We start from the raw sequence: 55,440 nt of genomic DNA, 5'->3' as shown, positions 1-55,440 counted from the left end.
CCAGCTCGGCGAGCAGGTCAAGGTGGCGACGCTGCCTGTTATCGCAGGCCAGAACCCGGTCGATATCGCCAAGCGCGCCGTGCAGGCGGCCAAGCTCGGCGGCCATGACGTCGTCATCCTCGACACCGCCGGCCGCACCCATATCGACGAGCCGCTGATGGTCGAGATGGCCGACATCAAGAAGGTGTCGAGCCCGCACGAGATCCTGCTGGTCGCCGATTCGCTGACCGGCCAGGACGCCGTCAACCTGGCGAAAAGCTTCGACGAGCGCGTCGGTATCACCGGCCTGGTCCTGACCCGCATGGACGGCGACGGCCGTGGCGGTGCCGCGCTGTCGATGCGCGCCGTCACCGGCAAGCCGATCAAGCTGATCGGCACCGGCGAAAAGATGGATGGGCTGGAGGAATTCCACCCCAAGCGGATCGCCGACCGCATCCTGGGCATGGGCGACATCGTCTCGCTCGTCGAAAAAGCCGCCGAGAACATCGATGCCGAGCAGGCGGCGGCGATGGCCAAGAAGATGCAGTCGGGCAAGTTCGACCTGAACGACCTCGCCCAGCAGCTTCAGCAGATGTCGAAGATGGGCGGCATGGGCGGCATCATGGGCATGATGCCCGGCATGGGCAAGATGAAGGACCAGATGGCCGCCGCCGGCCTCGACGACAAGATGTTCGGCCGCCAGCTCGCGATCATCTCCTCGATGACCAAGGCCGAGCGCGCCAATCCCGACATTCTCAAGCACTCGCGCAAGAAGCGCATCGCCGCTGGCTCCGGCACCGATGCCGCCGAGATCAACAAGCTCCTGAAGATGCATCGCGGCATGGCCGACATGATGAAGGCGATGGGCGGCAAGGGCAAAGGCGGCGGCCTGATGCGCGGCATGATGGGCGGCCTTGCCTCCAAGATGGGCCTTGGTGGTTTGGGGGGCGGCATGATGCCCGGCGGCATGGGCGGCATGCCCGATCTGTCGAAGATGGACCCCAAGCAGCTCGAAGCCTTGCAGAAGCAGGCGCAGGCCGCCGGCCTCGGCGGCATGAAGGGCCTGCCCGGCGGTCTTCCCGGCGGCGGCTTGCCCGGCCTACCCGGCGGCATGAAGCTTCCCGGCCTTGGCGGCGGTGGTGGCCTGCCCGGTCTCGGCAAGAAAAAGTGAGGACGCTATGAACGAAGAAAAGGACATGGCCGACGCCCGCACCATCCTGGCCGGCTACCGCGCGTCGATCGACAACATCGACGCGGCCCTCATTCACATGCTGGCCGAGCGCTTCCGCTGCACCAAGGCGGTTGGCGTGCTCAAGGCCGAGCATGGCCTGCCGCCGGCCGACCCGGCGCGCGAGCAGCAGCAGATCGCCCGCCTGCGCCAGCTGGCGCATGACGCGCATCTCGACCCGGATTTCGCGGAGAAATTCCTCAACTTCGTCGTCCGCGAAGTGATCCGGCACCACGAACAGATCGCCGCTGCCAACGGCGTGACGAAAACGGGTTGAAGAAACCCTGACTTATCAAACGAAATCAGAGCTTTTAGGAGAAAAGAAATGGCACTGAAGATCAGACTGGCCCGTGCGGGCTCGAAGAAGCGTCCTTACTACCACGTCGTCGTCGCCGACGCCCGTTCGCCTCGCGACGGCCGGTTCATCGAGTCGCTCGGCTCGTGGAACCCGCTGCTGCCGAAGGACGGCGAGCGCATCAAGGTCGACGCCGACCGCGTCAAGCATTGGCTGTCGCACGGCGCCCAGCCGACCGACCGCGTGCTGCGCTTCCTCGATGAGGCCGGCCTTGCCAAGCGCGAAGCCCGCTCCAACCCGAAGAAGGCCGAGCCCGGCAAGAAGGCGCAGGAACGCGCCGCCCTGCTGAAGAAGGCCCAGGAAGACGCCGCCGCCGCCGTCGCCTCGGCCGCTGCCGCACCGGCCGAAGCGGAAGCCGCTACCGCCGAGTAATCGCGTCCTATTCCTTGCGGGAACAAAACGGCGGGTCAAAAGCCCGCCGTTTTGCTCTTCATGTTTGGACTGAGGCCGATCAATAACCGCTTGGGCAGCGATCGACATAGACCCGACCATGGCGATCGCGGTACCGGCATTGGCCGCTTTCGCTGGCATGGCCGATCAGCGCGCCGGCCACGGCGCCGACCGCACCGCCGACAACAGCGCCCTGCACCGGATCTCCGGCCACGGCCGCGCCAACCGCAGCACCGCCCAGGCCGCCCACGGCAGCCCCTTTTTCCGTTTGCGAACATGCACCCAGTGCCGTCGTCAGCACCAGAATGGTCAGTATTTTCTTCATTTGTCGTTCCTCTCACACGCGGATCGCCGTCTCGCCGCCAAGTGCTTAACTCTCAGACGGCTAATTTGATCCCAAAGAGAACGAAGATCGCGACGCCGCTCGCCCAGACAAATCGCATCGGCGGTATTGCCACCCGGTGGCGTGCAGGTGAAGTCGACGCTGTTCTTGGCTCGGAAGGGGCTATCGGCTGAACGGGATCAGCGCACGAACCCTGGGGTCGCGCAGATAGAGGCCGCCCCATAGGATGATGCCGAGATAGATGCCGAACAGCGTGTGCGAGAACAGCGGATTGCCGATGCGCGCATTGGTGGCGATGGCGCCGCCCATATAGGCGGTGAGCAGGATGGCGCCGAGCACGGAGGTGCGCGGCAGCGCGTAGAGCGCGGTCGAGACCAGGCCGATGACGCCCAGCATGCGCGCGACGTTGGGATCGGCTGGCCACCCAAGCGGCACCATCGTCTGGGTGACCACGTCGAGCGGCGGCAGCTTGATGGCGCCGTCGAAGATCATGAACAGGACGATGAGGCCGCTGAGCGCGCGGCCGGTCCACAGGGCGCCAGCCGAGACGGGCGCGGTTTGAGAAATGCTCATTGGGTGTCCTCCTGATGGTCAGCCCCTTTTTCGGTGGGGTCGAACCAAGGACGTTCCGTGAGGCGTCGATCCGACAAATGTTCGGATTTTTGACGATGCGGCGTTACGAAAGATAGAACTTTTCGGCCGACAGCATCTTTGGTGGCGTCTCGCCCAAGGCCTCGAACACCGAGATTTCGCAGACCCGGCACAGGCCGTCGAGCGCGAGGTCATTGGCTTCGGTGCCAAACGGATCCTCAAGCTCTTCCGAAAGCGCGTCGAGGCCGAAGAAGGTGTAGGCGATCAGCGCCGTGAACAATGGCGTCGCCCAGCCGGTGGTCGAGATCAGGCCAATCGGCAGCAGCAGGCACACGATGTAGGCCGTGCGGTGCACCAGCAGCGTGTAGGCGAAGGGTAAGGGCGTGCCGGCGATCCGCTCGCAGCCGGCCTGGATGGCGGTGATTGACGCCAGCCTCTCGTCCAGGATGCGAAAGCCGATCGTGTCGAGGTCGCCACCCCGGCGCTGCGCATTGGCACGGCGGCCCATGCGCCTGACCATCTCGTCCGCCGGATTGGCGAAACTTGCGGCCGTCCCGGCTTCAGCCTCGATGAAGGCATGGACCTCCTTGACGCTGTCGATCTTGCGCAACTGGCCGCGCAGAAAATGACAGAAGGCCAGCGCTTCCATCAGCAGGGCGCGCTGCTCGGCCCGATCGGGAATGAGGCTTGTCGTGGCGCGGGCCAGATTGCGGATTTCGAAGACCAGCGCGCCCCACAGTTTGCGCGCCTCCCACCAGCGATCATAGGCGGCGTTGTTGCGAAACGACAGATAGATCGACAAGGTCACGCCCACCAGTCCGAAAGGCGTGATGTTGAAGACGCCGAGATCGAGCTGGAACCGGCGCGCCACGACGAGGATGACCGCCGAATAGATGGCGAAGCCGAAAATCTGCGGCAGGATGCGTGGCACCACCGAACCGCGCATGATGAAGAACAGCTGCAGGAAGGTGGGGCGCGGACGAACGATCATTCGGGAGCCTTTCACGGACCGGCGTCGGCCCTCAGCTCCTGTATTGTGCGATGCGGCCGTCATGCAAGCCCGGCCACGGACGACATTGCCATGTCGTCCGTGTGTCGACTACCGGTGTGTGCTGTTTGCGGATATTGAGAAGCTGCTGCCGTCCCGATGCAGGCGAGAAAAAATGACGGGCGAGACCGATCTGAGCACTCTGTTGGCGTCGATGACGCCGGAACTGCGCGATGGCATCTATGTCTTCGCCACGCTGGCGCCTGGCGTTCCACAGCCCGAAGGCCTCGAACCGGTCATGGCGTTTCGGGAGCGCGAAGGCACGACGCTGATCGTGACGGAGGAAGCCGCCCGGAGCACTGAGCTGACCGCCTCGTTCCGCTGCCGGATGATCACGCTGAACGTCCACTCATCGCTGGAAGCCGTCGGCTTCCTTGCCGCCATCACCGCGCGCCTAGCCGCCGCCGGCATGGGCGTCAATCCGGTCTCGGGTTTTTACCACGACCATCTGTTCGTGCCGGCTGGGCGGGCGGAGGAGGCGATGGCGATGCTGCGCGAACTGAGTGTGGATAGTGCGAGTTGAAATCGGCGCAAAGCGGCTAATCTCATGAGTCGCAGCGCCAAAATGGACAGGCCAGCGCTGCCCCTCATCCCCCTGCCGGGCCTTCTCCCCGTATAGTGACGGGGAGAAGAGGGCTAACGGCCGGAGGCCGGGCCCGCGACAGCGGGCCGCCGGTCGTCCGGCGCCCTCGCGGAGGGCCAGCCGCGGCAGCGGCGGTGCGGCCCGTGAGCGGGATTATGCCGCCTTCTTCTTCGGCTGGATAAGGCCGCGCTCGACCAGGAGCTCGGCGATCTGCACGGCGTTCAGCGCCGCGCCCTTGCGCAGATTGTCGGAGACGATCCACATCGACAGGCCGTTGTCGATGGTCGAATCCTCGCGGATGCGCGAGATGAAGGTGGCGTCCTCGCCGGCCGATTCCAGCGGCGTGATGTAGCCGCCATCCTCGCGCTTGTCCAAGACCTGGCAGCCCGGGGCGTCCCGGAGAATCTCCCGCGCCTCATCGGCGGTGATCGGCTTCTCGAACTCGATGTTGACCGCTTCCGAATGGCCGATGAACACCGGCACGCGCACGCAGGTCGCCGTCAGCTTGATCTTGGGATCGAGCATCTTCTTGGTCTCGGCGACCATCTTCCATTCTTCCTTGGTAAAACCGTCATCGAGGAAGACGTCGATATGCGGGATGACGTTGAAGGCGATGCGCTTGGTGAACTTCTTGACGTCGACGCTGTCGGCGACGAACACCGCACGCGTCTGCGTGAACAGCTCGTCCATGCCTTCCTTGCCGGCGCCGGACACCGACTGGTAGGTGGCGACGACGACGCGCTTGATGGTGGCGAAATCATGCAGCGGCTTCAGCGCCACGACGAGCTGCGCCGTCGAGCAATTCGGGTTGGCGATGATGTTCTTGCGTGTGAACAGCGAGATCGCGTCCGGGTTAACCTCGGGCACGATCAACGGCACGTCCTGGTCGTAACGGAAGGCCGACGAATTATCGATGACGACGCAGCCCTGCTTGCCGATCTTCGGCGACCATTCCTTGGAGACATTGCCGCCGGCCGACATGATGCAGATGTCAGTGTCGGAAAAATCATACTGGTCGAGCGGCCTGACCTTCAGCGTGCGGTCGCCGAACGACACTTCCGTGCCCATGCTGCGCCGCGAGGCGAGCGCCACGACTTCGCTCACTGGAAAGCCGCGCTCTTCCAGGATGTTGAGCATTTCCCGGCCCACATTGCCCGTGGCGCCGACTATCGCAACCTTGAAACTCATAAAAATCTCCTGTCCCTCTCCGCTTGGTTTTTGGAGAAAACCCGCCGGCCAAGTGCGGGTTCCGTCCCCCGGGCCGGACCCGGGAGAGGGTGGTTAGGCCAAGGGAATCACACCGTTTTGGTGGTGGTTTTGGTGGTTTTCTTGGCCAAGAATGGGGTTTTGCCGGAACGAGGCGACGCAGAGACGCGCCCGGCCCAATGGTTCGCATTGAGGCTGGGGGCATCGAATGCAAGAAGAGCCATCAAAAGGCCGCGCATCGAAAAACGATCCCGTTCGAAGCGGGCTTTTACGCGGTTTGCGGCAGGAGTCAATTGGCGGTACGCCGCATAGCCTTCACGGCACCCTGTACAAGAAGGGCGGCAGGAAGTACGAACGGCCAAGATTGTTTGGCTGGCGTCGCCAGCCCCCCGGCATGTGCTCCATGATGAGCGCAGAACCCTGAATTCCGAAAGAACGAGATGTCCAACTTCGATGGTATTGTTCCCGCGCTGGCACAAGCGCTGGAAAAACGCGGTTATTCCGACCTGACACCGGTGCAGAAGGCGGTGCTGGAGCTCGGCCAGGCCGACGCGCTGGTGTCGGCGCAGACCGGCTCGGGCAAGACCGTCGCCTTCGGCCTTGCCATGGCGCCGACGCTGCTCGACGGCGCGGAACGTTTCGGCCCGGCAGCGGCGCCGCTGGCATTGGCGGTGGCGCCGACACGCGAACTGGCGCTGCAGGTGACGCGCGAGCTCGAATGGCTCTATGAGCCAACCGGCGCCACGGTGGCGTCCTGCGTCGGCGGCATGGATATGCGCACCGAACGGCGCGCGCTGGAGCGCGGCGCCCACATCGTCGTCGGCACGCCCGGCCGGCTGCGCGACCACATCACGCGGCATTCGCTCGACATGTCGACGCTCAAGGCCGTGGTTCTCGACGAGGCCGACGAGATGCTCGATCTCGGCTTTCGCGAGGACCTCGAATTCATCCTCGATGCCGCACCGGCCGAGCGCCGGACCCTGTTGTTCTCGGCCACCGTGCCGCGCTCCATCGCCACGCTCGCACAGGGCTATCAGCGCGATGCCGTGCGCATCTCGGCCGCCGGCGAGGAAAAGCAGCATCTCGACATCGAATATCGGGCGCTGAATGTCGCCCAGGCCGACCGCGAGAACGCTATCATCAACGTGCTGCGCTTCTATGAGGCCAAGAACGCGCTCGTGTTCTGCAACACGCGCGCCGCCGTCAATCATCTGACGGCACGCTTCAACAACCGCAATTTTTCCGTCGTCGCGCTCTCGGGCGAACTCAGCCAGAACGAACGCAGCCATGCGCTGCAGGCGATGCGCGACGGCCGCGCGAAAGTCTGCATCGCCACCGACGTCGCGGCGCGCGGCATCGACCTGCCCAATCTCGAGCTGGTGATCCACGCCGACCTGCCGACCAATCCCGAAACGCTGCTGCACCGAAGCGGCCGCACGGGACGTGCCGGGCGCAAGGGCGTCAGCGCGCTGATCGTGCCCAACAGCGCCCGCAGGCGCACCGAGCGGCTGCTGCAAAGCGCCAAGCTGACGGCGACCTGGGCGAGCCCGCCTTCGGCCGACGACGTGATGCGGCGCGACGACGAGCGCATTCTTGCCGACCCGGCTTTCGACGAACCGGTCAAGGATGACGAGCGCGAGTTCATCGATGCGCTTCTTAGCCGGCATGGCGCCGAACAGGTGGCGGCCGCTTTCGTGCGCCAATGCCGCGCCAGCCGCTCGGCGCCCGAGGATCTCATGGACGTCGCGCCTTTCACGCCATCGCGTGAAAGAGCGGCGGGCGAAAAGTTCGCTCATCGCGACGAGGCGCCCAGCCGCCGCGACGATTTCGGCGACAGCGTCTGGTTCTCGCTGTCGGTGGGGCGCCGGCAGAATGCCGAGCCGCGCTGGCTGATCCCGATGCTGTGCCGTGCCGGCAGCATTTCCAAGCGCGAGATCGGCGCCATCAAGATGCAACCGGAAGAGACGTTCGTGCAGATCGCCGCCGACTGGGCGGAGCGCTTTCTCGCCGCGATCGGTCCCGACCGCAAATTGCAGGGCAACATCGTGGTCAAGCGGCTGGACGGCACGCCGGACCTGTCGCGGGCCGGCTATCAGCCGCCGAGCCCGGACAAGAAGCCGCATCGCGGCAAGGCGCCGTTCGACCCGAACGCGCCGAAGCGCAAATTCGAGAAGCGTGCACCGGCTTCAGTCGACCATCGTCCGGCCACCACGCATGAGGCAAAGCCGTGGGCGAAGAAGCCGGGCAAGCCGAAATTCGACAACGCCGGTCCGCCAAAAAACAAGAAGACGAAGAAGCGGCCTTCGTAGGAATCCAGACTGGCCGCGCTCTGCTTCAGGCCGGCCCGGATGATCGCCGCCCAGCTTGCCGACGCCAGTGTCGGCCGGTGCTGTCTGGCGATGTGCCCGGCCAGGGACGCGCGGCAGGCATCGGAACGCTTGGCTGTCATAGCTATGGGCGGCTTGCCCATGGGCTTGGGCCTGTGCCACATCTTGGCAGGGAACGGGCTACAAGGGGCGGGCGGATGCGCGGTGAAGTGCTTCACTATGACGAGGACCAGGGCTTCGGCTTCATCACCGGAGCCGACGGCAGCAGCTACACTTTCACCCGCGAGAACCTGCGCCGGCAAACCGCCATGCCCAACGGGACGGCGGTCGAGTTCCAGCCGGGCGGCGGCCAGGCGCGCGACGTCTTTTCGATCGCTGGCCAAACCACCGCAGGCCCGGCCGTGAACTCGACGGTTGGCGCAGGCATAGATGCGGCACCGGCCCAAGCCGGCACCGCATCCACAGCCCGCGCACCGCAGGCGCAGCATTTCGGCCGATCCAGCGAGAGCGCAACCGCCGAACCCAGTGATCTCTGGGGCTATTTCTGGCGTGGACTGACGCAGAACTACTTCAACTTCGCCGGCCGCGCCCGCCGCAAGGAATATTGGGGCTATTGCCTGTTTTGGGTGGTCTGCCTGCTGATCGTCGGCGGCATCGGCATCTTCACCGATATCGAAATGGGCAATTTCGACACAGATGTCTCGGCGGCGGTGACGGTCGGCCTCTGCGGCACCTTCCTCTTGGCGACGCTCCTGCCCGGCCTCGGCATGACCGTGCGCCGGCTGCACGATATCGGCCTGTCGGGCTGGCTCTATCTGGTGATCCTGATCCCCAGCATCGGCAGCCTGATCATCCTGGTCTTCGCGCTGATCCCGACCCAGGCGCGTGAAAACCAGTGGGGACCAGTGCCTGCTGGAGTCAGGGTTTAGCGGTCAGTTCCCGAGAAAGGTCACTCCAAAAACGACGGTTCAGCCGATCTTCGTCACAGACGAAGATTCCGCTTGCTATTTAATCCGCGCACAGATAGTCTGTGTGCAGATTAAATAGGTGAATGGAGCAAGACGATGTGGACCAATGAATACACCGCGACTTCCCCCCTTCCTTCGCAAGCCATCTGGAACGCGCTCAAGGCCTTGCATGAAGGCCGCCTGACTTATGAAGGCTCCGATACCTTCGTGCTGCATGGGCCATTCGCCAAGGGCACCCGCGTCTCGGTGACGCCGGTCGGTCAGGACACGTTCGAATCGACCATCGTCGATCTCGTCGAAAACGTGACCTATGCCGATGAAACTTCGTTCGGCGACACCAAGCTGCTGTTCCGGCACACTCTGGTGCCTGTCGAAGGCGGCACGCAGGTGACGCACCGGCTCGATATCTCAGGTCCTTCGGCCGCCGAGGTCGGCCCGGAACTCGGGCCCCAGATCAGTGGCGATTTCGACGTGTCGATGGCCAAGTTGTTCGAGCAGGCGGAGGCGTTGGCGAACCATGGCTGAACTCGACACGCGCTTCAAGGGCGGGCCGTCGGAGAGCCCCGGCTTACTGCTCTGGCGAACCACCATGCGCTGGCAGCGCGTCATGACGGCGGCGCTGGCGCCGCTCGACCTGACGCATGTCCAGTTCGTGCTGCTCGCCTCGGCGATGTGGCTTGGCCGCAATGGCGAACCGCCCAACCAGGTGCAGCTCGCCGCCCAGGCCGGCACGGAGGTGAAGATGACCTCTGACGTCGTCGCCCGGCTGGAGGCCAAGGGTTTGATCGCACGCGAAGCCGATTCCCGGGACTCCCGGGCCAAGGTGATCCGCGTCACCGCCGCCGGGGCGGCGGCCGCCCAGCAAGCGATCGTCGCCGTCGAGGCCGCCGACTCAGCGTTTTTCGAGCCGGTGGACGAGGCGCGGCTCGTCGGTCTGCTGCGGCAGCTTGCCGGCGAGATCCGCTGATTATCCCAGGAACTTGGCGATGATCGCGTCGCCCATTTCGACCGTGCCGACCTCGGTCATGCCGGGTGAGAAAATATCCTTGGTGCGCAGGCCCTGGTCGAGCACGGCGGCGATAGCGCCTTCAAGCTTGTCGGCTTCGTCGACCATGCCGAAGGAATAGCGCAGGCACATGGCGAAGGAGGCGATCATGGCGATCGGGTTGGCGATGCCCTTGCCGGCAATGTCGGGTGCCGAACCGTGCACCGGCTCGTACAGCGCCTTGCGCTTCTTGGTCTTGGCGTCAGGCGCGCCGAGCGAGGCCGACGGCAGCATGCCGATCGAGCCGGTCAGCATGGCGGCGATGTCGGACAGCATGTCGCCGAACAGATTGTCGGTGACGATGACGTCGAACTGCTTTGGCCAGCGCACCAGCTGCATGCCGCCGGCATCGGCCAGCATGTGGTCGAGCTTGACGTCGGAATAGCGTGCCTTGTGGGTCTGGGTGACGACCTCGTTCCACAGCACGCCCGACTTCATGACGTTGCGCTTTTCCATCGAGGTGACATGGTTCTTGCGGGTCCGCGCGAGCTCGAAAGCGACGCCCGAAATGCGCTCGATCTCGAACGTGTCGTAGACCTGGGTGTCGATGCCGCGCTTCTGGCCGTTGCCGAGATCGATGATCTGCTTGGGCTCGCCGAAATAGACGCCGCCGGTCAGCTCACGCACGATGAGGATGTCGAGGCCTTCGACGACTTCCTGCTTCAGCGAGGACGATGCGGCCAGCGCCGGATAGCAGATGGCGGGCCTGAGATTGGCGAACAGCTCCATGTCCTTGCGCAGGCGCAGCAGGCCGGCTTCGGGGCGCACCTCGTAAGGCACGGCATCCCATTTCGGTCCGCCGACGGCGCCGAACAGCACTGCGTCCGCAGCCATCGCCTTTTCCATGTCGGCATCGGAAATCGCCGCGCCGTGCGCATCGAAGGCGCAGCCGCCAACCAGGCCCTCGTCGGTGACGAAGCCACTGCCGAGCTTTGCGTTCATGGCCGAGATCAGCTTCTTGACCTCGGCCATCGCCTCGGGGCCGATGCCGTCGCCGGGGAGCAGGAAAAGATGCTTCGTTGCCATGGTGAGCCGTCCTAGAAAGAATGCGTTTCGGTTTGCACGGCGTCCTTCGCGCGCCAAAGAGGCGCGCGGCGCTGTGCGACGCGGCCTTGCTAAACGCCAAGCGGTTGCAGCGCAAGGGGAGGACGAAGGACCTGTCGCCGCTGTCCCGCCGGCATGTCCAAGTTAGTGGCCACGGAAGATGCGCTCACCGGTGCGAGAGAATGTTGACCAGTCGGCCCAGCGGATCGCGCACATAGAAGCGCCGCACGCCCCAGGGTTCATCGGCGGGTCCGTATTCGACGGCGAAGCCGGCGCCCTTCATGGCTTCGAATGCCGCATCGACATCGTCCACCTCGATCGACAGATCCGGCACCGGCGTACCGGACCCGCCTTGCGTCATGAAGCTGACCTGCAGCTCCATCATGTCCTCGGAACCGTAGGTTACGATCCAGCCCTGATCCATCAGGATGTCGAGGCCAAGCACGTCATGGTAGAAACGGTTCGCCGCGGCCACGTCCGGCGTTTCGATATTGGCCACGATACGCCGGACCTTCATGGCGGAAGTCTCCTCACACGGTACGCCGCAGCGCCGTCACCTCGATCTCGATCTTCATTTCCGGCTTGTTGAGCTGGCAGACGATCATCGTCGCCGCCGGCCTGATGTCGCCGAATGTCTCGCCAAGGATCGGGAAGACGACATCCACGAAGGCCTGGTCGGTGATGTAGTAGTGCGCGCGCACCACGTCGGATATCTCGAAGCCGCCGTCCTGCAACGCCTTGCCGATCGTCGCCAGGCAATTGCGCGTCTGCGCCTCGACACTGTCCGGCATCGTCATGGTGGCGTAGTCGTAGCCGGTCGTCCCGGACACGAAGCACCAGTCGCCCTGCACCACGGCGCGTGAATAGCCGGCGGTCTTTTCGAACGGCGAGCCGGTTGAGATGAGCTTGCGCATGGGGGAGCCTCGCATTGTTGCAGCTAGTCTGCGGGGAAAAACCGATCCTGCCATGGGCCAATGCGGATGGATCGGCGGTGCAGAAACTGTGGCCTCGACGGGCCAGCTTGTGCCCGGACGCCACAAAGGGAAATCGGCAAAGTCAACCGCCGCCACAATTTCTGCTTGCATTCAGGAACAAAAAGAGAACTATATATGTATCCGCGAGAGCAGACGCGGTCACTCCGGGGGGAGGAATCATTATGTCAAGCCGCACCGTCGCGCTCGCTCGCGCCTTCGTGGTACGGTTTTCGCGCGTGCCGGTGGTAGTCTTGACAGCGATGGCGGCCCAGGCCGGGCTTGGCTCTACGGCGCTTGGCGCGGGCATGGATTACGCCACCTGTTTCAGCGACGGCAAGGTTGGCGCCGACCAGCAGATCGCCGCCTGCACGCCCATCGCCGAGGACAGCAGCGAGATACCCGATCTGCGCGTGAATGCCTATTTCTGGCGTGGCCTTGCCTATACGCAAAAGAATGATATCGACCATGTCATCGCTGACATGAATGAGGTGATAGCGCTCGATCCGACTTACGTGCGCGCTTTTACCAACCGCGCCATTGCCTGGGAGAGCAAGGGGGACTTCGACCGAGCTGTGGCGGACTATACGGGCGCGATCGCGCTCACGCCGAACGACGCCAACCTCTACGCCTATCGCGCCAGGGCACTCGGCAAAGGAGGCGAGCATGATCGCGCTATTGCCGAGTGCGACAAGGCGATCGACATCGACCCCGCCAACGAGATCGCCTATGGCGTGCGCGGTGTCCAATGGGAAGACAAGGGCGACGCGGCGCGGTCCCAAGCCGACTATGACAAAGCGGAGAGCGTCCGTACCGACCCGGTCGCGCCTTATCAAGACCGCGTCCGCTCGTGGATCGCGAAGGGCGAGCGCAAGCGCGCTGAAGCCGACTGCAAGTACATAGCTGGCGTCGACGTGAGCAAAGGACGCGCTTGCAGCCACCTGATCGTGAAAGCTCTCGGCGACCCGCGCGACGGCGGCCCCGGCTCAAACCCCGCTTCTGCTCAAAATGCGATTGGAGTGGGGTGGCAGGAAAAGGGCGACCATACCCGCGCCATCGCTGCATTCGACGAGGCTATCCGGCTCAATCCAACAAGTTCCGCTTTCTACTTCAATCGCGCCAAGAGCTGGGGCTTAAAGAAGAATTATACCCGCGCGCTCACCGATCTGAATGAAGCCGTCCGCCGCAACCCGGCCAACGCCGAGGCTTATCGCGTGCGCGGGATGACTATGGCTCGAATCGGCAATTCAAAGGAGGCTTTTGCCGACCTCGACAAAGCGATTTCCATCAGTGCCGACGATCCAAAACCGTATTTTGAGAGGGCGCTTGTCTGGGAGACGAGCGATCCCAACAAGGCACTCGCCGATCTGGATAAGGCAATCGCGCTCGATCCGGCCAACGTGGGCTACCGCAACGAAAGGCTTCGCGTCCAGCTCGACAAGCGCAGGGCGAAGGGGCAACCCGTACTGCAGGCACCAGACACGGAGGACAATCAGGGTCCCGAGGCCGCCGACACCTCCAACCCAGCCGCGATGCAAGCGGCGAAGCCTGCCGAGCCTCCAACGTATGAGCCGTTTCAGCCATCCCCCAAGAAGGTGGATCATTCCGAGATCGTGGCCTCGACGCTCAAGCGGGGCCTGGAGCAACAGGCGCGTGGAAATCTCAATGACGCGATAGACTCGTTCAACTTTGCAATCGAACGCGACCCCTACAATGCCGACGCCTTCTACAACCGCTCGATCGCCGAGGCATCGCGAGGGAACGACGCCGTCGCCGCCAAGGACTGCCGGCGCGCCGTTGATCTCGACCCCAGGCGAACGGGTTCCTGCAACGGCCATGCGTCGGCCGAACCAGCCGAGTCGGCTGCGGGAGGGACCAGGAACCCGGCAGCTGCGAAAGTCCTGATCGAGCGCGCCAAGGCGCGTCTCGCGGAATATAGCGCCGACAGCGCGCTCATCGATGTTGCCACTGCGATCCGCCTCGATCCCGACAATGCTGAAGCCTATCTGGCGCGAGGGCGAGCGAGGGCGACGAACGGGGACAAGGCCGGAGCATCGGCGGATTGCCGTCACGCGGTCGAACTCGATCCGAAATGGGCAGGAGCTTGCGACGAGCAGGTTGCAAGCGGCGAAAGCATGCAGTTGACTCCACCGAGGGTGGAACAGCCGAAACCCTCCGTCGCGGCCGGGGTTGAAATCCTGGCCCGGCAACTCAGCCAGGGTAAAGCAAAGCCAACCGAAAAGCTGCCCGCGTCAAAGATAACGGAGCTGGCTCAGGCGGCTCGCCCGGGCGTCCTGAGCGCAGTGCAGAACGGCGACACTTTCTCGGGTGCCGGAAAATACGAGCAAGCCATCGGGCAATATGAGAAGGCGATCGCCCTCGACCCCAATAGCCCGTTCGCCTATTTCGGTCGCGGCAAGGCCTGGGCCGCAAAACGCAACTACAGTCGAGCGATCGCCGACTATGATCGGGTGATCGATCTCCTCCCAAACTTAGAGTCGGCGTGGATTTTCCGGGGCATCGCCAAGACCATGTCGGGCGATGTCGACGGAGCCTTGGCGGATTGTAGCCAGGCCGCCAAGATTGACCCGGAAGCGAGCGACGCATTTGTCTGTTCCGCGTCGGCTTGGAGCGCCAGGGGCGACGCCGAGCGGGCGATCGCGGCCTACTCAGTGGCGATTAAGATCGACCCGAAAAATGCAGCCAGTTACTTCGGGCGCGGCATGGCACGAGTCGACATGAATGACTATGAGGGCGCCATTGCCGATTTCGATCAGGCGATAAAATTCGATCCTTACAATGTCAGCTATGTGACCGAGCGCATTACGGCTCTGGCCGCGAAGGCAAAAGACGCTGCTGCATCGGGTGCCGTTGGGCCTGAGCCGAAGAATCTAAAGGCTTTGACCGATCGTGGCTACACTATTCCACCTGCAGCCAGAGTGGCTTTCGAGCAGGGAGGGGTGCTGGATAACGAAAATGACTATGACGGCGCCATCGCGCAGTATGGCAAGGCAATCCTCCTGTTCCCTGCATTCCGGGACGCATATGTGGCCCGCGCCTTCCTTTGGGAGATAAAGGGCGATTATGCTCAGGCCATTGCCGATTTCAGCCTTGCGATCGCGATCAACCCCGACATTGGCGAGACCTATGGCGATCGCGGCCGCAACCTCAAATATCAAGGGGATTATGACGGAGCGGTGGCGGATTACGACAAAGCCGTCCGTCTTGATCCAACGAACGCCAGGAGCTATGCCGGTCGAGGCATGTTCCGAATGGCCCGGCGAGAAGACGCAGCAGCACTTGCCGATTTCGAGACTGTGCTCAGCCTCGATCGCAATAACGTTTTCGGTTACTTCGGCCGAGGAGCGATCGGCGTTCGCCAATCGAACTATGATGGCGCCATTGCCGATCTGAACCAAGCAATAAGGATGAAGCCGAATTTCGCTGCCGCTTATCAAGCGCGAAGCCAAGCATGGGAAGCCAAGGGAAACCACAAACGCGCCGAGGCCGACCGCAAGAAAGCGCTCAGCCTCGAAGCGAAATAAGCTTGTCCGTCGGAGTTGCATGGAGGTCGTCCGACTGGTCCGATGGCGGGCTCACAACGGTGAGCCGGTGATGAATCAGGCTCGCAGTTGCGCCAGGACGCCTGCGATATCACCCATGCCCAATGCCGATGATGCGACCGTCTTCCACCCGAAAAAATGTCGCAGGAGGTGAAGTGCAGCGTCCGGCCGGTCGGTGCGACACCGAAATAGACACCTTGTGTGCCGCTGTAGACGAAGCTCGCGGCCACATGGTCCTTGTCGGCGACCACGACTTCCGTGACGACTTTGAGATCCGGCATTGCCGTCAGCCGCGCCTTGAAGAAAGCGACCGTCGCCTGTTTCGGACTGACATTGGCCGGCGGCGGTGCCGCGGCGCTCTGTTGATGATTCACATAGGTGTCGGCGAACAGTTCGGAGAAGGCGTCGATATCGCCCGCGCTCAATGTCGCCGCGAACCGTCCCGCCAGTGGTTGAGCCGAGCAGCCGCCCGGGCGAGGGTCGGTGTCAGCAAGCCGCCACCGAGAAGCAGCCCGGCTGCTGTCACTTGTCGCTGATTCTGCATCGTAGCCTCCGTCGGGAAATGGCGACGGAAGACCGTCGCGCTTGGCGACAGCGCTAGTTCGCCGACCCCAGCGCCTTGTCCAGCGCTTCCTTCACATCGGCCGGCCATGTCGCCAGCGCCGGCCAGGCGTTCGGTTGGCCATTGTCGCCGCGGCGGGCGAAATAGAGCTGGTGCTTGGTCGGGTCGACGGCCATGAAGCCGTCATTGCCGCCACAATCATGCGGCACGCAGCCGCTGGCGAAGAAGGCGCCGGACGCGGTCTTTTCCGTGCCGCCGCCGACCAGCAGGCTGGTCGCCATATCGGGCATGTCCTTGCCGAGCAGCTTTTCGGCTTCCTTGTAGACAGCCTCATTGTGGAAGGCGTCGATGATGTTCTGGTACTTTTCCGGATCGATGTCTTTCCAGTCGGTGCCGGGTTCGGGCATGTAGGTGAGATTGCCCGAAATCGTCAGCCCATCCGTCGGCGACCACTGCAGGGCCGGCTTCTGGTCCCCCGGCAGGAGATAGGGCACGAAATAGATGGCGTTGTCGGACACTCCCGCGGGCGGCGCTCCGCACTCGTCCTGCTCGACCTTGGTGCTCTGGATGGCGCCGCCTTCTGGCTTCCAGACGATCACCGTCGCCGGGCCGCATTGATTACCGCCATCGCCAACATCGAACAGGGCCACCTTGATGCCGCCAACCTCCACAATCTTGTCGAAGAAGAGATCGTAATTGCTGGCCAGCTGCTTACCGTCATAAGCAAGCACCTTCTCGCCGTCCTGCTCCGGCTGCGTGATGGTGAGGTGGCCGCCTTCGAACGGCACCGGCGCCTGTTTGTCGTCGTCGGCGGCGTCGGCGGCGTTGGCTCCCGCATCCTGATCGGTGGCCGGCTTTTCCACCGCCGGCGCCTGTTGCGCGGCGGGCGTCTGGGTCTGCGCGAGCACGCTCGCGGCGGGCGCCAGCAACAAGGCCAGCCCGCAAACGCCGGCAAGAAGCTGATGTCTCATGACTGTCCCTCCCTCGACCCGGCCCGGAAAGGGCCGGTCCTGGCGGCCGCTCAGGCCCAGGGGCGCAGTTCGGCGTTCTTCTTCTCGAACGAGGCGATGGCGCCTGCCTTTTCCATGGTCAGGCCGATATCGTCGAGCCCATTGAGCAGGCAGTGCCGCTTGAAGTCGTCGAGGTCGAAGGTGACCACGCCGCCGTCCGGGCCACGGATTTCCTTGGCTTCGAGATCGACCGACAGGGTGGCGTTGGAGCCGCGCGATGCGTCGTCCATCAGCTTCTCCAGGTCCTCGGGGCTGACGGTGATCGGCAGCACGCCGTTCTTGAAGCAGTTGTTGTAGAAGATGTCGGCGAACGAGGTCGAGATGACGCAGCGTATGCCGAAATCGAGCAGCGCCCATGGCGCGTGTTCCCTGCTCGAGCCGCAGCCGAAATTGTCGCCGGCAACCAGGATCTGCGCCTTGCGGTAAGCGGGCTTGTTGAGCACGAAATCCGGATTTTCCGAACCGTCGTCCTTGTAGCGCATCTCGGCGAAGAGGCCGGTGCCAAGCCCGGTGCGCTTAATCGTCTTGAGATAATCCTTCGGGATGATCATGTCGGTGTCGACATTGACGATCGGCATGGGAGCGGCGACGCCGGTGAGCTTGGTGAATTTTTCCATGGCTTTGGCCCGTGTTTTCGTTGCGGGGGGATTTGCTGAGGCTCGGTTTACACAAAGCCGCGGGCAAATAAAAGGCAACTGTTCGTGCGCGCCGGCACAAGGGCGCTGTGCAAAACAGCTTCGAATTCACCGCCCGATGGTGCAGTCTGGTCCAATGGTGGAAAACTCCCACGTTCTCTATGCGCGCGAACTGGCGCTCGGCATTCCCGAATTCCGCCGCGTGCTGGTGGAATCCGGTCTCGGCGAAGTCCGGCCCGTCGATGACGAGGCAAGGCTGAAGGCGATGCTGGAGGGCGCCAGCCTGATCGTGACCGCCCGTCTCGACATGGCCCGTCTCGACAGGGCCGGTCTCGACATGGCCGGTCTCGACATGGGAGGCAGGCCGCTGATTGGCGTTGCCCGCTGCCTGACCGACTTTTCCTGGGTCTGCTACATCAGCGATCTTGCCGTCTCGGCCAAGGCGCAAGGCCTGGGCATCGGCAAGGGACTGATGGACGAGGTGGCCCGGCAGCTCGGACCGTCGGTCGCCATCAGCCTGATTTCCATGCCGGACGCTGTCGGATTCTATGAACGCATCGGCATGAAGCGCGTGCCCGACGCCTTCTGGATCTCCCGCCAGCGCTGACTTTTCCTCTGTGATCCATCCATCGTCAACGGTGAGCGACCTTGTCGCTTGACATGCAACCAAATGGTTGCATATTAAAGCCATGAGCATGGATGCCGTCTTTCGCGCCCTGGCCGACCCGACACGCCGGCAATTGCTGGACAGCCTGCATGCCAGGAACGGACAGACGCTCAATGCGCTGTGCGCGGAGATGGCCATGACCCGCCAGGCGGTGACCAAGCACCTGGCGATCCTGGAAGAGGCGAACCTCGTCACCACCATCCGCCGGGGCCGAGAGAAGGAGCACTACCTCAACCCGGTTCCGATCAATGAGATCGCCGAACGCTGGATCGGCAAATTCGAGCGCCACCGGCTTGATGCATTGAGTGATCTGAAGAAACGCCTCGAAAGGGAAGACTGATGAGCAACAGCTTCGTTTACGTGACCTATATCCGCACCACGCCGGAGAAACTCTGGGAGGCGTTGACCGACCCGGAGTTCAACCGGCAGTTTTTCCTCTGCTCCTATCAGGAGAGCGATTGGAAAGTGGGCTCCAGCTGGAAGCTGATCTTCCCGGACGGCCGTGTCGCCGACAGTGGCGAGATTCTCGAGATCGACCCGCCACGACGCCTGGTCATCAAATGGCGCAATGAATGGATGCCCGAGATCAGGCAAGACGGCTACACGCGCTGCACCTTCACCATCGAGCCCGACGGCGAGCTGATGAAACTTGCCGTCACCCATGAGGCGGACGGCCCGCACAGGCTGATCGGCAATGTCGCCAAGGGCTGGCCGCTGGTGCTGGCCAGCCTGAAGAGCCTGCTCGAGACCGGCAAGGGATTCGAGCGTCCGCCATCGAAAGCTTGAACTCGTTTCGCTGGCGGAACAAATTTCACGTGGAGGCATCGATGATGCAGGCTCTCAGGGTGCGGAGCATGACCAATGGCGAGACGATCATGGCATCGGCCGAGATCGGCGCGCCTCCCGAACGCGTCTTCGGGGCGCTGGTCGGCAAGGAAGCCGAGCAATGGTGGGGGTCGGCCGATACGTACCGGATGGTCGACTGGTCGGCCGACCTTCGCGTCGGCGGCCGCTGGACCGTTGTCGTGCGCACGGCTGGCGGTAGGGACCTGCCGGCCAGCGGCGAATTCCTCGAAATCGAAACACCGCGCCGGATCGTGCAGACGTGGGCCCATGGCTGGGACCATCCCACGCTTGGCCGGCGGCAAACCAAGGTCGCTTGGCTGCTGGAGCCTATCGCCGACGGCACGCGCGTCACCATCTGCCATGGCGGCTTTGGCGGGCTGCAAGAGGCGGCGGCCGAACATGCCGAGGGCTGGGCACGGGTGCTGGCCTGGCTGCAGGCGCATGTCGAGGCTGGAAGGCTGGCCGCGGCCTGATCGGCGTGCGGAGCGTCGTCACGCCCCTCCGCACGCCTTGACCCACGCCTGTTCTGGTCCACATCCCTTGCATGGGAAAACAGGCATGTTTCATAGGCACGGCTGGCTGGGGCATTCCGACACGATACAAGAATAATTTCCCGCAACCGGGATCGCATCTCGAACGCTACGCCCGGCACTTTCCGATCGTCGAGATCGACACGTCCTTCTACAAGCCGCACCGTCGCGAGACTTACGAACGCTGGGCACACGCCGTGCCGCAGCACTTCCGCTTCGCGGTCAAGATGCCGAAGGCGATCACGCATGAGCGCCGTCTCGTGGACTGCAACGACCCTTTGCAAAGCTTTCTCCAGGAGGTCGAAGGTCTCGGCGCAAAGCTCAGCGTGCTTCTGGTGCAGCTGCCGCCGAGCCTGCCCTTCGAGCCCGATGTCGCGAGCGCTTTCTTCGACATGGTGGGCACCCGAACCGAAACTAGGCTGGTCTGCGAGCCGCGCCATCCCAGCTGGTTCGAAGCAGAGGCTGAAGCGCTTCTGGCCGATCGCCGGATCGCGCGCGTTGCCGCCGATCCCGCTCCGGTGCCACCTGCGGCGATGCCGGGCGGCTGGCCCGGCATCGCCTATTTCCGCTGGCACGGCGCGCCGCGCGTCTACTACTCCGACTACGATGCTGAAAGCCTCGACCGATTCAGCCGGCAAGTCGAGGCGGCGGCCGCTTGGGGTGCCGAGGTCTGGGGAATCTTCGACAACACGGCCGGAGGCAATGCGCTGGGCAACGCGCTCAAGGTTGACGCCCAGACTTCGTCATTCTAGGGCGAAGCAAGGAGCACAGCGACGTCGCGCAGACCCTAGAATCCATGCCGCGACGTCGACTTGTCGCGACAATACGCGCCAATCGGCCCCCCCTTCGTTCTGCGCCGTTAGAACACTACGACAACGGTAACGGCATGGATTCCAGGGTCTCCGCGACGTCGCTTCGCTCCTGCTCCGCCCTGGAATGACGAAGAAACTGAGCGCCTGGCAAACCCGCGAGGCAGCCCCTGACCTCAAATCACATTCAATTCCCGGAAGGCCCGCCCTTCGGCGACACGCGCGTAGCCAAATGCCGAGCAGTCGATCGTCCGGTAGCCGCCATGCACGATCAGTTCGGCCAGCGCCTTGCCGACCGCCGGCGCCTGTTGCAGGCCATGGCCGGAGAAACCGTTGGCGAACAGGAAATTCGTCACTTGCGGGTGCGGGCCGATCACGGCGTTCTGGTCCAGCGTGTTGTAATCGTAGTGCCCGGCCCAGGCGCGCGTCGCCTTGATCGCCTCGAAGGCCGGGATGCGGGTTGCCAGCACCGGCCAGATCACCTCTTCAAACAGCGGCCAGTCGACGTCGAAGTCCCCGGGGTTGGCCGGGCCGTCGCCCTCTTCCGGCTCGGCGCCGCCGGTGAGGTAGACCGAGCCTTCCGGCCTGACATAGATGCCGGAGGGATCGACCAGTAATGGCATGTCAGTGAATTTGTCCCGCGCGTCGAACACGAAGACGTTGCGCTTGCGCGGCTCGACCGGCAGCGAAAGCTGGGCAAGGGCGGCGACCTTGCCAGCATTCGGCCCGGCGGCATTGATGACGGTGCCGGCCTCGAGCCGATCGCCATTGTCGAGGCTGACGCCGGTGACGCGGTCACCCTGCCGCTCGACGCCGGTGACCGACGCGCTGATGAAGTCGATCTTCTTCTGCCGCAGCGCCTTGCGAAACAGCATCAGCATCGCATGCGCGTCGAACCAGCCCTCGCCGGTCCGGCCATAGGCGCCGGCGGTGATGCCTTCGGCCGACAGCCAGGGGAAGCGGCGCGTCAGCTGGTCGGCGTCCTCGAGCAGGATGTCGGCGCCCTCGGCGACCTGCGCTTCGTGGTTGGCTTTCAGGATCGGCAGCCCGGCCTCGCCGGCAAGGATGAGGTAGCCGCCCTCGCGAAAACCGATATCGGCGTCGGTGCCGAATTCTTCCTTCAGCCGCCGAAACAGTTTCAGCGTGAACTGCGACAGGCGGATGTTTTGCGGAATGGAGAATTGCTGGCGGATCGAGGCCATGGACAGCGTCGTCGCCGCATGGGCGAATTGCGGGTCGCGCTCGATCAGCGCGATCGAGCCGGAAAACCCTTCCTCGCGCAGATAGTAGGCGATCGAGGACCCGACGATGGCCCCGCCGATGATGACGATGTCGTAGCGCACTTTTTTCTCCGATCCGCCGTCCGCAATCTACGCGACCGGCAAAGTGATCTCGAAGCGCGTGCCGCGCTCGGAGTCAACCAGCCGGATCGTACCATCATGCGCTTTCAGGAGGGCCAGCACGATGCCAAGCCCCATGCCGGTGCCGCCCGTATCGCGTCGCGTGGTGAAGAACGGCTCGAAGATGCGCGCTTGGTTGCTTGGCGAGATACCGGCGCCGTCGTCGCTGACCAGCACGGTCGCCTTGCCGCCGGCGCTTGCGGCGGTGATCGAAACCAGCGTCGCGCCGTGCCTGGCGGAATTGTCGATGAGGTTGGCAAGCACGATCGCCGCGTTCTCGGCCGAGATGCGCAAGGCCAGGTCGCCACCGGCCTTGACTTCAACCGCCAACCTGGTGTCGACGGGAAGCAGGGCCAGCGCCGCGCCGACCGAGGTGCTCTCGCCGCTGGGTGCGAGGTTTTCGGCCCGCGCCAGGTCGAGCAGCCGCCGGACCAAAAGGTTGAGCCGCCATGCATCGGTGACGATATTGTCGGAGAAGCGCCGCCGCTCGTCATCGTCCATCGCGCTGCCTGAATCGCGCAGCAGTTCGGCCGCGCCCTGGATCGCCGTCAGCGGCGATTTGAGTTCATGCGAGACATGGGTGGCGAAGGTCTGGATGGCGTCCGAGCGCGCCTGCAGTTTTTCGGCCATGTCGAGAAAGGCGGCGGAAAGCTCCGCCATTTCTCGCGTGCCATGGTGGTCGAGAGGCCGGATCGCGTCGCGTTCGCCGGCGGCGATGCGCTGGGTGCGGTCGATCAGCGCGTAGATCGGCCGGCTGACGGTGCGCAGGAAGACGAGGCCGATGAGCAGCGTGCCGCCGAGAATGGCGATCCCCGCCGCCGTCACCTTGCCGCGTTCGCCATAGAGATGTTTTATGATGTTGTTGGGCGTCCGCGAGACATAGACCACGCCGGCGACCTTGCCGTCGACGGCCACCGGCAAAGCGACGAAGACGCGCACCTTTGTGCCGCGGCTGACCGAATAGAGCGGCGGCGCCGGCTGGTTGGGGATGCGCAGCCGGAGCGCGCTGGCATAGCGCCCGGCAAGTGCTGCGCGCACCTCCTCGACCCCGGCAAGCGACTGCCCGGTCTCGTCGCGCCCGGCAATCACCACACCCCAGGGATCGAGCAGCCGGAAGCCGGCCAGCGTGGTCTTCTGCGTCGCGTCGAGAATGCCCGCCAGCCGCGCGCCGATCGTGGCGAAAGCGGGATCGACCGTGGTGGGGATCCCCGCCGGCCGGGTCGCAAGCACGTAGTCCGAGGCGAGATCGAGCCGCGGCTCGATCGGCCGATAGGGCGAATCGAGATTGGCGCCTCGGCTCGCATAGCCATTGGCCGGCGGCATCGCCACGCCAAGCTTTTCCGGTGAAATGCCGGCGTCGCGGACCTCCTGCGCATAGATGGCGGCAATGGCCGCGCCCTGTGCGATCAGTTCTGCCTCGGTCTGGCGGATCAGCTGGTTCTCGTAGAGGCGGAAGAAGAACAGGCCGACCAGCGGCAGGGACATCACCAGGATCAGGATGGCGACGACGACCGTGGCGAGGCGCGGCCGCCATTTGCGGCCGACCCACTTGCTGCCAATCGACTTGCTTGATGTCGTCAGCCGCATCGGCCGAGCCGGAAGCCGACGCCGTGCACGGTCTCGATGACCTCCGGGCACCCCACGGCCGCCAGCTTGGCCCGGATATTGCGGATATGGCTGTCGACGGTGCGGTCGGCGACATGGATCTTGCCGGCATAGGCGTTGGCCATCACCGCGTCGCGGTCGAGCACATGGGTGGGCCGCGCCAGAAACCCTTTCAGGATCGAGAACTCGATCGCCGTCAGGGCGAGCGGCTTGCCGTCGAAGGCGGCCGCGTGGCTGGCCGGCGCCAGGGTGAGCTTTCCCTGCGCGAACTGCCTGTCGTCGGCCAGTTCCGGCGCCGCCGGACGGGCGCGGCGCAGGATGACGTTGACACGGGCGACAAGTTCGCGCGGGCTGAACGGTTTGGTGACATAGTCGTCGCCACCCATTTCGAGCCCGAGGATGCGGTCGATCTCCTCGTCGCGCGCGGACAGGAACAACACCGGTACGTCTGATGTGTGACGCAGCCGCCGGCAGACCTCCAGCCCGTCCATCTCCGGCATGCCGATGTCGAGCACGACAAGGTCGGGTGTGCTTCGTTCGATTGCCTGCAGGGCGGCGGCGCCATCGGAGACGGCAGCCGTTTTCATGCCGGCCTTTTCCAGCGCGAAGCAGATCACTTCGCGGATATGCGGGTCGTCGTCGGCGACGAGGATGTGATGCGGCATGGACTAGTGATCCGGCACGGGTTCCGCGGCGCTGGGAACAATAGGCCGCCTGTTGTCGAGATAGCGAAGCAGGCGCCAGTCGCGGAAGCTTCAGCTTCGCCAGTTTTCCTGCAGGCTGCGATACCAGCCTTCATCGACACCGCGCAACCTTGCCAGTTCGCCGACGGCACCGGCATTGGCTGTCTCGCGCTGAGGATCGAAGAAGCGATCGAGCGCTGGAAACGCGTCCTGCCCGAGCGAGCGGAGATACCAGGCGTCGAGCGGGATGCCCTGGCCGCTCATTTCGAGGGAATGGTCTACATTGTAGGTGGCGATCATGGCTGCGAAGTTGATGAAACAGCAGGCATAAAGCGTCAGGGATAACGTCAGAAGATTGGCGGAGAGCAGCCATTCACTGGATTTTCCGAGCGCGATACGGGCGATGATCAGCGCAAGGCCGGCCGCCACCAGTCCCATCCAGACGAAAGCGGCGACGCGCCAGTAGGTCAGCGCATAGATGCCGACATAGAGGTCGAGCCGCAGGATCGACGAGACGACCAGCATGATGTTCTGTGCCACCCAGGCATAGACCAGCCGGCGGATGAGCGGGTCGGCCGATGTTTCGCTGCCGGGCCTCAGCGCCGCAAGGACAAAGCCGGCGGCCAGCAGTGCGGTGACGATCAAGGGATAGGCGCCGCGATGCGCGTAGGCGGCATAGCTCAAACCATCGGGAAGCGCGACCCCGCCCCACAGATAGGTGGCGTCGAGTCCGCTCTGCAGCGCAAACAGAATGTTGAAGACGATCAACGCGCGCAGGATGGCGGCCTTGCCGAAGACGATATCCTCGACGGCGTGCCTGTCGGCCGCTGGCTGGGCATCGGCAGGAGGGTGATTTGGCCTGGCGATGCGGCGCTGAAAGCGCGGCAGGCGTGGCCGCAGAAAGGCCCAGACGCCGGCAAGCACGAATAGCCAGAAGGCAATCCGCGTCAGCTGGATCAGGTCGAGCAGCTTGAAGACGTCGATCAGCGACAGCCAGTCTTCGATGACCGGATTGGCGGCACCGAAAAGGGCGACGAAGACCGCGCCCAGCGTCAGCGGCATTACCCAGACCGCGATTGCCGCCAGCCTTATGCGATGTCCGCCGAACCGCCGCGCCGCTCTTCGCCACTGGAGAAAATCGCCGAGGAACCGGAACGGCGCCGCCAGTCCGAACAGCACGATTTGGCCGGCAATGCGCGGCGTGCGGTGTCGCAGCCGGCCGCTCAGCGAAAGCGCGAACGCCACCAGCGCGGCAAGCGCGACCGAGACGGACAAGGGACTGACAGTCTCGGCCAGCGGCAACAGCGCGACAAGCAAGGCGGCCGACTTGAGCCACACCTTGCCGTCGCTGAAGGCGGCGGGATGCACGGCAACCATCGCGGCGGCAATCAGGATGGCGAACAGCGGAACCGTGATGCCGGCGGGCTGGCCGTAGAACAGGAAATCGGCGAGCGCGACCAGCAGCACGGCGACGCCGAAGCGGCTGCAATAGCTTGGCGCGGCGCGGAAGAAAGAGGTCACGGCCTGATCTTCCTGATGGCGTTCCTTCGCCATGGCGATGGGCTCTTGCGGACAAATGGGATGGGAGTTGCAGCGGTGTTGGCGCGTTGCGGGTCGACCAGCCACCAGCCTTCGCTGCGCAGCCGGTAAGGCAGACGGGGTTTTGCTCGCTTGTGCATGCCGCCTGTCTCGCAGGCCTGCAGGAAAGCGATGCGGCGGATCGGAGGAGGTTTTCGGCAGGCGCGTGCAGTTTTCGTGCAGGGCCGGCGGCTTGCCTCGCCCGGCCGCAACCGGCATAGATCTGGCATGACCGAAACCTACCGCCCGCGCCGCTCCGTGCTCTATGTCCCGGCCTCCAACGACAAGGCGCTGGCCAAGATCGCGCAGCTTGCCTGCGACGCCGTCATCATCGACCTCGAGGACGCCGTCGCCCCCGCCGACAAGATCGCCGCGCGCGAAAAACTGGCCGGCATTTTCGCCAACCGCCCTGATGCCAATGGCCGGCGACGCGAGATGGTGGTACGCGTCAATGCGCTGTCCAGCGAATGGGGCACTGACGATCTTGCGGCCGTGGCCAAGGCGGAGCCGGACGGCATCCTGCTGCCGAAGGTCGACACGCCGCGTGACGTGCTCGAAGTCGGCGATGTGCTGGACGATAATTTTGCCCCGGACAGCGTGAAACTATGGGCGATGATCGAGACGCCCAAGGCCATGCTCAACATCGGCGCCATCGCCGAACTCGGCCGCGACCCCGCCTCACGCCTGGATTGTTTCATCGCCGGAACGAATGACCTGATCAAGGATACCGGCGTGCTGGCGACGCCGGATCGCGCCTATCTGCTGCCATGGCTGATGCAGATGCTGCTGGCGGCACGCGCCGGCGGGATCGACATGCTCGATGGGGTGTTCAACGAGTTCCGCGACCCGGATGCGTTCGCGCGTGAGTGCACGCAGGCAGCCGCCATGGGCTTCGACGGCAAGACGCTGATCCATCCATCGCAGGTCGAGGCGGCCAACCGTGCCTTCGCTCCGTCGGCGCAGGCGCTGGCCGAGGCGCGCGCGGTGAAGGATGCCTTCGCGCTTGCGCAAAACAGTGGCAAGGGGGTCATCGCGCTGAATGGCAGGATGGTCGAGCGGTTGCACTTGGCGCAGGCCGAGAAACTTCTGGCGAAAGCGGCCGCCATCGGCGCATGATATTCGCCGATTTGGGATACACGACAGGAATTGAACGATGAAACTCTACCGCTTTCTCACCGCCCCGGACGACGCCAGCTTCTGCCATAAGGTGACGGCGGCGCTGAACAAGGGCTGGCACCTGTTCGGCTCGCCGACCTACGCCTGCGACAAGAAGACCAAGACCATGCGCTGCGGCCAGGCCGTGGTGAAGGATGTCGATGGCCAGGAATACGGGCCGGATACGAAGCTCAGCGACTGGTAGCCGCTAGCAAGGAGAGCATCAGGCGGCCTCGACAATATCAAGACGCACGGTAAGTCCGGCCAGCGCGGCAAGATTGATCAACGTGTCCAGACTGAAATTCGTGATCCTGCCCCGCAGGAGGTCGCTAAGGCGTGGCTGGGTAATCCCGAGCCGGTTGGCTGCTTCGGCCTGGGTAACGTCCCAACTCCGCACCCGCTGTTCGACAGCGATCAGCAAGTTGGAGCGCATGGTCATGTTGGCGGACTCGGCCGGAGTCTCCTCCAGTGCGTCCCACACGTTTTCAAAACTCTGACGGTCCATCGTCCTTACCTCCACTAGATTTGTCTGAACCGGGATGCGGCAAGATCCAAGTTTCGTTTCACTGTCTGTTGCGTCTCCTTCTGGAAGGCGTGCAGCACATAGACAGCGTCGCCTATGCTCGCGACGTAAAGCACCCGGAACGCGCCGGTGGCGTCGCGGACGCGGATTTCCCGCACACCTGGGCCGACCGTCGTCATCGGCTTCCAGTCGCTTGGCTCTAGTCCGAGCTGCACCTTATGCAGCTGAACGCCCGTTTCCTTGCGTGCGTGCCGCCTCTGGAAAATCCCGGAGCTGGGCAAGAGAATCTCCGAGAAACTCTAAGCGCTTTGTTACTTGGCATTGGTGGATTTATATCAAAACTTGTATAATTGGCAAGGCGGTGATCCGGCCAATCGATGACCATAGCGGCGGCTCACCGACCATGCTGAGACCAACATGGTTAGGGATATCGACTGAGAAGGGAAGCGCGGTAACCTCTCTCTTCGTCACCTAGGCGAAGCAAGAAGCGAAGCGGCATAGAGCAGGAAGACGAAGGTACGGGCTATTCAGCCGCCTCTTCGATCTTCTCCATATCATCGTCCGACAGGCCGAAATGGTGGCCGATCTCGTGGACCAGTACGTGGGTGACGATGTCGCCCAGCGTTTCCTCGTTTTCGGCCCAGTAGTCGAGCATGGCGCGGCGGTAGAGCGTGATGCGGTTCGGGCCTTCGCCGGTTTGCGGATTCCAGCGTTCGGCGATGCCGCGCCCCTCGAACAGGCCGAGCAGGTCGAACGGCGTTTCCAGCGACAGGTCGTCCATGATCTCGTCGGTCGGGAATTCGGCGATCTGGATGACGATCTCGCCGGTCAGCTTGCGAAAATCCTCCGGCAGGTGGGCGTAGGCCTCCAGGGCCAGGAACTCCAATTCCTCCATCGAGGGCGCAAGTTCACCATGCCAGGTGCGGGTCTTATAGATGCGGGCCATGCTTTGTCCTTTGATCCCGGCATATAGGCGTTCGCGCTGGTCGAGGCAAATGACGCCTGTACGTCGGTGTCGCGCAGGAAGAGGAATAAATTCCTTGATGAGTCTGCTTGACTCTTCCGATCCCCTCTGGAATCTATAGGAACATAACAGGAACAATCGTGAGTGGAAGCTGACCGTCATGGCGATGACCGCCGTGGCGCGGGAGACTGTTTTTGCCCTGCGCCGCCAGATCGCGAAGATCGAGGGAACACTGCCCGAGCGCCTGCAGGCGCCGGCTGGCGCGCCCCTTGCTGACGCCGGCAGCGATCTGACGATCGTCCGGCGCGGGCTTGCCGCGGCCTTGCCGGACGCTTTCCTGCCCATCGGCATCGAGCGGCTCGATGCCGCGCTCAGCGGCGGCCTGCCGAAAGCCGCCCTGACCGAAATCCATGGCCTGGAAACCCGCGATGCGGGCGCCGTCGCCGGTTTCGCTCTGTCGATCGTCAGCCTGATCCTCAACCAGGCGCAGGGGCTGCCCATCCTGTGGATCGGGACATCGGAAATTTTCCATGAGGCCGGCTTTCTCTATGCCAGGGGGCTGCATGCCTCGTTCGGCATCGAGCCCCAGCAATTGCTGTTTTCCGAGGCGCCCCGGCTTGTCGATGCACTGTGGATCGCCGAGGAGGCGGCCCGCATGACCGCGCTTGCCGCCGTCATCCTGGAGATCCGCGGCAATCCGCAGCGGCTGGACCTGACCGCGACACGCCGCCTGCATGCGCGGGCGCAAGGTGCCGGCCGGCCGGTGTTCCTGCTGCGGCAGGCGGCCGAGCCCGAACCGACGGCGGCGCCTGTTCGTCTGATTGTCGCGTCGGCGCCGGCCGTGCCGCGCGAAACAGTCGCCGGGCCGCTCGCCGGCTCGATCGGCCACCCGGCCTTCACCATCAGCATCGGCAAGAGCCGCACGGCCCTGCCTGGACAATTCACACTGGAGTGGAACCCCGATGAACGCAGATTCGACGAAAGAAGGGGCGAGGAAAGACGCAGGGCAAGCAACGAATGGGCAGAGAATCCTGTCCCTGTGGTTTCCCTATCTCGCGACAGAAAGGATCCTGCGGCAGCGTCTGGGGAAATCCTGGCGTTCCCGGCCGCCGGATCATCCGCAGCCATCTCATCCACCGCTCGTGATCAGCCATCGCCAGGGCAACGCGCAGCGCATCTCGGCCCTCGACGCGCGGGCTGAGGCGCTGCACCTGAAGCGCGACATGGGGATTGCCGATGCGCGCGCCATGCATCCGTCGATCGACATCGTCGAAGCCGATCCGGAGGCCGACCGGCGCCTGCTCGAGGGCCTTGCCGACTGGTGCGACCGCTACACGCCGCTGGTGGCGCTGGACGGCATTGACGGCCTGTTCCTCGACGTCACCGGCTGCACCCATCTGTTCGGCGGCGAACGCGCCATGCTGGACGAAATCCTGTCGCGCTTCTTCCAGCAGGGTTTCGACGTCCGCGCCGGGCTTGCCGGCACGCCCGGGGCGGCCTGGGCGGCGGCCCGCTTTTGCGGCGACCGCATCGTTCCATCAGGCGAGGAGGAAGCCCTGCTCGCGCCCTTGCCGCTGGCCGCCCTTCGCATAGCGCCGGAAACCCGTACCAGCCTGGAAAGCGTGGGGCTGCGCACGGCGGGTGCCGTCATGGCGGCACCGCGCGCGCCGCTCGCCCGCCGCTTCGGCGCTTTGCTGCTCCAGCGCCTCGACCAGGCGCTTGGCCGTCTCGACGAGGCGATCTCACCGCGTCTTCCCGTCGCGCCGCTTTCGGTCGAGCGTCATCTCGCCGAGCCCGTCACGCTGACGGAGGAGATAGAGCGGCTGGTGGGCATGCTGGCGACGACCTTGAAGACCGACCTCGAACGCCGCGGCGAAGGCGCAAGGAGCCTGGCGCTGCTGCTTTTTCGCGTCGACGGCGCCGTCAGCCGCATCGCGCTCGGCACCTCGCGGCCGATGCGCGAACCCTTGCTGATCCGGAAATTGTTCCATGAAAGGCTGGCGGCACTCGAGCAGCATATCGATGCCGGCTTTGGCTTCGACCTGGTGCGCCTCTCGGTGCTGGCCGTCGCCGCTTTCGACATGCAGCAGGCCGATCTGACCGGCGAAGCGGCCGATGACGGCGCCGACATCGCCCTGTTCGCTGACCGTATCCGCGCCCGCCTCGGCGAGGGCGCGGTTCTGCAGCCGGTTCCCGTGGAAAGCCACCTGCCGGAACGCGCCGTCGCCGTCATTCCCTTCACCGAAGCCCCGCGCCGGACCACACCACCCAAGAAGCCGGACAGGATGCAGGCGCCGATGACCATCTTCCCGCCGGAACGACCGATCCGGCTGTTCCGTTCGCCCGAGCCCATCGAGGTGCCGGCCACCGAAATGCCGGAGGGACCGCCGCTGCATTTTCGTTGGCGCCGCGCGCTTTACCGTGTGATGCGCGCCGAAGGGCCGGAGCGCATCGCCGCCGAATGGTGGCGCGAGGCGCCGGGCGACGCGGCGGCGTCGACACGCGATTATTTCCGCATCGAGGATGCCGGTGGCCGCCGCTACTGGCTCTACCGGCAAGGCCTTTACGGCGGCGTCTCGCAAACCCCGCCGCGCTGGTTCATGCATGGGGTCTTCGCATGAACGCGCTGACCGTCATTCCTTATGCGGAGTTCGGCATCCAGTCGAATTTCTCCTTCCTGCGCGGCGCCTCCAAACCCGAGGAGCTGGTGGTCGCGGCCAAGCTCATGGGCTTCTCCGCGATCGGGCTCGCCGACCGCAACAGCGTCGCCGGCGTGGTGCGCGCCTGGCAGCAGGCCAAGGTCGAAAAGCTTGCCTACCATCCCGGCTGCCGGCTGGTTTTTGGCGACGGCACGCCGGACATTCTCGCCTATCCCAGGGACCGTGCGGGCTGGGGCCATCTGTGCCGCATGCTCACCCAGGCCAATCTGCGTGACGAGACCGAAAAGGGCGCCACCCTGCTCCGGCGCGACGACCTGCTCGAATGGGGGGACCGGATGTCGCTGGCGGTCCTGCCCGATCTGGCGGCCGGCGCGCAAGACAGTCTGGCTTTGCTCCGTGAACTCAGGGATCGCTTCGGCAGGATCCTGCGGCTCGGCGTCTCACCCTGTTATGCCGGCCATGATCGCTTCCGGATCGAGCAGGCGGCGGCGTTCGCCGAGAGCACCGGCATCCCGCTGATGGCGACCAACGATGTGCTCTACCACACGGCCGAACGGCGCCCGCTGCAGGACGTGCTGACCGCGATCCGCCTCAATGTTCCGGTCGCCGAGGTGGGGCTGGAACTGACCGCCAATGCCGAACGCCATCTGAAGCCGCCGCTGGAAATGGCGCGCCTGTTCCGCCGGTATCCGCAAGCGCTGGCGGAGACGCTGCGGTTTGCGCGAGAGCTGACCTTCTCGCTCGGCGATCTTCAGTACAATTATCCCGACGAGCCGACGGAATCGGGTCTCGGGCCGCAGGCGGAGCTGGAGCGACTGGCTCGGGAAGGTGCGGCCCGGCGCTTTCCCGGCGGTATCCCCGCCAGCGTGATAAAACGAATCCAGGAAGAGCTCGCCCTGATCGAGCGGCTGAATTACGCCCGTTATTTCCTGACCGTCCATGACATCATCAAATTCGCCCGAGGCGAAGGCATTCTCTGCCAGGGCCGCGGCTCCGCGGCTAATTCGATTATCTGCTTCTGCATTGGCATTACCGAGGTCGGGCCGGACAAGATCGACACGCTCTTCGAGCGTTTCATTTCCGAGGAACGCAACGAGCCGCCAGATATCGACGTCGACTTCGAGCATGAACGGCGCGAAGAGGTGATGCAGTACATCTATACGAAATACAGCTCCAAACGCACGGCACTCGCCGCCGCCGTCATCAGCTATCGCGGCCGTTCGGCGCTGCGCGAAGTGTCGAAAGCGATGGGCCTTTCGGAGGATGTCAGGGCGTCTCTCTCCGGCTCGATCTGGGGTTGGTCGACCTCGGAACTCGGCGAGAAGGAAGCCAGGGCCGGCGGCCTCGACCGCAGGGATCCGGTGTCACGGCATGTGATGGAACGCGCCAACGAGATCATGGGCTTTCCCCGCCACCTCTCCCAGCATGTCGGCGGCTTCGTCATCACCAGGGACCGGCTCGACGAGATCGTCCCCATCGTCAAGACGGCGATGGACGAGCGCAAGATGGTCGAATGGGACAAGGACGATCTCGATTCGGTGAAAATCCTCAAGGTGGATATCCTGGCGCTCGGCATGCTGACCTGCCTCCAGCGCGCTTTCACCTTGCTCACGGATCACTATCCAAAGGCACGGGATGCGTATGGGCAGCCCTATGTGCTCGCCACCCTGCCCCCCGAGGATAGGCAGGTCTACAAAATGATCTGCCGAGCCGATACGCTTGGGGTCTTCCAGATCGAATCGCGCGCCCAGATGTCGATGCTGCCAAGGCTCGAACCAAAAGATTTTTATGACCTTGTCATAGAGGTGGCGATTGTTCGACCTGGTCCGATCCAGGGTGACATGGTCCACCCTTACCTGCGTCGGCGACAGGGCAAAGAGGCGGCCGAGTATCAAAAACCTGAACTAGAAGCGATCCTCAGCAGGACGCTGGGCGTGCCGCTGTTCCAGGAGCAGGCGATGAAGATCGCCATCGTCGCCGGTGGCTTCAAGCCGGGCGAGGCGGATGAACTGCGCCGCGCCATGGCCACCTTCAAGCGCACAGGCACGATCGGCAATTACCGCCAGCGCATGATCGACGGCATGGTCAGCAAGGGCTACACGAAGGACTTCGCCGAGCGCTGTTTCAAGCAGATCGAGGGCTTTGGCGAGTATGGCTTTCCCGAAAGCCACGCCGCCTCCTTCGCCCTGCTCGTCTATGCCTCCTGCTGGTTCAAGACCTTCTACCCGGACGTGTTCTGCGCCGCGATCCTGAATTCGCAGCCGATGGGCTTCTATCAGCCGGCGCAGCTGGTGCGCGACGCCCGCGACCATGGCGTCGACATCCGCGAGGTCGACGTCAATTTCTCCGTCTGGGACTGCACTTTGGAAAAGGCGCTTTTCGACCCGGCCCGCATCCTGCCGCGTCATGCCGAAATGCGCGGTGTCATCGAGACTCAGCATGCGGTGCGGCTCGGCTTCCGGCAGATCAAGGGACTTTCCAAGGAACGCATGGAGGTTTTCGTCGAGCGGCGCGGCGCCGGCTACTCGACGGTCCGGGATGTCTGGCTGCGCTCCAGCCTCAATGTCGACGAGATCGAGAAATTGGCGCAGGCCGACGCCTTTCGTTCCATCGGCCTCGACCGCCGCGCGGCACTATGGGAGGTCCGCGCGCTCGACGGCAAGAGTGCCGCCGAGAAGCTGCCGCTGTTCGACCAGCCGGCGCTCAGCCTGCGCGAGCTGGAGCCCGAAACGAAGCTGCCGAAAATGCCGCTCGGCGAGCATGTCATCCATGACTACCGCTCGCTCGGCCTGTCGCTGAAGGCGCATCCGGTCGCCTTCCTGCGCGAGCGGCTCGACCGCGCCGGCATCACTCCCAATGCCAGCCTGCCTTCCGTGCGCGACGGCAGGCGGGTCTCCGTTGCCGGGCTGGTGCTGGTGCGCCAGCGCCCCGGCAAGGGCAACGCGATCTTTCTCACGCTGGAAGACGACAAGGCCGTCGCCAACGTCATCTTTTGGGAAAGGACCTTCACCCGTTTCCGGCCCATCGTCATGGGTGCCCGGTTTGTGAAGGTCACCGGGAAACTGCAGTCGGAATCAGGTGTCGTCCATATCGTCGCCGAGAAGATCGAGGACCTGACGCCCTGGCTGACCGTGCTGCTGGAGAAGGTCGGTGCGGCCGCACTGCCGGCCGCCGATCCTTCGGACCGCTCCGGCCAACCCGCAATTCGGCCCGCGATGCTGAAAGACGGACGGGATCTCGCAACGCTGTCGGAAGAGGCGGAGAGGGTCATGCCCAAAGGGCGTAATTTTCAGTAGGCCCGACCCACCTTCGTCATCCACGGGCGAGCAGGAGCGAAGCTCCGTCGCGGCGACCCGAGGACGACAAACGTGATGGTTGCTCAGCCGTAGATCTGCTTGTGGATCTGGTAGAGCATTTCCGAACGGTCGGCGCGCATGTCGGCCAGATCGCGGCTGGAGAAGCTGTCGATTTCGGCGATGAGGCGATTGTAGTGCTTGCGCTTGGCGATGCTGGTGCGAGCGCGGGTCACGAGGTCGTTGAAGATCATAGCAAGGTTCCTTCTGTGCCGCATTCGGCGCGGCCGTTTCTTCCTCCCTTGATCGGTACGGATGATGACATAGGAATGGTGCGTTGCAAAAAGAAGATGTTGCAATGCACCATTGCAGCCAGCGCATAGCCGGTTAATGGCTTCCTAAGCTCCCGCACGACGCGCGGCCCGGGCCGGCAGGCGAGCCGCCTCCCATTTTGTCTTACAAATTAGCGTTACCCCGTCTTGCCAGATCGATTGCGGGCTGGCTTGATCCAATGTCACCTGATGCCTGGAGGAAACATGGCGGCCGCAGATTATTATGAAGTTCTCGATCCGCGTTTCGGGCGCCTGTTCAACGGCAACGCGCAGGTGGAGAAGCTGTTCACCGGCTGCCGGTGGGCGGAAGGGCCGGCCTGGTTCGCCGCCGGCCGCTATGTCGTCTGGTCGGACATTCCGAACAACCGCATGATGCGCTACGACGAGACGGACGGCAGCGTCAGTGTCTTCCGTCAGCCCTCCGGCAATTCCAACGGCAACACCGTCGACCGGCAAGGCCGGCTGGTCACCTGCGAGCATTCGGGCCGGCGCGTCAGCCGCACCGAGCATGACGGCTCGATCACCACCATCGCCGCCAAATGGAAGGGCAAGCCGCTGAACTCGCCCAACGACGCGGTGGTGAAGTCCGACGGCTCGATCTGGTTCACCGATCCGACCTACGGCATCGACACCGACTATGAGGGCGACAAAGCCGAGAGTGAAATCGGCGCCTGCCATGTCTACCGGGTCGATCCCGACACGGGCGATATCGAGGCTGTCATCACCGACATGGTCAGGCCGAACGGCCTTGCCTTCTCGCTCGACGAAAGCCTGCTCTATGTCGTCGACACCGGCCGCACGCATGGCGCCGAGAACCCGGCGCATATGCGGGTGTTCAACGTCGGCAAGCACGGCAAGAAGGTTTCCGGAGGCAAGGTGTTCGCCGACTGCACGGCCGGACTGTTCGACGGCTTCCGGCTCGACGCCGATGGGCGCATCTGGACGAGTGCCGCCGACGGCATCCATTGCTACGATCCCGACGGCACGCTGATCGGCAAGGTCAAGGTGCCGGAGGTGACCGCCAATTGCGTTTTCGGCGGCGCCAAGCTGAACTGTCTCTACATCGCAGGCACCACCTCGCTTTATTCGGTGCGGCTGATGGTGAATGGGGCCAAGACCTATTGAGCCTGCTGGAAACGCTTCTCTGGCGTCCGTTATTGGCCGTTTTGCGGGTAGCCACAGCGCCCGCTTCGCCGCGGCTTCCGGAGCCATCCTGCGGCTCGCCGGAGCGGAGTTCGAAGCCGCCTGTCGGCGGTATCAGACACAATTCAAGGGGAGGGCGTCATGCCATTCGTCAACATCCGCATCGTCAAGGAAGTGATCGCCGCCGATCCGGCCGGCAAGAAGGCTGACATCGCCAGGAAAGTCACGGCGGCCATCATGGACGCCACTGGGCTTAGCAATGACGATGTCTGGGTGGTCTTCGAGGAGGTCAACGCCCGCGACTGGTATGTCGGCAAGACCGACGTGGAGACGTTGAGAGGCAAGAAATAATCCCAAGGCGCGATGAGCGCCGCAAATCCGGGCTCTGCTCAGGAAGGTGAAGGTGCGGCGGCCGTATCCGCGCCTGCCGTGCGTCCGCCGACCGTACCTTCACCCGGCCGGCGCTTCGCCCAGCTCTCCAGCCAGTCGCGGCTTTGCATCTCGATCAGCCGCGATGCGGTTCGCTCGAATTCGAACACCTCGACGCCGCGCTTGGCCACATAAAGCGCGTGCGGTGGCGCCTCGGCGCTCACCACCAGCCGCGTATGATGGTCGTAAAGCGTGTCGATCAACAGGATGAAGCGTTTGGCCTCATTGCGCTTGCCTTCGCCCAGTACCGGCACACGGTCGATGAAAACAGTCGAAAACCGCCCGGCGATCGCCAGGTAATCGCGCGCGCCGAGCGGCTTTTCGCAGAGGTCGGCGAAGGTGAAACGCGCAGCGTCACCAGCGGCGGCCGGCACCACCACCTTGCGTCCCTTCAGCGTCAGCGAGGTCTCGGCCGTCGGCGCACCGCGCGTCATCGACTGCCAGGCCTCGTCGAGCGCCTGGTCGGCCGCCGCATCGGCCGGTGTGACATAGACCGGCGTGCGTGCGAGCTTTTCCAGCCGATAATCCTTGTCGCTGTCCAGCGACAGCACCTGCGCGTGGCGTTCCAATATGGCGATGAACGGTTGGAAAAGCTGGCGGTTCAACCCGTCACGGTAAAGATCTTGCGGCGCCACGTTCGAGGTGGCGACCAGTACGACCCCATTGGCAAACAGTGCCGAGAACAGCCTGGACAGGATCATGGCGTCGGCGATGTCGGTGACCGAGAACTCGTCGAAACACAGCACCCAGGCCTGCTCGGCGAGCGCCTTGGCCACCGGCGGGATCGGATCGTCTTCCCTGACCGTGCCTTCCTTGCGCGCCTGCCGGTGTTTCTGGATACGGTCCTGCACATCGGCCATGAAGTCGTTGAAATGCACACGGCGCTTGCGCCTGACCGGCAGGAGCTCGAAGAACATGTCCATCAGCATGGTCTTGCCGCGGCCGACGCCACCATGGATGTAGAGGCCCTTGACCGCTTCATGCGTCTCGCGCTTGCGCGCAAACAGCCAGCCCAGTGCACTGGACTTTTGCGCCAGCCGCTTGGCCGAGATCTCGACGGTCAGCCCGTCGAGCGCGGCGGCGATCGCTTCCTGCGCGGCATCGCGCTCGATCGCGCCTGATACCACCAGATGGTCGTAGCGCTGCCGGACGGTCGGATGGGTCTGGAGGCCGTCACGCAGATGCATCGATCACGTCATTGTTCAGAGCAGGATGCCCAGAGAAAGGGTGTGCCGAGATTGAGGTCACGCCGCCGGCATCACCTGAATGTCGGCATCTCCTACCTCGTAAGCGAGATCGGTTGCCCGTTGGAAGTCTGGCCGTCGAATTTCGAGCCGCCCGACGAATAGAGCCGCGCCAGCGAACCGCCATTCTCGTCATAAAGCGTCAGCTGCTTGCCGGCGACGTTCCACGACTTGATGCCGTCGATCGGCGCCGGGCAATGCAGCGGCCCGGCGCGGAAACCGGCGCCGAACTTGGTCTGCGGCGTCGCCACCTTGCAGCTCTGGCCGGAGACGCTGACGTTCCAGACACCGGCGACGGCCGCCGCGCTGAGATCGGCGGCACCCGCGGGCGCCGCGCCGTCCGGCGGCAGCGAAGCAACTTGCGTGTTAGCCGGCGCGGTCGGGAACCGCGACGGGTCGGTGGTGCCGGGTGAGGCCGGCGGCGGCAGCTGGTTGGAACTCACCTGGCCAGCGGGGGCTGGCTGCAGCGGCGCCGGTTGCTGGTCGTCCATCGACGAGAAGCGTGAGGTTGAGCAGCCGCTCGCAACGAGTGCCGCCAGGGATACGGCCACCAGGCCGCCTTTCGAAAAATTCATTACAACCTCCGTCGGATCCGGCTGGGGGGAAACCGTCCGCGCAATCTCACCTCCACCAAGATGGAGAAGGTGGCGAAATTTCAACCCGATATGGTTAAAATAGGGTTTGCGGTATGAATTGTTGCAAATTTATCGCACTCACCCGGCGAGCGGCGCACTCGGCACGAACACATATCCGTCCGGTCCGACGATATAGCACTCGCGCAGACCATGCGGCTTGTCGATCGCGCCGGCCAGCACGATGTGGCCATGCTCCAGCGCCGCCGCCTCGATCGCGTCGGGCTCCGCGCCATAGAGACGCAGTTCGATGCCGGCACCGCGCGTCTCCGTACCCGCGATGGAGCCCGTCATGGGATTGTCGAGATAAGAATGGTCCGCATGCAGCATGAACACCGATCCCAGAAGCTCGAGCGCGGCGAAATCCTCGTCGGCATAGACGATGCAGGCGCCAAGCACGTCACCGCAGAAGGCTTCCATCGCCGCCATGTCCGATACCAGCAGATTGACGCCGATGCCGCGCGGCAGCGAGCGGCCGAAATCCTCGGCCTTCATCCAGGGTGTCTTGGTCCGCTTCATCGCCATGGCGTCTTCCTCCTGATGCCGCGATCCTAGCCGAGACCGCCTTGCCGCCCTTGGCCTTCGGCCGGCAAACGCTTGCGCCAGCCGCGTCAGGGCTTATGTCTATGGCCAATTCCAGGAAAGGTGTGTGGCGATTTCCCCGGGAAAACGCGCAGCACTTTCCCCTTGGGAATTGAGTGAAAACAAAGAGTTCACCGAAACCCGCCGGAGCGCAGACCTTGGCCGCCAGAAAGAAAGCCGCCAACCGCTACTACAGCGGCCCGCCCAGCGACCATTTCGACGGCAGCCTGTTCTTCAATCCCGGCGGCCGGATGCCCGGCCCCTTCAAGGATTTGCTGAAATGGCAGTTCAGCGGCCAGCGCTCGAAATGGCCGGCTGCCAGCCCGAGCCCCTTTGCGCAGGCAAAGCCGGCGGCGGCGGTCGAAGGCGCCGATCTGGTCGTGACCATGGTCGGCCATTCGACCTTGCTGATCCAGACAGCCGGGCTGAACATCCTTACCGATCCGGTCTGGTCGGAGCGCACATCGCCGTTCTCCTTTGCCGGACCCAGGCGCGTCAATCCGCCGGGTATCGCCCTTGGCGATCTACCGGCGATCGACCTCGTGCTGGTCAGCCACAACCACTATGACCATCTCGACCTTGCCACGCTGAGGCAGTTGCAGGAGAAGCACGATCCGCTGGTGGTGACGCCGCTCGGCAACGATGCCATCATCGCCGCCGCGGTGCCCGGGACGCGGCTTTCCGCGCATGACTGGGGCGACAGGGTCGATGTCTCCGACGGCACCGCTATCCACGTCGAGCCCGCGCATCACTGGTCGGCGCGCGGGGCGCGCGACCGGCGCATGGCGCTGTGGGCCGGCTTCGTCATCGAGACGCCGGGCGGAAAAATCTATTTCGCCGGTGATACCGGCTTCCACGGCGGCATCAACTACCGGCTGATGGCGGAGAGGCATGGCGGCTTCCGCTTCGCCATCCTGCCGATCGGCGCCTACGAGCCGCGCTGGTTCATGGCGCCGCAGCACCAGAACCCCGAGGAAGCGGTCCAGGGCATGTCGTTGTGCAACGCGGCCTTCGCCGCCGGCTGCCATTGGGGCACGTTCCAGCTCACCGACGAGCCGTTCGACGAACCGGTGCGGAAGCTGGCCGAGGCGCTGGACGGCCGAGGCATCCCACGGGAGCGCTTTCGCGCCTTGCGGCCCGGCGAGATCTGGGAAGTGCCCCGGATATGATCGCCTCGATGGCTGGAATGACCGTTTACGCTGCCATGGTTTTCGCTGATGGTCATCCGCGGACAGGATAGGGGAATCAGATGAAGTCAATCATGGCAGGTCTCTTGGCGCTGGCGGTCTCGGTGCCGGCGGCTTTCGCGGGCGAGATCAGCGATCGGGCGGCCGAGGCCGAGAAGCTGCTCCAGTCGGGTGATGGCGCCGGTGCGCTGGAGAAATTCAGCAGCGCCCAGGAAGCGCTCTGGCAAGCGATGCCGCTTGGCGTCCTGAACGTCAGGCAGGTCGACACGGCCTCCGGCTTCGGTATCTACAGCGAGCGCGCCAACCACATCTACAAGCCCGGCGAGAAAATCGTGCTGTACATGGAGCCGGTCGGCTATGGCTATGGCAAGGACGGCCTCGGCAACAGCATGATCGCGCTCTCTGTCGACATCACCGTCGTGTCCGCAGCCGGCGAAACGCTCAGCACAATGGAAAAAGTCGGTCGTGTTCAGATCGCCTCTCGCTCGCACAATCGCGAACTGTTCTTCAAACTCGACCTCTCCCTCGACGGCCTGCCGGCCGGCAAATACCGGTGCAACTTCGTCATGCATGACGAGAATTCGAGCAAGACGGCCCCCTTCAGCACGGATATCGAGATCGCCGGCTGAGGCGATGCCGGGAAAACCACCGATGTCCGATGGAGACGGCACCGGCGGGGACGAAATCCGCGTCGGGCGTAATGTCTTCATCAATCAGAACTGCACTTTCTACGACCTCGGCTGCCTCGACATCGCCGACGCTATCTCGCGGCCTCGGGAACCCAAGCACGACAGCCGCGTTTTTCAACCGGTTTCAATGTGTCCGGCTTGCGAGGCGTTCCCATGCTCAAATGGATCATCATTCTCCTGATCATCGCCGCCGCGGCGAGCCTGCTCGGCATGCCGGCGCTGGCGGGCGCGGCCGCCACTGGCGCGCGCATTCTCATCGGCATCGTGCTCATCATCTTCCTGTTGATCTTGCTTGGGGTCTTTGCGGTGACGTAAGTCCGTCACCTTCGCCGTGAAAGCGGCTGCGCACTGGTAATTCCTGCCCGTTTCCGCCATATAGCGCCGAACGGACATGGAAATTTCGGAGCAATGGCAGGCACGGCCCCTTTCGCCAAGATGAACGGCATCGGCAACGAGATCATCGTTGCCGACATGCGTGGCCGTGCGGATCGGGTGACGGCCGCGGCTGCCATCGCGCTCAACGCCGATGCCTCGACGCGGTTCGACCAGATCATGGCGATCCACGACGCCAGGACGCCGGGCACCGCTTATTTCGTCGACATCCTGAATTCCGACGGGTCGGGCGCGCAGGCCTGCGGCAACGGTATGCGCTGTGTCGTCCAGGCGCTGGCCGCCGAGACCGGCGAGAAGACCTTCACCTTCGAAACCGTGGCCGGGATCTTGAACGCCCGCGAACACGCGGACGGCTCGATCTCGGTCGACATGGGCACGCCGCGCTTCGGCTGGCGCGACATCCCGCTGGCCGAGGAGTTCCGCGACACCCGCATGATCGAATTGCAGGTCGGCCCCATCGACGCGCCGGTGCTGCATTCGCCTTCGGCCGTCTCGATGGGCAACCCGCACGCCATCTTCTGGGTCGACGCCGATGTCTGGACTTATGAACTCGATCGTTTCGGCCCGCTGCTCGAAAACCATCCGATCTTTCCCGAGCGCGCCAACATAACCATCGCGCAGGTGACCTCGCCCGACTCGATGATCATCCGCACCTGGGAGCGTGGCGCCGGCCTGACCAAGGCCTGCGGCTCCGCCTCGTGCGCGGCTGTCGTTGCCGCCGCGCGCACCAGGCGCACGGGCCGCAGCGTCAACCTTTTGACCCCCGGCGGCGGTACGCTGCATGTCGAGTGGCGCGAGGACGACCACGTCATCCTGACCGGCGCGGCCGAGTGGGAATTTTCCGGCAGCTTCGATCCGTCGACCGGACAATGGGCCCGCGACACCGAAAGCGCGGCGTGATGTCCGCCCTTGCCAAGGACGTCGACGTGGCGAAGGAGGCCGGCCGCATCGACGTGGTGACTTTCGGCTGCCGTCTCAACACCTATGAGTCCGAAGTGATGCGGCGCGAGGCCGAAAATGCCGGCCTCGGCGCGCTGGATGGCGGCGCCGTCATCTTCAACACCTGCGCCGTCACCGGCGAAGCGGTGCGCCAGGCCAGGCAGGCAATCCGCAAGGCGCGCCGCGACAACCCGGCCGCGCGCATCATCGTCACCGGCTGCGCCGCGCAGACCGAGCCCGAAAAATTCGCTGCCATGGACGAGGTCGATCTCGTGCTGGGCAATGAAGAGAAGCTGAAGGCCAATTCCTATCGCGCGTTGCCGGATTTCGGCGTCAACGACACCGAGAAGGCGCGCGTCAACGACATCTTTTCGGTGCGTGAGACCGCCGGCCACATGGTCGACGCCATCGAGGGCCGAGCCCGTGCGTTCGTGCAGGTGCAGAATGGCTGCGACCATCGCTGCACCTTCTGCATCATCCCCTATGGCCGCGGCAATTCGCGCTCGGTGCCGATGGGCGCCGTGGTCGAGCAGGTCAAGCGGCTGGCGGGTAATGGCTATGCCGAGATCGTGCTGACCGGCGTCGACATGACGTCTTTCGGCGCCGATCTGCCAGGCGCGCCGAAGCTCGGGAAGCTGGTGAAGACCATTCTCAGGCAGGTGTCCGACGTAAAGCGGCTCAGGCTGTCCTCCATCGATTCGATCGAGGCTGACGACGACTTGCTCGATGCGCTCGCCACGGAAGCCAGGCTGATGCCGCATCTGCATCTGTCGCTGCAGTCGGGCGATGACATGATCCTGAAGCGCATGAAGCGCCGCCATCTGCGCGATCAGTCGATCCGCTTTTGCGAGGATGTGCGCAAGCTGCGGCCCGGCATTGTCTTCGGCGCCGACATTATCGCGGGTTTCCCGACCGAGACCGAAGCCATGTTCGAGAATTCGCTGGAGATCGTCGAGGAGTGCGGCCTGACCCATCTCCACGTCTTCCCATTTTCGCCGCGCGAGGGCACACCCGCCGCGCGCATGCCGCAGCTGCGTCGAGAGCTGGTCAAGCAGCGCGCCGCCCGGTTGCGCGCCGCCGGCGAAGCGGCCTATCAGCGCCATCTGTCCTCGCTCGCCGGCAGCCGTCAGTCGGTCCTGATCGAGCGCGACGGCCTTGGCCGCACCGAAGGGTTCACGCTTGCCGCACTCGGCACCGGCGCGCCGGGAGAGATCGTCGAGGCTGATATAACCGGCCACGACGGGATCAGGCTGATAGCCACCCCCCTTGCCGCCCGCGCCGCCTGAGAACACAAAAGCATGGCTGGTTTTTTCAAGAAGATATTTTCGTTCGGCAAGAAGGAGGTGGTCGAGGAGCGCATCGACGAGACCGCCCCGCTGCCGCCGATCAAATGGGACCAGCTCGACGCGCTGAAGCCGGCGGCCGAGCAGGCCTTGCCGGAGTTTTTGAAGCGCGAGGAGCCTGTGGCGGAAGCCGCGCCGGCGACCGTGCCTGCTCCGGTCGAGGCCGCGCCCGGGCCGCAGCCCGAGGAACCCACACCCGAGGAACCCACACCCGAGCCTGCGCCGACCATTCCGCCCGCGCCGGAGCCGACTGTTCCGTCAGAACCGGAGCGGCAGCCGGAGCCTGCGCCGGAAGAGAAACCGGCACCCGCGCCCGAAACGCCTGAACCGCCCGCGCCCGAAGAGGTCCCGCCGCCGCCCGTTGCTCCCGAGCCCACGCCCGAACCCCAGCCGCAGGAGATCCCGCCGGCGCCATCGGAGCCGGAGATCGTTCCCTCGCGTCCGGAGAGGCGACCGGAACCCGCGCCCGTCGAAGTGCCGACGCCGCCAGTCGAAGTGCCGGCCGAGATACCCGCACCGGTCGAGGTGCCGTCGGCGTCGCCGGCTGAAGTGCCTCCGTCGGCGGCCGCCGTCGAGCAGCCTTCAAGGGCCGGCGCTGCCCCTCATCCGCCTGCCGGCACCTCCCCGTATAGGGACGGGGCGAAGGAAGGGGCTTCAGCACCGTCCTTGCCCGGTTTGCTGGGAGAGCATGAAGGAAAGCGCGGACCTGCCGTCGAAGCGGCGCTCGAAGCGCCACCAGCTGAAATCGCCCCTCCCATTCGCCAACCTGCACCGGTCGAGACGCAGCCGGTCGTTGCCGAGGTCGCGCCCGAGCCTCAATCGGTCCCGCGGCCCACCCCGGAGCCAAGACCCGTTCCCGGCAAGGTGACGGTCGCCAGGAAGGTCGAGCAGAAGGCCGAGCCACAGAAGGCGCCGGAACCGGCGCCGAGGCAATCCTGGTTCCAGCGCATGCGGGACGGGCTAGCCCGGTCCTCGCGCGAACTGACCGGCAACATTGCCGGCGTCTTCACCAAGCGCAAGCTGGACGAGGAGACGCTGCAGGATTTGGAGGACGTGCTGATCCGCGCCGATCTCGGCGTCGAAACGGCGCTGCGCGTCACCGATTCACTGGCCTCCAGCCGCTACGGCAAGGATGTGTCCGATACCGAAGTGCGCGCCGTCATGGCGGCCGAGGTGGAGAAGGTGCTAGCGCCGGTCGCGAAACCACTCGAGCTTGACCTCTCGCACAAGCCGCATGTCATCCTGGTGGTCGGCGTCAACGGCACCGGCAAGACCACGACCGTCGGCAAGCTAGCCGCCAAGCTGACCGATGGCGGCCTGTCGGTGATGCTGGCCGCCGGCGATACGTTCCGCGCCGCCGCGATCGAACAGCTGAAGATCTGGGGCGAACGAACGAAATCGCCCGTCATTGCCTCGAAGCTCGGCGCCGACGCCGCCGGTCTCGCCTACGATGCCTTCGAGCGGGCAAAGGAAGCCGGCTCCGACGTGCTGATCATCGACACCGCCGGCCGGCTGCAGAACAAGACCGAACTGATGGCGGAGTTGGAAAAGATCGTCCGCGTGCTGGGCAAGCTCGATCCCGAAGCGCCGCACACCGTGCTGCAGACGGTCGACGCCACGACCGGCCAGAACGCGCTCAACCAGGTCGAGATCTTCCGCAATATCGCCGGCGTCAACGGCCTGGTGATGACCAAGCTGGACGGCACGGCGCGGGGCGGTATTCTGGTGGCGATCGCGGCAAAACATAAATTGCCGGTCTATTTCATCGGCGTCGGCGAACAGGTCGACGACCTCGAACCGTTTTCCGCAAGCGAATTCGCCAGGGCGATCGCTGGAGTGGCTTGAACAAGGCACGATGCCGGAAGTGAGGCTTCCGGATTGGATCGTGCGTTAGAAGGAAACCATGAACCCACCCATTCTCGAACGCGATCCGTCCGACCCGCAGAAAGAGAAGAAGGAAGGCATCAATCCCGTGCTCAAGCTGGCGCTGGAGCTCGGGCCGCTGCTCGTCTTCTTCTTCGCCAATGCGCGCGGCGAGTGGCTGACGCAGAAATTGCCCGTGCTGGCTGAATTCGGCGGCCCAATCTTCGTCGCCACAGGCCTGTTCATGGCCGCGACCGCCATCGCGCTGATCGCCTCATGGCTGCTCACCCGCACCTTGCCGATCATGCCGATGGTGTCGGGGGTCGTCGTTTTCATCTTCGGCGCGCTGACGCTTTATCTGCAGGACGATATCTTCATCAAGATGAAGCCGACCATCGTCAACACGCTGTTCGGCGGCGTGCTGCTTGGCGGCCTGTATTTCGGCCGCTCGCTGCTCGGCTATGTCTTCGAGTCCGCATTCAAGCTCGATGCCGAAGGCTGGCGCAAGCTCACCTTCCGCTGGGGCCTGTTCTTCCTGTTCCTGGCCCTCGTCAACGAAGTCGTCTGGCGGAATTTTTCCACCGACGCCTGGGTTACGTTCAAGGTCTGGGGCATCATGCCGATCACGCTTCTTTTCACCTTCAGCCAGATGCCGCTGATCCTGCGCCACTCGCTGGACGACAAGGCCGGCGGCGAAGAGAAAGTCGGCAAATAAGGCTGTAAAGGGGAGAGCCATGGAATTCGTCACCACCCAGGAGGATCTGCGGACCATCTACAAGACGCCGCGCCCGACCGATGGCTCGATCCGCAAGGAATTGAAGGCGCTGGACGCCCATTGCCGCTCCTTCATCGGCAAGAGCCCATTCGTGCTGATCGGCTCGTCCGATGGCGAAGGCAATGCCGACGTCACCCCGAAAGGCGACAAGCCGGGCTTCGCCGCCATTCTCGACGAGAACACCATCGCCATCCCCGACCGGCCCGGCAACAACCGGCTGGATACGCTTGAAAACATCATCCGCAATCCCTCGGTCGGGCTGCTCTTCCTCATACCAGGCATGAACGAGACGCTGCGCGTCAATGGCGATGCCCGCATCACCGTCGATGCCACCTTGCGCGAGCGCCTTGCGGTCGACGGCAAGGAGCCGCAAAGCGTTATCGTGATCGTAGTCAAGGCCGCTTACATGCATTGCGCCAAGGCTTTCATGCGCTCCGATTTGTGGAAGCCCGACAGCTGGCATGATCGCGCCACGCTGCCGACGCTCGGCCAGATCCTGCGCGACCAGTTGGCACTGGCCGATTCGGCCGAGGCGACCGACCGCTGGCTCGACGGCGAGTACAAACAGACGATGTGGTAGGGTTGTCGGCCCCCGATTCGTCTGGAGTGGTCCGCCTTGCTCAACCTCATTGCGATATCCGGCAGCCTGCGGGCGGCCTCCACCAATTCGGCCCTGGTCGCGGCACTGGCGCTGAACACGCCAGCGGGCTGTCGCGTCACCGTCTATGACGGGCTTGGCCGGCTGCCGATCTTCAATCCCGACGACGAGGGCGAGCGGACGCCGCGCGAGGCCTCCGATCTGATCGAGGCCGTCACCGGCGCGGACGGTGTCGTCGTCTCCTGTCCCGAATATGCCCATGGCGTGCCTGGCGGCCTTAAGAACGCGCTCGACTGGCTGGTCTCGCGTGACGCCGCCGTCGGCAAGCCGGCGATGCTGGCGCACGCCTCGCCACGCTCGCTCTACGCCCGCACGGCGCTGGCGGAGATCATGCGCACCATGTCGTTCGCGCTTTGCGAAGAAGCCATGCTCGAGGTTTCGCTCCTCGGCAAGAAGTCGGCGGAGGTTGAAAGTATCCTGCGAGAGCCGGCAAACGTGCGGGCAATTCGCGATGGCCTGTCAGCCTTCGCGGCCTTCATCCGCTCGCGCCAAATTTGAGCGGACTCGCGCCAAATTGAGCGGTCGCCATCGTGTCGTCGTCCTGGAAGGACCGGAGGCGTCGGCCAATCGCTACAGCCGATAGACGTACATCACGAAGGTCTCCGCCTCGCCATGCGCCTCCTTGCGCCCCTCATAAAGTGCGCGGGCGGGCAGATTGTCCGGCTCGGTGCCGACCCAGGCCTCTTCGCAGCCATGCTCGCGGCCGAGCGCGAACATGGCGTCGAGCATTCCGCGCGCGATGCCCTGCTGCTGGAAGGCTGGCGAGACGCCGACCTCGTCGACATAGAGTTCCGGCGCCTTGTCCGGATGGCGGTGCATGACCGCCGCGCATTGGCCGACGACAACGTCCTCAGCCAGGGCCACGATCATGAAATGGCCCGATTGCGCGAGATAGCTTGCCAGGCGATCGGGCCGCACCGGCTCGTCGAACACGTCGTCGGCAATCCGCATCACAAGGGCGTCATCTCCGGGATAAAGCCTTCTGATCTCAATCGCCATTGTGTAAATTCTCCCAAGTCGGCTTACAAACTTTGACGTTTACGTAAATCCCGAAGACACTAACCGATTGAAAATGCAGGGGTCGAAATAATCGTTTGAATTTATTCCGCACCAGAGTTATTGGGTGCGGGAAATTCGCGGTTCCCCGCAGCAGTCCGGCCTCTTCCTCGACGCCGTGTTGGCGCGTCACAGACAAAGGGAAATCATCCTCACATGGCACGCAACAAGATAGCGCTTATCGGCTCTGGCATGATCGGCGGCACGCTCGCCCACATGATCGGCCTCAAGGATCTCGGCGACGTGGTCCTGTTCGATATCGCCGAGGGTATCCCGCAAGGCAAGGGGCTCGATATCGCGCAGTCGTCGCCGGTCGATGGTTTCGATTCCCGGCTGACCGGCGTCAACGACTATGCCGGCATCGAGGGCGCCGATGTCTGCATCGTCACCGCCGGCGTGCCGCGCAAACCGGGCATGAGCCGCGACGACCTGCTGGGCATCAACCTGAAGGTCATGGAGCAGGTGGGCGCAGGGCTGAAGAAGTACGCGCCGAAGGCCTTCGTCATCTGCATTACCAATCCGCTCGACGCCATGGTGTGGGCGCTGCAGAAGTTTTCGGGCTTGCCCAAGACCCATGTCGTCGGCATGGCCGGCGTGCTCGACAGCGCGCGCTTCCGCTACTTCCTGGCCGAGGAATTCAAGGTTTCGGTCGAGGACGTCACCGCCTTCGTGCTCGGCGGCCACGGCGATTCCATGGTGCCGATGATCCGCTATTCCACGGTGTCGGGCATTCCGCTTCCCGACCTGATCAAGATGGGCTGGACCTCGAAGGAAAAGCTCGACCAGATCGTGCAGCGCACCCGTGACGGCGGCGCCGAGATCGTCGGCCTCCTGAAGACCGGCTCGGCCTATTACGCGCCGGCGGCCTCGGCGATCCAGATGGCCGAATCCTATCTCAAGGACAAGAAGCGCGTGCTGCCTTGCGCGGCACACCTCTCCGGCCAGTATGGCGTCAAGGGTACCTATGTCGGCGTGCCCGTGGTGATCGGCGCCGGCGGTGTCGAGCGCGTCATCGAGATCGACCTTAACAAGGCCGAGCAGAAGATGTTCGAGGCATCGGTGGCGACCGTGCAGGGCCTGACCGAGGCCTGCGTCAAGATCGCGCCGCAGCTCGCCTCGAAATAACCCGCCCAAACGTCACCCCGGCAAAACGACCTGGAGATAGTTCCCGATGAACATCCATGAATATCAAGGCAAGGCGCTGCTGAAGAGCTTTGGCGCGCCGGTGGCCGAAGGCGTGCCGGTTTTCAAGGCAAGCGAGGCGGAAGCCGCGGCACAGGCGCTGCCCGGCCCGCTCTATGTGGTGAAGAGCCAAATCCATGCCGGCGGCCGCGGCAAAGGCAAATTCAGGGAACTCGGCCCCGACGCCAAGGGCGGCGTGCGGCTGGCGAAGTCCGTCGCCGAGGTGGTCGCCAACGCCAACGAGATGCTCGGCCATACGCTGGTGACCAAGCAGACCGGCCCGGCCGGCAAGCAGGTCAACCGCCTCTATATCGAGGACGGCGCCGACATCGAGCGCGAGCTCTATCTCTCCATCCTGGTCGACCGCTCGGTCGGCCGCATCGCCTTTGTCGTCTCGACCGAGGGCGGCATGGACATCGAGGGCGTCGCGCACGACACGCCGGAAAAGATCATCACCGTCGCCATCGATCCGGAAAAGGGCGTTACGGCTGAGGACGTCAAGGCGCTCAACGATGCGCTGAAGCTCGACGGCGACGCGGCCAGGGACGGCGGCACGCTGTTCCCGATCCTCTACAAGGCCTTCGTCGAGAAGGACATGAGCCTGCTCGAGGTCAATCCGCTGATCGTCATGAAGGATGGGCATCTGCGCGTGCTCGACGCGAAGGTGTCGTTCGACAACAACGCGCTGTTTCGCCACCCAGATGTGCTCGAACTGCGCGACACGTCAGAAGAGGACGAGAAGGAGATCGAGGCGTCGAAATACGACCTCGCCTATGTCGCGCTCGATGGCAATATCGGCTGCATGGTCAACGGCGCCGGCCTTGCCATGGCGACGATGGACATCATCAAGCTCTATGGCGCCGAACCCGCCAACTTCCTCGATGTCGGCGGCGGCGCTTCCAAGGAGAAGGTGACGGCGGCGTTCAAGATCATCACCAGGGATCCGGCGGTCAAGGGCATCCTGATCAATATCTTCGGCGGCATCATGAAGTGCGACATTATCGCCGAGGGTGTGATTGCCGCGGTCAAGGAAGTCGGGCTCAAGGTGCCGCTGGTCGTGCGCCTGGAAGGCACCAATGCCGAGCTTGGCAAGAAGATCATCAACGACAGCGGCCTGAACGTCGTCTCGGCCGACGATCTCGACGACGCGGCCAAGAAGATCGTGGCGGCGGTGAAGGGCTGAGCCGGTGCCTCCACGCAAGATAAACCTGGTCGAGGCGGCGGATCGGACCATCACTGAGGTCTTCGATCCGCATATCGCCGGCGACGTGAATGAGAGCCAGGCCAAGGTCGCCAAGTTCGGCGAGGTCTTCGACTGGCATGCGCATGATAATGAAGACGAAGCCTTCCTCGTGCTGCGCGGCAGGATCGCCATCGATTTCCGCGACGGGCCGATCGAGCTCGGCGAGGGCGACTTCATCGTCGTGCCGCGCGGCGTCGAGCATCGGCCGCGTTCGCTGACATCAGAGCCGGTGGTGCTGATGTTCGAACCGGCGACGACACTCAACACCGGCAATGCCAAGAGCGATCTGACGGTCGCCCATCTGAAGCGGCTCTGACCGATGAACGCCTCATCCTTCTCTTCGCTCTCGGCCGATCACCAGCTCCTGCAGGCTTTGGTCGGTGCTTGGCGCGGCGAGGAGGAGGTGGCGGATACGCAGTGGGCCGATGGCGGCATGGCGACGAGCGAAGTGACAGCGGAAGCACAGTTCGGCGGTCTGTTCGTGGTGCAGCGCTATAAACAGCGCCGCGATGGCACGGTCTCCTTCGGCGCGCACAATGTATTCGGCTTCGACCAGCAGAACAGCGTCGTCACCATGCACCAGTTCGATTCGATGGGCTTTGTGCCGTCCTCGCCCGCCACGGGCACATGGAACGGCCGCGAGCTGGTGCTGGAGCGGTCGTCGCCGCGCGGCTTTGCGAGGGTGACGTATGTTTTCGACGATGCCGACACCTACCGCATGCGATTGCATTTCAAACCTGCCGGCAGCGATGGCTGGCAAGACATGGTGAGCGGCGTCTACCGGCGCGTCTCGCCTTCCTCGATCAACGGTTTTTAAAAAGGGCGGCCATGTCCATTCTCGTCGACAAGAATACCAAGGTGCTGGTGCAGGGCCTGACCGGCAAGACCGGTACGTTCCATACCGAGCAGGCGCTGGCCTATCACGGGACAAAGATGGTCGGCGGCATCCATCCCAAGAAGGGCGGCGAGACCTGGACGGGCTCGAAAGGCGAGAGCCTGCCGATCTTCGCCACTGTCGCCGAAGGCAAGGAAAAGACAGGCGCCAACGCCTCCGTCATCTACGTGCCGCCGGCGGGCGCCGCGGAAGCCATCATCGAGGCGATCGAGGCGGAGATCCCGCTGATCGTCTGCATCACGGAAGGCATTCCGGTGATGGACATGATCAAGGTCAAGGCGCGGCTCGATCGCTCGGCCTCGCGGCTGATCGGACCGAACTGCCCGGGCGTGCTTACCCCCGACGAATGCAAGATCGGCATCATGCCCGGGAACATCTTCCGCAAGGGCTCGGTCGGCGTTGTTTCGCGCTCGGGAACACTTACCTATGAGGCTGTGTTCCAGACCACCAATGTCGGCCTCGGCCAGACCACTGCTGTCGGCATCGGCGGCGACCCCGTCAAGGGCACCGAGTTCATCGACATGCTCGAGATGTTCCTGGCCGATGATGAGACCAAGTCGATCATCATGATCGGCGAGATCGGCGGTTCGGCCGAGGAAGACGCCGCGCAGTTTCTCAAGGACGAAGCCAAGCGTGGTCGCAAGAAGCCGATGGCCGGCTTCATCGCCGGGCGCACGGCGCCGGCCGGACGCACCATGGGCCATGCGGGCGCGGTCATCTCCGGCGGCAAGGGCGGCGCGGAAGACAAGATCGCGGCGATGGAATCGGCCGGGATAAAAGTTTCGCCGTCGCCGGCGCGGCTGGGCACGACGCTGGTCGAGGCGATCAAGGGTTAAGCCAGTAGTGAGTAGCAGGTAGTCAGTAGTGAAGAAGGGAAGAACGGGTGAGTAGCAACTGAGTGGAAAATTCCATTTTCCACTCAGTACCGGCGACTCACCGTTCCCTCGAAAGGAGACGGAGCCAGGCTCCGCTGAAACGACATGGCAAGACAAGATCAGGCCAACGACCAATTTTCGCTCACCTCTTTCCTCTATGGCGGCAATGCCGATTACATCGACGCGCTCTACGCGGCGTATGAGGACGATCCCGCGTCGGTCAATCCCGAGTGGCAGGAGTTCTTCGCCGGGCTGAAGGACGATGCCGGCGATGTGCGCAGGAACGCCAAGGGCGCTTCATGGGCGAAACCTTCCTGGCCGCTGCAGGCCAATGGCGAGCTGGTGTCGGCGCTGGACGGCAATTGGGGCATCGTCGAAAAGCACCTGGAAAAGAAGGTCAAGGACAAGGCCGTCACCAACGGTGTCGTGCTGTCCGACGCCGATGTGCACCAGGCGACACGCGATTCGGTGCGCGCCATCATGATGATCCGCGCCTTCCGCATGCGTGGCCATCTGCACGCCAATCTCGATCCGCTCGGCATCAACACGCTCGAGGATTACAACGAACTGTCGCCGGAAAATTACGGCTTTACCGAAGCCGACTACGACCGGCCGATCTTCCTCGACAATGTGCTGGGGCTCGAATTCGGCAGCATCCGGCAGATGCTGGAGATCCTCACCCGCACCTATTGTTCGACGCTCGGCGTCGAGTTCATGCATATTTCCGATCCGGAAGAAAAGGCCTGGATCCAGGCGCGCATCGAGGGCGCCGACAAGGAGATCTCGTTCACCGCCACCGGCAAGAAGGCGATCCTGCAGAAGCTGGTCGAGGCGGAAGGCTTCGAGCAGTTCATCGACGTCAAGTACAAGGGCACCAAGCGCTTCGGTCTCGACGGCGGTGAATCGCTGATCCCGGCGCTGGAGCAGATCGTCAAGCGCGGCGGCCAGCTCGGCATGAAGGAGATCGTGCTCGGCATGGCCCATCGCGGCCGCCTCAATGTGCTTTCCCAGGTGATGGCCAAGCCGCACCGCGCCATCTTCCACGAATTCAAGGGCGGCTCGGCGGCCCCCGACGAGGTCGAGGGCTCGGGCGACGTGAAGTACCATCTCGGTGCCTCGTCCGACCGCGAGTTCGACGGCAACAAGGTTCACCTTTCGCTGACGGCGAACCCTTCGCATCTGGAGATCGTCGACCCCGTGGTGATGGGCAAGGCGCGCGCCAAGCAGGATTCCCTGTTCGGCCGCGGCCGCGAGGAGATCGTGCCGCTGGAAGAGCGGGCCAAGGTGCTGCCGCTCTTGCTGCATGGCGACGCCGCCTTCGCCGGCCAGGGCGTGATCGCCGAGATCCTCGGCCTATCGGGCCTGCGTGGCCACCGCGTCGCCGGCACGCTGCACTTCATCATCAACAACCAGATCGGCTTCACCACCAATCCGCGCTTCTCGCGCTCATCGCCCTATCCGTCCGATGTCGCCAAGATGATCGAGGCACCGATCTTTCACGTCAATGGCGACGATCCGGAGGCTGTGGTGCACGCCACCAAGGTGGCGATCGAATTCCGCATGAAGTTCCATAAGCCGGTGGTCGTGGACATGTTCTGCTACCGCCGCTTCGGCCACAATGAGGGCGACGAACCGGCCTTCACGCAGCCGCTCATGTACAGCAACATCCGCGCCCACAAGACGACGGTGCAGATCTATGGCGATCGCCTGATCGCCGAAGGGCACATCACCCAGGCCGAGCTCGATCAGATGAAGGCCGACTGGCGCGCGCATCTGGAAGCCGAATGGGAAGTCGGCCAGCACTACAAGCCCAACAAGGCCGACTGGCTCGACGGCGCCTGGTCAGGCCTGCGCACGGCCGACAACCAGGACGAGACAAGGCGCGGCAAGACCGCGGTACCGGTCAAGACGCTGAAGGAAATCGGCAAGAAGCTGACCGAGGTGCCGAAGGGCTTCGAAGCGCACAAGACGATCATCCGCTTCCTCGAAAACCGGCGTCAGGCGATCGAGTCCGGCGAAGGCATCGACTGGTCGACGGCCGAGGCGCTGGCCTTCGGCGCGATCCTGCTCGACGGCAATCCGATCCGGCTTTCCGGACAGGATTCCGAGCGCGGCACCTTCTCGCAGCGCCATTCCGTGCTCTACGACCAGCGCGACGAGACCCGCTACATCCCGCTCAACAATCTGTCGGCGGCGCAGGCCGGCTACGAAGTCATCAACTCGATGCTGTCGGAAGAAGCGGTGCTGGGCTTCGAATATGGCTACAGCCTGGCCGAGCCGAAGGCGCTGACGCTGTGGGAGGCGCAGTTCGGCGACTTCGCCAACGGCGCCCAGGTGGTGTTCGACCAGTTCATCTCGTCGGGCGAACGCAAGTGGCTCAGAATGTCGGGCCTCGTCTGCCTGCTGCCACATGGCTATGAAGGCCAGGGCCCGGAACATTCTTCCGCCCGGCTGGAGCGCTTCCTGCAGCTTTGCGCCGAAGACAATATGCAAGTCGCCAACTGCACGACGCCGGCCAACTACTTCCACATCTTGCGCCGGCAGCTGAAGCGCGACTTCCGCAAGCCGCTGATCCTGATGACGCCGAAGTCGCTGCTGCGCCACAAGCGGGCGGTGTCGACGCTGCCGGAAATCTCGGGCGAAAGCTCGTTTCACCGGCTGCTGTGGGACGACGCCCAGCTGTTGCCCAACCAGGCGATCAAGCTGACCAAGGATTCCAAGATCCGCCGCGTCGTGCTGTGCTCGGGCAAGGTCTATTACGACCTCTATGAGGAGCGCGAGAAGCGCGGCATCAACGACATCTATCTGCTGCGCGTCGAACAGCTCTATCCGTTCCCGGCCAAGGCGCTGATCACCGAGCTGTCACGCTTCCGCAACGCCGAGATGGTGTGGTGCCAGGAGGAGCCCAAGAACATGGGTGCCTGGTCGTTCATCGATCCGTATCTGGAATGGGTGCTGGCGCATATCGACGCCAAGCATCAGCGGGTGCGCTACACCGGCCGTCCGGCGGCCGCGTCGCCGGCGACCGGGCTGATGTCGAAGCATCTCGCCCAGCTCGCCGCCTTGCTCGAAGACGCGCTCGGCGAATAAGCAGAACAGAACCGAAAGAACGGACAGGCACAATGGCTACCGAAATCCGCGTTCCCACACTCGGCGAATCCGTCACCGAAGCGACCGTCGGCAAATGGTTCAAGAAGGTCGGCGATGCCATTGCCGCCGACGAACCGCTGGTCGAGCTCGAAACCGACAAGGTGACGATAGAGGTGCCCGCCGCCGCCGCCGGGACGCTCGGTGAAATCACGGTTGGGGAAGGCGAGACGGTCGGCGTCGGCGCCCTGCTCGGGTCGATTTCGGCCGGTGGCGCGGCTGCTCCCGCGACCAAGCCGCAAGCGGTCGCGCAGGCGTCCAGCCCCGACGCG

General features: G+C 64.1%; 57 protein-coding genes and 2 pseudogenes (2 of these 59 only partly in view). 37 read left to right on the top strand and 22 right to left on the bottom strand.

All coding sequences use genetic code 11. From position 1 onward, the window contains the following. The 3 genes in view from ffh to rpsP are tightly spaced (at most 48 nt apart) and all read left to right on the top strand, a layout consistent with a single transcriptional unit that may run on beyond the window. Window positions 1–1,150: the 3' portion of a signal recognition particle protein gene (gene ffh, locus LB524_RS20790; RefSeq protein WP_015314958.1), read on the top strand. 446 nt of this gene lie to the left of the window's left edge; 1,150 of the gene's 1,596 nt are visible here — the last part of the coding sequence; its start codon lies beyond the left edge, outside the window; its stop codon occupies window positions 1,148–1,150. A 7-nt stretch (window positions 1,151–1,157) separates the two neighbouring features. Further along, window positions 1,158–1,484, top strand: a complete 327-nt coding sequence (locus tag LB524_RS20785; RefSeq protein WP_015314959.1) for a chorismate mutase — start codon at window positions 1,158–1,160, stop codon at window positions 1,482–1,484. 48 nt (window positions 1,485–1,532) lie between these two features. Further along, window positions 1,533–1,934, top strand: a complete 402-nt coding sequence (rpsP, locus tag LB524_RS20780) for a 30S ribosomal protein S16 (RefSeq protein WP_023774471.1) — start codon at window positions 1,533–1,535, stop codon at window positions 1,932–1,934. 79 nt (window positions 1,935–2,013) lie between these two features. On the opposite strand, the gene LB524_RS20775 is transcribed toward rpsP, so the two are convergent. The 3 genes from LB524_RS20775 to LB524_RS20765 all read right to left on the bottom strand — a co-directional run bounded on the left by LB524_RS20775 (window position 2,014) and on the right by LB524_RS20765 (window position 3,877). Beyond that, window positions 2,014–2,277 (bottom strand): YMGG-like glycine zipper-containing protein, encoded by a 264-nt coding sequence (locus LB524_RS20775; RefSeq protein WP_015314961.1) that lies wholly within the window; start codon window positions 2,275–2,277, stop codon window positions 2,014–2,016. Between the two features lie 180 nt (window positions 2,278–2,457). Then, window positions 2,458–2,868: a DoxX family protein gene (locus tag LB524_RS20770; protein WP_224529731.1), complete on the bottom strand. Its 411-nt coding sequence runs from the start codon at window positions 2,866–2,868 to the stop codon at window positions 2,458–2,460. A 103-nt stretch (window positions 2,869–2,971) separates the two neighbouring features. Next, the gene (locus tag LB524_RS20765) at window positions 2,972–3,877 is read right to left on the bottom strand and encodes a bestrophin family protein (protein ID WP_224529729.1); all 906 of its coding nucleotides are present in this window, start codon (window positions 3,875–3,877) and stop codon (window positions 2,972–2,974) included. Between the two features lie 172 nt (window positions 3,878–4,049). Between LB524_RS20765 and LB524_RS20760 the strand changes: the two genes are divergently transcribed. Further along, complete coding sequence (locus tag LB524_RS20760; RefSeq protein ID WP_224529727.1) at window positions 4,050–4,457, top strand: ACT domain-containing protein; 408 nt, start codon at window positions 4,050–4,052, stop codon at window positions 4,455–4,457. Window positions 4,458–4,670: 213 nt separating this feature from the next. Here LB524_RS20760 and LB524_RS20755 read toward each other — a convergent pair whose 3' ends face one another. Continuing rightward, the gene (locus tag LB524_RS20755; protein ID WP_015314966.1) at window positions 4,671–5,705 is read right to left on the bottom strand and encodes an aspartate-semialdehyde dehydrogenase; all 1,035 of its coding nucleotides are present in this window, start codon (window positions 5,703–5,705) and stop codon (window positions 4,671–4,673) included. Between the two features lie 458 nt (window positions 5,706–6,163). Here LB524_RS20755 and LB524_RS20750 point away from each other — a divergent pair, with 458 nt between their 5' ends. The 4 genes from LB524_RS20750 to LB524_RS20735 all read left to right on the top strand — a co-directional run bounded on the left by LB524_RS20750 (window position 6,164) and on the right by LB524_RS20735 (window position 9,985). Next, window positions 6,164–8,032: a DEAD/DEAH box helicase gene (locus tag LB524_RS20750; protein WP_224529725.1), complete on the top strand. Its 1,869-nt coding sequence runs from the start codon at window positions 6,164–6,166 to the stop codon at window positions 8,030–8,032. A gap of 215 nt (window positions 8,033–8,247) precedes the next feature. Further along, a complete protein-coding gene (locus tag LB524_RS20745; protein ID WP_140712219.1) occupies window positions 8,248–8,979 on the top strand; it encodes a DUF805 domain-containing protein in 732 nt (243 codons plus the stop codon). Window positions 8,980–9,114: 135 nt separating this feature from the next. Then, window positions 9,115–9,543, top strand: a complete 429-nt coding sequence (locus LB524_RS20740) for a polyketide cyclase (RefSeq protein ID WP_224529724.1) — start codon at window positions 9,115–9,117, stop codon at window positions 9,541–9,543. Continuing rightward, the gene (locus LB524_RS20735) at window positions 9,536–9,985 is read left to right on the top strand and encodes a MarR family winged helix-turn-helix transcriptional regulator (protein WP_015314970.1); all 450 of its coding nucleotides are present in this window, start codon (window positions 9,536–9,538) and stop codon (window positions 9,983–9,985) included. The genes LB524_RS20740 and LB524_RS20735 overlap by 8 nt, the downstream gene beginning before the upstream one ends. Here the strand turns inward: LB524_RS20735 and leuB are convergent, their stop codons facing one another. The 3 genes from leuB to LB524_RS20720 form a co-directional block, all read right to left on the bottom strand. Next, the gene (gene leuB / locus LB524_RS20730; protein WP_015314971.1) at window positions 9,986–11,089 is read right to left on the bottom strand and encodes a 3-isopropylmalate dehydrogenase; all 1,104 of its coding nucleotides are present in this window, start codon (window positions 11,087–11,089) and stop codon (window positions 9,986–9,988) included. Window positions 11,090–11,273: 184 nt separating this feature from the next. Then, on the bottom strand, window positions 11,274–11,624 hold the full coding sequence (locus LB524_RS20725; RefSeq protein ID WP_015314972.1) for a VOC family protein: 351 nt from the start codon (window positions 11,622–11,624) through the stop codon (window positions 11,274–11,276). A 13-nt stretch (window positions 11,625–11,637) separates the two neighbouring features. Beyond that, the gene (locus LB524_RS20720; RefSeq protein WP_140712221.1) at window positions 11,638–12,021 is read right to left on the bottom strand and encodes a RidA family protein; all 384 of its coding nucleotides are present in this window, start codon (window positions 12,019–12,021) and stop codon (window positions 11,638–11,640) included. A 242-nt stretch (window positions 12,022–12,263) separates the two neighbouring features. On the opposite strand from LB524_RS20720, the gene LB524_RS20715 reads away from it, so the two are divergent. Next, window positions 12,264–15,623: a tetratricopeptide repeat protein gene (locus tag LB524_RS20715; protein WP_224529710.1), complete on the top strand. Its 3,360-nt coding sequence runs from the start codon at window positions 12,264–12,266 to the stop codon at window positions 15,621–15,623. Here LB524_RS20715 and LB524_RS29125 read toward each other — a convergent pair. From LB524_RS29125 to leuD, 3 genes are all read right to left on the bottom strand, one after another. Continuing rightward, window positions 15,533–16,066: an ester cyclase gene (locus LB524_RS29125; protein WP_181173939.1), complete on the bottom strand. Its 534-nt coding sequence runs from the start codon at window positions 16,064–16,066 to the stop codon at window positions 15,533–15,535. The two genes, LB524_RS20715 and LB524_RS29125, sit on opposite strands and share 91 nt — an antisense overlap. A gap of 172 nt (window positions 16,067–16,238) precedes the next feature. After that, entirely contained in the window at window positions 16,239–17,174 is a 936-nt protein-coding gene (locus tag LB524_RS20705; RefSeq protein ID WP_224529707.1) for a hypothetical protein, read from the bottom strand. A gap of 50 nt (window positions 17,175–17,224) precedes the next feature. Further along, a complete protein-coding gene (gene leuD, locus LB524_RS20700; protein ID WP_015314976.1) occupies window positions 17,225–17,830 on the bottom strand; it encodes a 3-isopropylmalate dehydratase small subunit in 606 nt (201 codons plus the stop codon). Window positions 17,831–17,984: 154 nt separating this feature from the next. On the opposite strand from leuD, the gene LB524_RS20695 reads away from it, so the two are divergent. From LB524_RS20695 to LB524_RS20675, 5 genes are all read left to right on the top strand, one after another. After that, on the top strand, window positions 17,985–18,455 hold the full coding sequence (locus LB524_RS20695) for a GNAT family N-acetyltransferase (RefSeq protein WP_140618277.1): 471 nt from the start codon (window positions 17,985–17,987) through the stop codon (window positions 18,453–18,455). 82 nt (window positions 18,456–18,537) lie between these two features. Continuing rightward, complete coding sequence (locus LB524_RS20690; RefSeq protein ID WP_015314978.1) at window positions 18,538–18,855, top strand: ArsR/SmtB family transcription factor; 318 nt, start codon at window positions 18,538–18,540, stop codon at window positions 18,853–18,855. Next, window positions 18,855–19,301 (top strand): SRPBCC family protein, encoded by a 447-nt coding sequence (locus LB524_RS20685; protein WP_140660427.1) that lies wholly within the window; start codon window positions 18,855–18,857, stop codon window positions 19,299–19,301. The genes LB524_RS20690 and LB524_RS20685 overlap by 1 nt, the downstream gene beginning before the upstream one ends. A gap of 41 nt (window positions 19,302–19,342) precedes the next feature. Continuing rightward, window positions 19,343–19,834, top strand: a complete 492-nt coding sequence (locus tag LB524_RS20680; protein ID WP_224529702.1) for an SRPBCC domain-containing protein — start codon at window positions 19,343–19,345, stop codon at window positions 19,832–19,834. 71 nt (window positions 19,835–19,905) lie between these two features. Continuing rightward, window positions 19,906–20,643: a DUF72 domain-containing protein gene (locus tag LB524_RS20675; RefSeq protein WP_224529701.1), complete on the top strand. Its 738-nt coding sequence runs from the start codon at window positions 19,906–19,908 to the stop codon at window positions 20,641–20,643. A 233-nt stretch (window positions 20,644–20,876) separates the two neighbouring features. Here LB524_RS20675 and LB524_RS20670 read toward each other — a convergent pair whose 3' ends face one another. The 4 genes and pseudogenes from LB524_RS20670 to LB524_RS20655 form a co-directional block, all read right to left on the bottom strand. After that, window positions 20,877–22,043, bottom strand: coding sequence for an NAD(P)/FAD-dependent oxidoreductase (locus tag LB524_RS20670; RefSeq protein WP_224529700.1), 1,167 nt, complete (start codon window positions 22,041–22,043; stop codon window positions 20,877–20,879). Between the two features lie 27 nt (window positions 22,044–22,070). Continuing rightward, the gene (locus LB524_RS20665; RefSeq protein ID WP_224529699.1) at window positions 22,071–23,687 is read right to left on the bottom strand and encodes an ATP-binding protein; all 1,617 of its coding nucleotides are present in this window, start codon (window positions 23,685–23,687) and stop codon (window positions 22,071–22,073) included. Next, window positions 23,678–24,370: a response regulator transcription factor gene (locus tag LB524_RS20660; RefSeq protein WP_015314984.1), complete on the bottom strand. Its 693-nt coding sequence runs from the start codon at window positions 24,368–24,370 to the stop codon at window positions 23,678–23,680. The genes LB524_RS20665 and LB524_RS20660 overlap by 10 nt, the downstream gene beginning before the upstream one ends. A 3-nt stretch (window positions 24,371–24,373) precedes the next feature. Beyond that, window positions 24,374–25,942, bottom strand: a pseudogene (locus tag LB524_RS20655) (DUF4173 domain-containing protein). A gap of 252 nt (window positions 25,943–26,194) precedes the next feature. Here LB524_RS20655 and LB524_RS20650 point away from each other — a divergent pair. Next, entirely contained in the window at window positions 26,195–27,082 is an 888-nt protein-coding gene (locus tag LB524_RS20650) for an HpcH/HpaI aldolase/citrate lyase family protein (protein ID WP_140822858.1), read from the top strand. Window positions 27,083–27,119: 37 nt separating this feature from the next. Beyond that, entirely contained in the window at window positions 27,120–27,326 is a 207-nt protein-coding gene (locus tag LB524_RS20645) for a DUF1737 domain-containing protein (protein ID WP_224529698.1), read from the top strand. An 18-nt stretch (window positions 27,327–27,344) separates the two neighbouring features. Here LB524_RS20645 and LB524_RS20640 read toward each other — a convergent pair whose 3' ends face one another. The 3 genes and pseudogenes from LB524_RS20640 to LB524_RS20630 form a co-directional block, all read right to left on the bottom strand. Continuing rightward, the gene (locus tag LB524_RS20640) at window positions 27,345–27,626 is read right to left on the bottom strand and encodes a helix-turn-helix domain-containing protein (protein WP_224529697.1); all 282 of its coding nucleotides are present in this window, start codon (window positions 27,624–27,626) and stop codon (window positions 27,345–27,347) included. Window positions 27,627–27,640: 14 nt separating this feature from the next. Further along, a pseudogene (locus tag LB524_RS20635) lies at window positions 27,641–27,974 on the bottom strand (type II toxin-antitoxin system RelE/ParE family toxin). Between the two features lie 193 nt (window positions 27,975–28,167). Next, window positions 28,168–28,590, bottom strand: a complete 423-nt coding sequence (locus LB524_RS20630; protein WP_140618287.1) for a metallopeptidase family protein — start codon at window positions 28,588–28,590, stop codon at window positions 28,168–28,170. A gap of 178 nt (window positions 28,591–28,768) precedes the next feature. Here LB524_RS20630 and LB524_RS20625 point away from each other — a divergent pair, with 178 nt between their 5' ends. The 3 genes from LB524_RS20625 to LB524_RS20615 are packed head-to-tail and all read left to right on the top strand — an operon-like array spanning window position 28,769 to window position 34,564. After that, a complete protein-coding gene (locus LB524_RS20625) occupies window positions 28,769–29,809 on the top strand; it encodes an ImuA family protein (protein WP_224529696.1) in 1,041 nt (346 codons plus the stop codon). Further along, on the top strand, window positions 29,751–31,229 hold the full coding sequence (locus LB524_RS20620; RefSeq protein WP_224529695.1) for a DUF6504 family protein: 1,479 nt from the start codon (window positions 29,751–29,753) through the stop codon (window positions 31,227–31,229). Before LB524_RS20625 ends, LB524_RS20620 begins: the two co-directional genes overlap by 59 nt. Continuing rightward, on the top strand, window positions 31,226–34,564 hold the full coding sequence (locus tag LB524_RS20615) for an error-prone DNA polymerase (RefSeq protein ID WP_224529693.1): 3,339 nt from the start codon (window positions 31,226–31,228) through the stop codon (window positions 34,562–34,564). Before LB524_RS20620 ends, LB524_RS20615 begins: the two co-directional genes overlap by 4 nt. An 83-nt stretch (window positions 34,565–34,647) precedes the next feature. Here LB524_RS20615 and LB524_RS20610 read toward each other — a convergent pair whose 3' ends face one another. Then, complete coding sequence (locus LB524_RS20610) at window positions 34,648–34,815, bottom strand: hypothetical protein (protein WP_015314993.1); 168 nt, start codon at window positions 34,813–34,815, stop codon at window positions 34,648–34,650. Window positions 34,816–35,097: 282 nt separating this feature from the next. Between LB524_RS20610 and LB524_RS20605 the strand changes: the two genes are divergently transcribed. Together LB524_RS20605 and LB524_RS20600 are read left to right on the top strand one after the other, a co-directional pair. Continuing rightward, window positions 35,098–36,018, top strand: coding sequence for an SMP-30/gluconolactonase/LRE family protein (locus tag LB524_RS20605; protein ID WP_015314994.1), 921 nt, complete (start codon window positions 35,098–35,100; stop codon window positions 36,016–36,018). Window positions 36,019–36,177: 159 nt separating this feature from the next. Continuing rightward, window positions 36,178–36,387 (top strand): tautomerase family protein, encoded by a 210-nt coding sequence (locus tag LB524_RS20600; RefSeq protein WP_015314995.1) that lies wholly within the window; start codon window positions 36,178–36,180, stop codon window positions 36,385–36,387. Between the two features lie 38 nt (window positions 36,388–36,425). Here LB524_RS20600 and zapE read toward each other — a convergent pair whose 3' ends face one another. From zapE to LB524_RS20585, 3 genes are all read right to left on the bottom strand, one after another. Next, entirely contained in the window at window positions 36,426–37,652 is a 1,227-nt protein-coding gene (zapE, locus tag LB524_RS20595; protein ID WP_224529689.1) for a cell division protein ZapE, read from the bottom strand. Between the two features lie 92 nt (window positions 37,653–37,744). Next, window positions 37,745–38,284, bottom strand: coding sequence for a protease inhibitor Inh/omp19 family protein (locus tag LB524_RS20590; RefSeq protein ID WP_015314997.1), 540 nt, complete (start codon window positions 38,282–38,284; stop codon window positions 37,745–37,747). 138 nt (window positions 38,285–38,422) lie between these two features. After that, window positions 38,423–38,866 carry a hypothetical protein gene (locus tag LB524_RS20585; protein WP_224529680.1) on the bottom strand — a complete coding sequence of 148 codons (444 nt, stop codon included), beginning with the start codon at window positions 38,864–38,866 and terminating at the stop codon, window positions 38,423–38,425. Window positions 38,867–39,081: 215 nt separating this feature from the next. On the opposite strand from LB524_RS20585, the gene LB524_RS20580 reads away from it, so the two are divergent. From LB524_RS20580 to LB524_RS20540, 9 genes are all read left to right on the top strand, one after another. Then, entirely contained in the window at window positions 39,082–40,092 is a 1,011-nt protein-coding gene (locus tag LB524_RS20580) for an MBL fold metallo-hydrolase (RefSeq protein WP_224529678.1), read from the top strand. An 80-nt stretch (window positions 40,093–40,172) separates the two neighbouring features. Further along, window positions 40,173–40,739, top strand: a complete 567-nt coding sequence (locus LB524_RS20575) for a hypothetical protein (protein WP_224529674.1) — start codon at window positions 40,173–40,175, stop codon at window positions 40,737–40,739. Between the two features lie 213 nt (window positions 40,740–40,952). Beyond that, window positions 40,953–41,114, top strand: a complete 162-nt coding sequence (locus tag LB524_RS20570) for a DUF1328 family protein (protein WP_015315001.1) — start codon at window positions 40,953–40,955, stop codon at window positions 41,112–41,114. Window positions 41,115–41,207: 93 nt separating this feature from the next. Continuing rightward, the gene (gene dapF, locus LB524_RS20565; protein WP_140618301.1) at window positions 41,208–42,092 is read left to right on the top strand and encodes a diaminopimelate epimerase; all 885 of its coding nucleotides are present in this window, start codon (window positions 41,208–41,210) and stop codon (window positions 42,090–42,092) included. Further along, window positions 42,092–43,417 (top strand): tRNA (N(6)-L-threonylcarbamoyladenosine(37)-C(2))-methylthiotransferase MtaB, encoded by a 1,326-nt coding sequence (mtaB, locus tag LB524_RS20560; protein ID WP_224529670.1) that lies wholly within the window; start codon window positions 42,092–42,094, stop codon window positions 43,415–43,417. Before dapF ends, mtaB begins: the two co-directional genes overlap by 1 nt. 483 nt (window positions 43,418–43,900) lie before the next feature. Further along, the gene (gene ftsY, locus LB524_RS20555) at window positions 43,901–45,319 is read left to right on the top strand and encodes a signal recognition particle-docking protein FtsY (protein WP_411909929.1); all 1,419 of its coding nucleotides are present in this window, start codon (window positions 43,901–43,903) and stop codon (window positions 45,317–45,319) included. A gap of 58 nt (window positions 45,320–45,377) precedes the next feature. Continuing rightward, entirely contained in the window at window positions 45,378–46,052 is a 675-nt protein-coding gene (locus tag LB524_RS20550) for a septation protein A (RefSeq protein ID WP_015315005.1), read from the top strand. Between the two features lie 19 nt (window positions 46,053–46,071). Then, window positions 46,072–46,692, top strand: coding sequence for a pyridoxamine 5'-phosphate oxidase family protein (locus LB524_RS20545; RefSeq protein ID WP_140791675.1), 621 nt, complete (start codon window positions 46,072–46,074; stop codon window positions 46,690–46,692). A 36-nt stretch (window positions 46,693–46,728) separates the two neighbouring features. After that, window positions 46,729–47,268, top strand: coding sequence for an NADPH-dependent FMN reductase (locus tag LB524_RS20540; RefSeq protein ID WP_224529653.1), 540 nt, complete (start codon window positions 46,729–46,731; stop codon window positions 47,266–47,268). Between the two features lie 72 nt (window positions 47,269–47,340). Here the strand turns inward: LB524_RS20540 and LB524_RS20535 are convergent, their stop codons facing one another. After that, entirely contained in the window at window positions 47,341–47,769 is a 429-nt protein-coding gene (locus LB524_RS20535; RefSeq protein ID WP_224529652.1) for a GNAT family N-acetyltransferase, read from the bottom strand. Window positions 47,770–47,982: 213 nt separating this feature from the next. Here LB524_RS20535 and mdh point away from each other — a divergent pair, with 213 nt between their 5' ends. From mdh to odhB, 7 genes are all read left to right on the top strand, one after another. Next, a complete protein-coding gene (gene mdh, locus LB524_RS20530) occupies window positions 47,983–48,951 on the top strand; it encodes a malate dehydrogenase (RefSeq protein WP_015315009.1) in 969 nt (322 codons plus the stop codon). 46 nt (window positions 48,952–48,997) lie between these two features. Next, window positions 48,998–50,191 (top strand): ADP-forming succinate--CoA ligase subunit beta, encoded by a 1,194-nt coding sequence (gene sucC, locus LB524_RS20525; protein ID WP_140712255.1) that lies wholly within the window; start codon window positions 48,998–49,000, stop codon window positions 50,189–50,191. A gap of 4 nt (window positions 50,192–50,195) precedes the next feature. Then, entirely contained in the window at window positions 50,196–50,567 is a 372-nt protein-coding gene (locus LB524_RS20520; protein WP_224529646.1) for a cupin domain-containing protein, read from the top strand. Window positions 50,568–50,570: 3 nt separating this feature from the next. After that, window positions 50,571–51,068 carry a DUF1579 family protein gene (locus LB524_RS20515; protein ID WP_140719729.1) on the top strand — a complete coding sequence of 166 codons (498 nt, stop codon included), beginning with the start codon at window positions 50,571–50,573 and terminating at the stop codon, window positions 51,066–51,068. Window positions 51,069–51,079: 11 nt separating this feature from the next. Then, the gene (gene sucD, locus LB524_RS20510; protein ID WP_023784122.1) at window positions 51,080–51,982 is read left to right on the top strand and encodes a succinate--CoA ligase subunit alpha; all 903 of its coding nucleotides are present in this window, start codon (window positions 51,080–51,082) and stop codon (window positions 51,980–51,982) included. Between the two features lie 144 nt (window positions 51,983–52,126). Further along, the gene (locus LB524_RS20505; RefSeq protein ID WP_140618313.1) at window positions 52,127–55,111 is read left to right on the top strand and encodes a 2-oxoglutarate dehydrogenase E1 component; all 2,985 of its coding nucleotides are present in this window, start codon (window positions 52,127–52,129) and stop codon (window positions 55,109–55,111) included. 32 nt (window positions 55,112–55,143) lie between these two features. Further along, on the top strand, window positions 55,144–55,440 hold the beginning of the coding sequence (gene odhB / locus LB524_RS20500) for a 2-oxoglutarate dehydrogenase complex dihydrolipoyllysine-residue succinyltransferase (RefSeq protein WP_015315015.1). The gene runs 981 nt beyond the window's last position; only the first 297 of its 1,278 coding nucleotides appear in the window; it begins with the start codon at window positions 55,144–55,146; its stop codon lies off the right edge, out of view.

This window comes from Mesorhizobium sp. ESP6-5 (assembly GCF_020164695.1).
GTDB lineage: Bacteria > Pseudomonadota > Alphaproteobacteria > Rhizobiales > Rhizobiaceae > Mesorhizobium > Mesorhizobium australicum.
This window is presented reverse-complemented; position numbering and strand designations above follow the sequence as displayed.

Coding starts and splice junctions, on each gene's coding strand:
- sucD (WP_023784122.1), top strand. CDS start 51,080: ATGTCCATTCTCGTCGACAAGAATACCAAGGTGCTGGTGCAGGGCCTG.
- LB524_RS20590 (WP_015314997.1), bottom strand. CDS start 38,284: ATGAATTTTTCGAAAGGCGGCCTGGTGGCCGTATCCCTGGCGGCACTC.
- LB524_RS20650 (WP_140822858.1), top strand. CDS start 26,195: ATGACCGAAACCTACCGCCCGCGCCGCTCCGTGCTCTATGTCCCGGCC.
- dapF (WP_140618301.1), top strand. CDS start 41,208: ATGGCAGGCACGGCCCCTTTCGCCAAGATGAACGGCATCGGCAACGAG.
- LB524_RS20715 (WP_224529710.1), top strand. CDS start 12,264: ATGTCAAGCCGCACCGTCGCGCTCGCTCGCGCCTTCGTGGTACGGTTT.
- LB524_RS20745 (WP_140712219.1), top strand. CDS start 8,248: ATGCGCGGTGAAGTGCTTCACTATGACGAGGACCAGGGCTTCGGCTTC.
- LB524_RS20610 (WP_015314993.1), bottom strand. CDS start 34,815: ATGATCTTCAACGACCTCGTGACCCGCGCTCGCACCAGCATCGCCAAG.
- LB524_RS20770 (WP_224529731.1), bottom strand. CDS start 2,868: ATGAGCATTTCTCAAACCGCGCCCGTCTCGGCTGGCGCCCTGTGGACC.
- LB524_RS20515 (WP_140719729.1), top strand. CDS start 50,571: ATGAACGCCTCATCCTTCTCTTCGCTCTCGGCCGATCACCAGCTCCTG.
- LB524_RS20725 (WP_015314972.1), bottom strand. CDS start 11,624: ATGAAGGTCCGGCGTATCGTGGCCAATATCGAAACGCCGGACGTGGCC.
- LB524_RS20765 (WP_224529729.1), bottom strand. CDS start 3,877: ATGATCGTTCGTCCGCGCCCCACCTTCCTGCAGCTGTTCTTCATCATG.
- LB524_RS20785 (WP_015314959.1), top strand. CDS start 1,158: ATGAACGAAGAAAAGGACATGGCCGACGCCCGCACCATCCTGGCCGGC.
- LB524_RS20680 (WP_224529702.1), top strand. CDS start 19,343: ATGATGCAGGCTCTCAGGGTGCGGAGCATGACCAATGGCGAGACGATC.
- LB524_RS20660 (WP_015314984.1), bottom strand. CDS start 24,370: ATGCCGCATCACATCCTCGTCGCCGACGACGACCCGCATATCCGCGAA.
- LB524_RS20675 (WP_224529701.1), top strand. CDS start 19,906: ATGGGAAAACAGGCATGTTTCATAGGCACGGCTGGCTGGGGCATTCCG.
- LB524_RS20570 (WP_015315001.1), top strand. CDS start 40,953: ATGCTCAAATGGATCATCATTCTCCTGATCATCGCCGCCGCGGCGAGC.
- LB524_RS20755 (WP_015314966.1), bottom strand. CDS start 5,705: ATGAGTTTCAAGGTTGCGATAGTCGGCGCCACGGGCAATGTGGGCCGG.
- LB524_RS20615 (WP_224529693.1), top strand. CDS start 31,226: ATGAACGCGCTGACCGTCATTCCTTATGCGGAGTTCGGCATCCAGTCG.
- leuD (WP_015314976.1), bottom strand. CDS start 17,830: ATGGAAAAATTCACCAAGCTCACCGGCGTCGCCGCTCCCATGCCGATC.
- LB524_RS20685 (WP_140660427.1), top strand. CDS start 18,855: ATGAGCAACAGCTTCGTTTACGTGACCTATATCCGCACCACGCCGGAG.
- LB524_RS20740 (WP_224529724.1), top strand. CDS start 9,115: ATGTGGACCAATGAATACACCGCGACTTCCCCCCTTCCTTCGCAAGCC.
- LB524_RS20665 (WP_224529699.1), bottom strand. CDS start 23,687: ATGCGGCTGACGACATCAAGCAAGTCGATTGGCAGCAAGTGGGTCGGC.
- LB524_RS20705 (WP_224529707.1), bottom strand. CDS start 17,174: ATGAGACATCAGCTTCTTGCCGGCGTTTGCGGGCTGGCCTTGTTGCTG.
- mdh (WP_015315009.1), top strand. CDS start 47,983: ATGGCACGCAACAAGATAGCGCTTATCGGCTCTGGCATGATCGGCGGC.
- LB524_RS20750 (WP_224529725.1), top strand. CDS start 6,164: ATGTCCAACTTCGATGGTATTGTTCCCGCGCTGGCACAAGCGCTGGAA.
- LB524_RS20545 (WP_140791675.1), top strand. CDS start 46,072: ATGGAATTCGTCACCACCCAGGAGGATCTGCGGACCATCTACAAGACG.
- LB524_RS20605 (WP_015314994.1), top strand. CDS start 35,098: ATGGCGGCCGCAGATTATTATGAAGTTCTCGATCCGCGTTTCGGGCGC.
- leuB (WP_015314971.1), bottom strand. CDS start 11,089: ATGGCAACGAAGCATCTTTTCCTGCTCCCCGGCGACGGCATCGGCCCC.
- LB524_RS20640 (WP_224529697.1), bottom strand. CDS start 27,626: ATGGACCGTCAGAGTTTTGAAAACGTGTGGGACGCACTGGAGGAGACT.
- rpsP (WP_023774471.1), top strand. CDS start 1,533: ATGGCACTGAAGATCAGACTGGCCCGTGCGGGCTCGAAGAAGCGTCCT.
- LB524_RS20535 (WP_224529652.1), bottom strand. CDS start 47,769: ATGGCGATTGAGATCAGAAGGCTTTATCCCGGAGATGACGCCCTTGTG.
- LB524_RS20720 (WP_140712221.1), bottom strand. CDS start 12,021: ATGCGCAAGCTCATCTCAACCGGCTCGCCGTTCGAAAAGACCGCCGGC.
- LB524_RS20575 (WP_224529674.1), top strand. CDS start 40,173: ATGAAGTCAATCATGGCAGGTCTCTTGGCGCTGGCGGTCTCGGTGCCG.
- LB524_RS20550 (WP_015315005.1), top strand. CDS start 45,378: ATGAACCCACCCATTCTCGAACGCGATCCGTCCGACCCGCAGAAAGAG.
- LB524_RS20505 (WP_140618313.1), top strand. CDS start 52,127: ATGGCAAGACAAGATCAGGCCAACGACCAATTTTCGCTCACCTCTTTC.
- LB524_RS20775 (WP_015314961.1), bottom strand. CDS start 2,277: ATGAAGAAAATACTGACCATTCTGGTGCTGACGACGGCACTGGGTGCA.
- LB524_RS20645 (WP_224529698.1), top strand. CDS start 27,120: ATGAAACTCTACCGCTTTCTCACCGCCCCGGACGACGCCAGCTTCTGC.
- LB524_RS20695 (WP_140618277.1), top strand. CDS start 17,985: ATGGTGGAAAACTCCCACGTTCTCTATGCGCGCGAACTGGCGCTCGGC.
- zapE (WP_224529689.1), bottom strand. CDS start 37,652: ATGCATCTGCGTGACGGCCTCCAGACCCATCCGACCGTCCGGCAGCGC.
- LB524_RS20585 (WP_224529680.1), bottom strand. CDS start 38,866: ATGGCGATGAAGCGGACCAAGACACCCTGGATGAAGGCCGAGGATTTC.
- sucC (WP_140712255.1), top strand. CDS start 48,998: ATGAACATCCATGAATATCAAGGCAAGGCGCTGCTGAAGAGCTTTGGC.
- LB524_RS20630 (WP_140618287.1), bottom strand. CDS start 28,590: ATGGCCCGCATCTATAAGACCCGCACCTGGCATGGTGAACTTGCGCCC.
- LB524_RS20760 (WP_224529727.1), top strand. CDS start 4,050: ATGACGGGCGAGACCGATCTGAGCACTCTGTTGGCGTCGATGACGCCG.
- LB524_RS20735 (WP_015314970.1), top strand. CDS start 9,536: ATGGCTGAACTCGACACGCGCTTCAAGGGCGGGCCGTCGGAGAGCCCC.
- LB524_RS20600 (WP_015314995.1), top strand. CDS start 36,178: ATGCCATTCGTCAACATCCGCATCGTCAAGGAAGTGATCGCCGCCGAT.
- mtaB (WP_224529670.1), top strand. CDS start 42,092: ATGTCCGCCCTTGCCAAGGACGTCGACGTGGCGAAGGAGGCCGGCCGC.
- LB524_RS20625 (WP_224529696.1), top strand. CDS start 28,769: ATGGCGATGACCGCCGTGGCGCGGGAGACTGTTTTTGCCCTGCGCCGC.
- LB524_RS20690 (WP_015314978.1), top strand. CDS start 18,538: ATGAGCATGGATGCCGTCTTTCGCGCCCTGGCCGACCCGACACGCCGG.